Source organism: Pyxidicoccus caerfyrddinensis (assembly GCF_010894405.1).
In the GTDB taxonomy this organism is placed as follows: domain Bacteria; phylum Myxococcota; class Myxococcia; order Myxococcales; family Myxococcaceae; genus Myxococcus; species Myxococcus caerfyrddinensis.
Window position 1 is genome coordinate 1 of sequence record NZ_JAAIYA010000032.1, and the last position, 57,671, is coordinate 57,671.

41 protein-coding genes and 1 pseudogene (1 of these 42 running past the window's edge) are annotated in these 57,671 nt (G+C 70.7%); 19 read left to right on the forward strand and 23 right to left on the reverse strand.

Features of this window, described 5'->3' with window-relative positions; translation table 11 throughout:
• Positions 1 to 257: 257 nt before the first annotated feature.
• From G4D86_RS45430 to G4D86_RS45445, 4 genes are all read right to left on the reverse strand, one after another.
• Positions 258 to 629 (reverse strand): hypothetical protein, encoded by a 372-nt coding sequence (locus G4D86_RS45430; RefSeq protein ID WP_164001488.1) that lies wholly within the window; start codon positions 627 to 629, stop codon positions 258 to 260.
• Complete coding sequence (locus G4D86_RS45435; protein WP_164001490.1) at positions 626 to 862, reverse strand: hypothetical protein; 237 nt, start codon at positions 860 to 862, stop codon at positions 626 to 628. The genes G4D86_RS45430 and G4D86_RS45435 overlap by 4 nt, the downstream gene beginning before the upstream one ends.
• Before the next feature lie 5 nt (positions 863 to 867).
• Entirely contained in the window at positions 868 to 1,764 is an 897-nt protein-coding gene (locus tag G4D86_RS45440) for a hypothetical protein (RefSeq protein ID WP_164001492.1), read from the reverse strand.
• Positions 1,765 to 1,995: 231 nt separating this feature from the next.
• Positions 1,996 to 2,472 carry an FBP domain-containing protein gene (locus G4D86_RS45445; protein WP_164001494.1) on the reverse strand — a complete coding sequence of 159 codons (477 nt, stop codon included), beginning with the start codon at positions 2,470 to 2,472 and terminating at the stop codon, positions 1,996 to 1,998.
• A 210-nt stretch (positions 2,473 to 2,682) separates the two neighbouring features.
• Between G4D86_RS45445 and G4D86_RS45450 the strand changes: the two genes are divergently transcribed.
• From G4D86_RS45450 to G4D86_RS45460, 3 genes are read left to right on the forward strand one after another with little or no spacing between them, the layout of a single operon-like run.
• The gene (locus tag G4D86_RS45450) at positions 2,683 to 4,254 is read left to right on the forward strand and encodes a flavin-containing monooxygenase (RefSeq protein WP_240360843.1); all 1,572 of its coding nucleotides are present in this window, start codon (positions 2,683 to 2,685) and stop codon (positions 4,252 to 4,254) included.
• Entirely contained in the window at positions 4,251 to 5,096 is an 846-nt protein-coding gene (locus tag G4D86_RS45455; protein WP_164001497.1) for an SDR family NAD(P)-dependent oxidoreductase, read from the forward strand. Before G4D86_RS45450 ends, G4D86_RS45455 begins: the two co-directional genes overlap by 4 nt.
• Positions 5,093 to 5,797: a QsdR family transcriptional regulator gene (locus G4D86_RS45460; RefSeq protein ID WP_164001500.1), complete on the forward strand. Its 705-nt coding sequence runs from the start codon at positions 5,093 to 5,095 to the stop codon at positions 5,795 to 5,797. The genes G4D86_RS45455 and G4D86_RS45460 overlap by 4 nt, the downstream gene beginning before the upstream one ends.
• 12 nt (positions 5,798 to 5,809) lie before the next feature.
• On the opposite strand, the gene G4D86_RS45465 is transcribed toward G4D86_RS45460, so the two are convergent.
• Both G4D86_RS45465 and G4D86_RS45470 read right to left on the reverse strand, forming a co-directional pair.
• Positions 5,810 to 7,123, reverse strand: a complete 1,314-nt coding sequence (locus G4D86_RS45465; protein WP_164001501.1) for an APC family permease — start codon at positions 7,121 to 7,123, stop codon at positions 5,810 to 5,812.
• 49 nt (positions 7,124 to 7,172) lie between these two features.
• A complete protein-coding gene (locus tag G4D86_RS45470; protein ID WP_164001504.1) occupies positions 7,173 to 9,347 on the reverse strand; it encodes a hybrid sensor histidine kinase/response regulator in 2,175 nt (724 codons plus the stop codon).
• A gap of 416 nt (positions 9,348 to 9,763) precedes the next feature.
• Between G4D86_RS45470 and rsgA the strand changes: the two genes are divergently transcribed.
• The gene (gene rsgA, locus G4D86_RS45475; protein WP_164001506.1) at positions 9,764 to 10,852 is read left to right on the forward strand and encodes a ribosome small subunit-dependent GTPase A; all 1,089 of its coding nucleotides are present in this window, start codon (positions 9,764 to 9,766) and stop codon (positions 10,850 to 10,852) included.
• Between the two features lie 144 nt (positions 10,853 to 10,996).
• Positions 10,997 to 12,358, forward strand: a complete 1,362-nt coding sequence (locus tag G4D86_RS45480; RefSeq protein ID WP_164001508.1) for a TAXI family TRAP transporter solute-binding subunit — start codon at positions 10,997 to 10,999, stop codon at positions 12,356 to 12,358.
• Between the two features lie 536 nt (positions 12,359 to 12,894).
• On the opposite strand, the gene G4D86_RS45485 is transcribed toward G4D86_RS45480, so the two are convergent.
• Both G4D86_RS45485 and G4D86_RS45490 read right to left on the reverse strand, forming a co-directional pair.
• A complete protein-coding gene (locus G4D86_RS45485) occupies positions 12,895 to 13,389 on the reverse strand; it encodes a hypothetical protein (protein WP_164001510.1) in 495 nt (164 codons plus the stop codon).
• A 13-nt stretch (positions 13,390 to 13,402) separates the two neighbouring features.
• Positions 13,403 to 15,031 carry a hypothetical protein gene (locus G4D86_RS45490; RefSeq protein WP_164001513.1) on the reverse strand — a complete coding sequence of 543 codons (1,629 nt, stop codon included), beginning with the start codon at positions 15,029 to 15,031 and terminating at the stop codon, positions 13,403 to 13,405.
• A 357-nt stretch (positions 15,032 to 15,388) separates the two neighbouring features.
• Between G4D86_RS45490 and G4D86_RS45495 the strand changes: the two genes are divergently transcribed.
• Positions 15,389 to 16,822, forward strand: a complete 1,434-nt coding sequence (locus G4D86_RS45495; protein ID WP_164001514.1) for a hypothetical protein — start codon at positions 15,389 to 15,391, stop codon at positions 16,820 to 16,822.
• Positions 16,823 to 16,849: 27 nt separating this feature from the next.
• Here the strand turns inward: G4D86_RS45495 and thrA are convergent, their stop codons facing one another.
• The 6 genes from thrA to G4D86_RS45525 form a co-directional block, all read right to left on the reverse strand.
• A complete protein-coding gene (gene thrA, locus G4D86_RS45500; RefSeq protein ID WP_240360858.1) occupies positions 16,850 to 19,297 on the reverse strand; it encodes a bifunctional aspartate kinase/homoserine dehydrogenase I in 2,448 nt (815 codons plus the stop codon).
• Positions 19,298 to 19,699: 402 nt separating this feature from the next.
• Positions 19,700 to 20,725 (reverse strand): inorganic phosphate transporter, encoded by a 1,026-nt coding sequence (locus G4D86_RS45505; protein ID WP_164001518.1) that lies wholly within the window; start codon positions 20,723 to 20,725, stop codon positions 19,700 to 19,702.
• A 1-nt stretch (position 20,726) separates the two neighbouring features.
• Positions 20,727 to 21,353, reverse strand: a complete 627-nt coding sequence (locus tag G4D86_RS45510) for a DUF47 domain-containing protein (RefSeq protein ID WP_164001520.1) — start codon at positions 21,351 to 21,353, stop codon at positions 20,727 to 20,729.
• Between the two features lie 271 nt (positions 21,354 to 21,624).
• Positions 21,625 to 22,635, reverse strand: a complete 1,011-nt coding sequence (locus tag G4D86_RS45515) for a zinc-dependent alcohol dehydrogenase family protein (protein ID WP_164001522.1) — start codon at positions 22,633 to 22,635, stop codon at positions 21,625 to 21,627.
• A 58-nt stretch (positions 22,636 to 22,693) separates the two neighbouring features.
• Entirely contained in the window at positions 22,694 to 23,047 is a 354-nt protein-coding gene (gene trxA / locus G4D86_RS45520) for a thioredoxin (protein ID WP_164001524.1), read from the reverse strand.
• A gap of 128 nt (positions 23,048 to 23,175) precedes the next feature.
• On the reverse strand, positions 23,176 to 24,060 hold the full coding sequence (locus G4D86_RS45525; protein ID WP_205520361.1) for a LysR family transcriptional regulator: 885 nt from the start codon (positions 24,058 to 24,060) through the stop codon (positions 23,176 to 23,178).
• Between the two features lie 186 nt (positions 24,061 to 24,246).
• Between G4D86_RS45525 and dusA the strand changes: the two genes are divergently transcribed.
• Positions 24,247 to 25,245: a tRNA dihydrouridine(20/20a) synthase DusA gene (gene dusA / locus G4D86_RS45530; RefSeq protein ID WP_164001528.1), complete on the forward strand. Its 999-nt coding sequence runs from the start codon at positions 24,247 to 24,249 to the stop codon at positions 25,243 to 25,245.
• A gap of 616 nt (positions 25,246 to 25,861) precedes the next feature.
• Positions 25,862 to 25,987, forward strand: a pseudogene (locus tag G4D86_RS54405) (TetR family transcriptional regulator); the annotation flags it as partial.
• A gap of 948 nt (positions 25,988 to 26,935) precedes the next feature.
• Here the strand turns inward: G4D86_RS54405 and G4D86_RS45540 are convergent.
• Together G4D86_RS45540 and G4D86_RS45545 are read right to left on the reverse strand one after the other, a co-directional pair.
• On the reverse strand, positions 26,936 to 27,706 hold the full coding sequence (locus G4D86_RS45540; protein ID WP_240360844.1) for a tetratricopeptide repeat protein: 771 nt from the start codon (positions 27,704 to 27,706) through the stop codon (positions 26,936 to 26,938).
• On the reverse strand, positions 27,669 to 29,198 hold the full coding sequence (locus G4D86_RS45545) for an acetyl-CoA hydrolase/transferase C-terminal domain-containing protein (RefSeq protein WP_164001530.1): 1,530 nt from the start codon (positions 29,196 to 29,198) through the stop codon (positions 27,669 to 27,671). Before G4D86_RS45545 ends, G4D86_RS45540 begins: the two co-directional genes overlap by 38 nt.
• A 258-nt stretch (positions 29,199 to 29,456) precedes the next feature.
• Here G4D86_RS45545 and G4D86_RS45550 point away from each other — a divergent pair, with 258 nt between their 5' ends.
• Positions 29,457 to 31,712 carry a M3 family metallopeptidase gene (locus G4D86_RS45550; protein ID WP_164001532.1) on the forward strand — a complete coding sequence of 752 codons (2,256 nt, stop codon included), beginning with the start codon at positions 29,457 to 29,459 and terminating at the stop codon, positions 31,710 to 31,712.
• A gap of 62 nt (positions 31,713 to 31,774) precedes the next feature.
• Here G4D86_RS45550 and thiD read toward each other — a convergent pair whose 3' ends face one another.
• Positions 31,775 to 32,581 carry a bifunctional hydroxymethylpyrimidine kinase/phosphomethylpyrimidine kinase gene (gene thiD, locus G4D86_RS45555; protein WP_164001534.1) on the reverse strand — a complete coding sequence of 269 codons (807 nt, stop codon included), beginning with the start codon at positions 32,579 to 32,581 and terminating at the stop codon, positions 31,775 to 31,777.
• Positions 32,582 to 32,767: 186 nt separating this feature from the next.
• Here thiD and G4D86_RS45560 point away from each other — a divergent pair, with 186 nt between their 5' ends.
• The gene (locus G4D86_RS45560; RefSeq protein ID WP_164001536.1) at positions 32,768 to 33,256 is read left to right on the forward strand and encodes a hypothetical protein; all 489 of its coding nucleotides are present in this window, start codon (positions 32,768 to 32,770) and stop codon (positions 33,254 to 33,256) included.
• A gap of 12 nt (positions 33,257 to 33,268) precedes the next feature.
• Here the strand turns inward: G4D86_RS45560 and G4D86_RS45565 are convergent, their stop codons facing one another.
• Positions 33,269 to 35,053 carry a glycosyl hydrolase family 18 protein gene (locus G4D86_RS45565; RefSeq protein ID WP_164001538.1) on the reverse strand — a complete coding sequence of 595 codons (1,785 nt, stop codon included), beginning with the start codon at positions 35,051 to 35,053 and terminating at the stop codon, positions 33,269 to 33,271.
• A gap of 196 nt (positions 35,054 to 35,249) precedes the next feature.
• Here G4D86_RS45565 and G4D86_RS45570 point away from each other — a divergent pair, with 196 nt between their 5' ends.
• From G4D86_RS45570 to G4D86_RS45580, 3 genes are all read left to right on the forward strand, one after another.
• Positions 35,250 to 36,710, forward strand: coding sequence for a M20 family peptidase (locus G4D86_RS45570; protein WP_164001540.1), 1,461 nt, complete (start codon positions 35,250 to 35,252; stop codon positions 36,708 to 36,710).
• 236 nt (positions 36,711 to 36,946) lie between these two features.
• Positions 36,947 to 38,692 carry a DUF4215 domain-containing protein gene (locus G4D86_RS45575; RefSeq protein ID WP_164001541.1) on the forward strand — a complete coding sequence of 582 codons (1,746 nt, stop codon included), beginning with the start codon at positions 36,947 to 36,949 and terminating at the stop codon, positions 38,690 to 38,692.
• A 77-nt stretch (positions 38,693 to 38,769) separates the two neighbouring features.
• On the forward strand, positions 38,770 to 40,224 hold the full coding sequence (locus tag G4D86_RS45580) for a hypothetical protein (RefSeq protein WP_164001543.1): 1,455 nt from the start codon (positions 38,770 to 38,772) through the stop codon (positions 40,222 to 40,224).
• Positions 40,225 to 40,260: 36 nt separating this feature from the next.
• Here G4D86_RS45580 and G4D86_RS45585 read toward each other — a convergent pair whose 3' ends face one another.
• The 5 genes from G4D86_RS45585 to G4D86_RS45605 all read right to left on the reverse strand — a co-directional run bounded on the left by G4D86_RS45585 (position 40,261) and on the right by G4D86_RS45605 (position 51,070).
• Complete coding sequence (locus tag G4D86_RS45585) at positions 40,261 to 40,899, reverse strand: carbonic anhydrase (protein WP_240360845.1); 639 nt, start codon at positions 40,897 to 40,899, stop codon at positions 40,261 to 40,263.
• Positions 40,900 to 41,062: 163 nt separating this feature from the next.
• Positions 41,063 to 41,770 carry a hypothetical protein gene (locus G4D86_RS45590; protein ID WP_164001547.1) on the reverse strand — a complete coding sequence of 236 codons (708 nt, stop codon included), beginning with the start codon at positions 41,768 to 41,770 and terminating at the stop codon, positions 41,063 to 41,065.
• A gap of 130 nt (positions 41,771 to 41,900) precedes the next feature.
• Positions 41,901 to 42,710 (reverse strand): SAM-dependent methyltransferase, encoded by an 810-nt coding sequence (locus tag G4D86_RS45595; RefSeq protein WP_164001549.1) that lies wholly within the window; start codon positions 42,708 to 42,710, stop codon positions 41,901 to 41,903.
• A 54-nt stretch (positions 42,711 to 42,764) separates the two neighbouring features.
• The gene (pbpC, locus tag G4D86_RS45600) at positions 42,765 to 45,350 is read right to left on the reverse strand and encodes a penicillin-binding protein 1C (RefSeq protein WP_164001551.1); all 2,586 of its coding nucleotides are present in this window, start codon (positions 45,348 to 45,350) and stop codon (positions 42,765 to 42,767) included.
• Complete coding sequence (locus G4D86_RS45605; protein ID WP_164001553.1) at positions 45,347 to 51,070, reverse strand: alpha-2-macroglobulin family protein; 5,724 nt, start codon at positions 51,068 to 51,070, stop codon at positions 45,347 to 45,349. The genes pbpC and G4D86_RS45605 overlap by 4 nt, the downstream gene beginning before the upstream one ends.
• Before the next feature lie 321 nt (positions 51,071 to 51,391).
• On the opposite strand from G4D86_RS45605, the gene G4D86_RS45610 reads away from it, so the two are divergent.
• From G4D86_RS45610 to gabT, 6 genes are all read left to right on the forward strand, one after another.
• Entirely contained in the window at positions 51,392 to 52,534 is a 1,143-nt protein-coding gene (locus G4D86_RS45610) for an ABC transporter substrate-binding protein (RefSeq protein ID WP_164001555.1), read from the forward strand.
• Between the two features lie 21 nt (positions 52,535 to 52,555).
• Entirely contained in the window at positions 52,556 to 53,581 is a 1,026-nt protein-coding gene (locus G4D86_RS45615; protein ID WP_164001557.1) for an ABC transporter ATP-binding protein, read from the forward strand.
• Between the two features lie 2 nt (positions 53,582 to 53,583).
• Positions 53,584 to 54,543: an ABC transporter permease gene (locus G4D86_RS45620; RefSeq protein ID WP_240360846.1), complete on the forward strand. Its 960-nt coding sequence runs from the start codon at positions 53,584 to 53,586 to the stop codon at positions 54,541 to 54,543.
• Positions 54,533 to 55,360, forward strand: coding sequence for an ABC transporter permease (locus tag G4D86_RS45625; protein ID WP_164001558.1), 828 nt, complete (start codon positions 54,533 to 54,535; stop codon positions 55,358 to 55,360). Before G4D86_RS45620 ends, G4D86_RS45625 begins: the two co-directional genes overlap by 11 nt.
• Before the next feature lie 71 nt (positions 55,361 to 55,431).
• Positions 55,432 to 56,856 (forward strand): gamma-aminobutyraldehyde dehydrogenase, encoded by a 1,425-nt coding sequence (locus G4D86_RS45630; protein WP_164001560.1) that lies wholly within the window; start codon positions 55,432 to 55,434, stop codon positions 56,854 to 56,856.
• Between the two features lie 17 nt (positions 56,857 to 56,873).
• Positions 56,874 to 57,671 carry the 5' portion of a 4-aminobutyrate--2-oxoglutarate transaminase gene (gabT, locus tag G4D86_RS45635; protein ID WP_164001562.1) on the forward strand. The gene runs 471 nt beyond the window's last position, so only the first 798 of its 1,269 coding nucleotides appear in the window; its start codon is at positions 56,874 to 56,876; its stop codon lies beyond the right edge, outside the window.

The window sequence follows — 57,671 nt, forward strand, 5'->3', positions numbered from 1 at the left end:
CGGGGCGGTACGGGGCAGTACGGGCGGCGGGTAGGACGGGGCAGTAACGCGGTACGGGGCAGTACGGGCGGCGGGTAGGACGGGGCAGTACGGGCGGCGGGTAGGGCGGGGCAGTACGGCAGTGCGAGCGGAGCCATGAGCTCAGCTCCAGTTGGTCGGCTCGGGTGTGGGGGATGGGGTTGGGGGAGCCGGTCCTCAGCGGAGGTGTGCTTTCGCGAGGACCGGTTCGCCTCTCAAACGTCAGCGGACAGCGGTTGCTACCGCATGGGCGACTGCGGCATCTGATTCCGCATGACGAGCAGCACCTGGTTGATGGTGTTCACCCAGACCTGCGTCGCGACTTCATCCACGTAGATGGAGTCCTTCATCAGCTTGAACATGAAGTCATTGCCGTTGCGGAGGATGAGCTGGACGCTGTTGCCCTTCCAGAAGCTCTTGTTGATTTCCGCGCGGTCGATGTCCTTGATGTAGAAGTTGAAGATCAGCGTTCCAAGCTGGTCCTCGGCGAAGATGCGCTTGTTCGTCATCGTCGCCAGGTAATCCCAATACAGGGTCTCATTGGGCTTGCGCGTCTTGGCAATGGCTTGCTTCTTCACGGCCTCGCCGGGGCCCAGAATCACTTGTGTCATCGGGTCTTCTCCGCTGGGCGGTTGCTCTGGAAGAGGTAGCCGTCCCGGTACAGCTCCGTGTAGCCGCACTTCAGGCAGGACGCCGCGAACAGCGGGAGCGGCTGGTCCTCCGGGTAGCCCTCATCGGCTTCGATGGTGAACCGGCAGTTGGCCAGGTTGAGGACGACACCCGGGCAGTTGATGCAGAAGGCCGTCTTCTCGTTGTTCTTCGCCGGGTCTGGACGAATGGGCATGTCGCTCAGTCCTCGGTGACCTTGTTGTGGCCGCGCGGCGTCGTCTTGTTGATCTTCTCCCGCGCCTTCTCGTTCTTCATGTGCTGGATGTCCTGCTGCGTCTTCTTGTGCAGGAGGGCATCCTTGTAGTCGGCCTCCGCATCCAGGGCGTTGCCCAGGCCGCGACCGGCGCGATTGGCGAGCCAGAGCGCCCCGCCGGCGCCGCCAATGGCCCTTCCGGCCGGGTCGTTGACGGTGCTCACGAGGCTTCCGACGGCGGACATCCCTCCCGCGACATAGTCCAGCTCGTCGTAGATAGCGTCCCGGCGCTGCTGGTGGGCGTCCCGCTCGATGCCGGCCATGACGGGCACGTCGAACGGGTCGCTCTCGGCTGTGAAGAACCCGCCGTCCCCCGCGTCCCCGGCTGCGAAGTCCCCGTCCCCCTGCGGCGCCTCCTCGGTGAAGGACTCCGCGGTCGCCGCGTCGTTACCCGCGTCGTCACCCTGCTCGGGGAGCGGCGGCAGGCCCATCCGCTCCCGGAGGGCCGGCAGCGACGGGCCTTCCGGGCTCAGGAAGGAGCGCAGCTCGTCCGGCGACGGCTCCGGCGGATGCCGGGACGGATGCCCCTGCCCCGGACGGCGGCCGCGAGGCCCGGGCTCGGGCTCGGTCGGGTCCATGGGCTCAGCGGCGCTGAAGGGATCCGCCGTCACATCGTTGCCCGAGAAGAAGTCACCTCGGTCCTCCGGCGGTGGAGGCGTGGGCCGGGTGGGGGCCCGGCGGCGGCCCTGCGCCCCAGGCTCCGGGTCCTGCGTGAAGTAGCGCGGATCATCGGCTCGGACGGGATTGCGGGCTCCAGCCGGGACCGTCTCGGCTGTCGCCTCGCCCTCTGCCTGCGGCATTACGTCGTCAAACCAGCTCGACATGTTTCCCCCTCATGGGAAAATTCCCACGTTGCTGTTCAAATCCTGGGGCACATGTCGGGATGACGTCAAGGTAGGGGTGCGTCAAGGTGGCATGACGCACTGCATGGCTTCGCGTGTCGCTCGCTGTTCGGCGCGACGGCCCCATCAAGCGGGTAGGGCTGCGGCGTCCTCGCCGAGGAACGCGAGCGCCGTTCGCGAGACGGACGGTGCGTGCACGCGCGTGCGGCGCGACTACACCGTGGGCTGCGGCTGGGACTCGATGCCGAGTGCCTCGTGCGCGAAGCGGAACATGCGTGCGTTGAGCTGCTCGAGGAACTGGAGCGGGTGGCGTCCGGAGCGGTCCGCCGCGTCCTCCAGCTTCTCCTTGCAGCGCAAGTCATTGCAGAGCGTCACGCCGACGCGGCGCTTGTTGTCCACGTCGGTGGTGAGCATGCCCACCTCGCTGGACGAGCCGTAGCTGTGGCACCACTCGCACATGCGGTAGGTCGGCTCTCCGCCCGGCGGCTCGCGGCGGAAGATGATGCCAATGGGCTTGCGGCTGCCGGGCGCGGAGAAGATGAGGTACACGCGCGCGCCGGACGTCTCCGTCCAGGCGAGGTAGTCCCGGACGAAGAGCGGGAAGGTGATGCCCTCGGGCATCTCGATGACCCGGCGGTCTCGCGAGCGGAAGGACTCGATGAGCGCCCGGTCGTTCTCGAATCGAAACACGGCGACTCCTTGGCGAACGCCTGCACTAACAGGCAGTCCCCACCATATCCACCCGAACCGGCGGAGCAGCCGGGCCTCTCCCCGCCCGAGCCCCCGGCCTCAGGGCGCCCGGCCCTCAGTCGCCCATGCGTCACATTTCGAGTTCGACGCATCCCGCTTCAACACGCCCTCCTGTAGCATGGGCACTCTCTGTCCTACCGGGAGGTTCCAGTGCCCCCACGACATCCGCCCCACTTCCACATCGCCATCGCGGGGAGTGGCTTCGGCGGCCTCGGCATGGCCATCCGTCTCAAGCAGGCAGGGCTCCAGGACTTCGTCATCTTCGAGCGCTCCCACGACGTGGGCGGCGTCTGGCGTGACAACGCGTACCCGGGCTGCGCGTGCGATGTGCAGTCCCACCTCTACTCGTTCTCCTTCGCGCCCAACCCGGCCTGGTCCCGCGCCTTCTCGCCGCGGGGGGAAATCCACGCCTACCTGCGCGACTGCGCGGACCGCTTCGGCATCCGGCCGCACGTGCGCTTCCAACACGCCGTCCAGGAGGCCCGGTGGGACGACGTCCAGCAGCGCTGGCACCTCCAGACATCAGAGGGGCTCTACACCGCGGACGTTTTCATCTCCGCGGTGGGCGGCCTGAGCGAGCCCGCCATTCCCAACCTGCCCGGCCTGGAGCGCTTCCAGGGCAAGGTGATGCACTCGGCGCGGTGGGACCCTGGCTACGCGCTCACGGGCAAGCGGGTGGCCGTCATCGGCACCGGCGCCTCCGCCATCCAGTTCGTCCCGGCCATCCAGCCCCAGGTGGGCCGGCTGCTCCTCTTCCAGCGCACCCCGCCCTGGGTGATGCCCAGGATGGACCGCTCCATCAGCGAGCGGATGCGGCGGCTGTACCAGCGCCTGCCGGGCGCGCAGCGCCTGTCTCGCGGCGCCATCTACGCGCTGCGCGAGTTGATGGCGCTCGGCTTCATGCACCCGTGGATTCTCAGACTGGCCCAGCGGCGCGCGCTCAGGCACCTGGAGCAAGCCATTCCCGACCCGGTGCTGCGCGCGAAGGTGACGCCGAAGTACACCCTGGGCTGCAAGCGCGTCCTCGTCTCGGACGACTACCTGCCCACGCTCTCCCAGCCGAATGTCGACGTCATCACCGACGGCATCAAAGAGGTGCGCGAGCACGCCATCGTCACGGCGGACGGCACCGAGCACGCCGTGGATGCCATCATCCTCGGCACCGGCTTCCAGGTGACGGACATGCCCATCGCCCGCCACATCCACGGGCGTGGTGGGCGCTCGCTGGTGGACGCGTGGGGCGGCACCATGAAGGCGCACCTGGGCACCACCGTCAGCGGCTTTCCCAACCTCTTCATGCTGCTGGGGCCCAACACGGGGCTGGGCCACACCTCCGTCATCCTGATGATTGAGAGTCAAATCGACCACGTCCTCGGCGCGCTGCGCTACCTGGAGGGCCGGGGCCTGGCCGCGGTGGAGCCCACGCCCGAGGCCCAGGCCGACTTCAACCAGCAGCTCGACACGCGCATGTCCGGGACGGTGTGGATGCAGGGCGGCTGCGTGAGCTGGTACCTCGACGCCACGGGGCGCAACTCCACCCTCTGGCCGGGCTTCACCTTCACCTTCCGGCGCCGCGTGGAGCGCTTCGAGCCCTCCGAGTACGTCGCCATCTTCCCGCATCGCCGCCGGCCCGCCGCGCTCCCCGCGCCGCGGCTCCTGCCCGAGCGAGCGTCCCCGGTGTCCATGAGAATCCCCACGCGAGTCACGGAGGGCAGCCCATGAAGACGGTGAAGAACAGAGTCGCCGCGATTACCGGCGCGGGCTCGGGCATTGGCCGGGCGACAGCGGTGCTGCTGGCGCGCAGCGGCTGCAACGTCGCGCTGTCCGACGTGAATGAGCAGGGCCTGGGCGAGACGGCGGACCAGTGCCGCGCGCACGGCGTGCGGGTGAACACCGCGCGAGTGGATGTCGCGAAGCGCGAGGCCGTGCATGACTGGGCGGACGCGGTGGCGCGGGAGCTGGGCGCCGTCCACGTCGTCGTCAACAACGCGGGCGTCGCGCTGGGCGCCACCATCGAGGACACCCGGTACGAGGACTTCGAGTGGCTGATGAACATCAACTTCTGGGGCGTGGTGTACGGCACCAAGGCCTTCCTCCCGCACCTGCGCGCGGCGGGCGAGGGCCACATCGTCAACGTCTCCAGCGTGTTCGGTCTCATCGGCGTGCCCACGCAGGGCGCGTACAACGCCGCCAAGTTCGCGGTGAAGGGCTTCACCGAGGCGCTCCGCCAGGAGCTGGAGGTGGAGTCCGTCCCCATCGGCGTCACCTGCGTGCACCCCGGCGGCATCAAGACCAACATCGCCCGCAACGCACGGGTGACGCACCGCAAGGGCTGGACGGACGAGCGCTCCACCAGCGACTTCGAGAAGTCCTTCTCCACCACGCCGGAGAAGGCCGCCTCGGACATCCTCTCCGCCATCCTGAAGAACCGGCGGCGCCAGCTCATCGGCGGTGACGCCGTCTTCATCGACCTCATGCAGCGGATGCTGCCCACGCTGTACCAGCGCCTGGTGGTGGCGGGGGCCCGGCGCCGGCGGCGCAAGCTGCTGGAGAGCGCCACGTGAAGTCACCCCGCGCGCTCAAGCGCCGCGCCGCGCCCGAGGCCCCGGAGCACCCGTCTCCGCCGCCCCGTCGTGCGCGCGCGCCCGTCCGGCCCACCCCGCTGGCACAGCGACTGGAGGCGCCCTCGAAGGCCACGCCCCAGGACCTCTTCACCCTGGCGCTGGCTTGGTGGAAGCAGGGCGAGCGCTTCGACATCGGCCGCATGGCGCAGGCGCTGGGCGTCAGCCGCGCCACGGTGTTCCGGTGGGTGGGCACCCGCGAGCTGCTCTACGGCGAGGTCATCTCCTCGCTGTTCGAGGGGGCCCTCGCCATCGCCCGGAAGGGCGCGCGCGGCGAGGGGCCGGAATTGGTCGCGGACATCACCCGGCGGCTGTTCGAGTTGCTGGTGACGGACGCGCCGCTGCGCACGTTCGTCCAGCAGGACGCCGAGTACGCCATGCGCATCCTGATGTCGCGCAGCAGCACCGTGGAGCAGCGCTGCGCCGCGAGCATCCGCACGTCGCTGGAGGAGGGCGTTAAGCAGGGCCACCTGAGGCCGGTGATGGACCTGGACGCGCTGGCCTACGTCATCATCCGCATCGGCGAGTCCTTCCTCTACCGCGACGCGATTACGGGCGACCCGGTGGATGTGGAGTCCGCCATCACCGCCATCCGGCTCCTCCTCACCGTGGAGAAGCAGGACGTGCGGTGGAAGGGCCGCTGAAGGTGCCCGTGCCTACTCCGGCGCCGCCGTCCGCGCGGGGCTGCGCAGCGCGTACAGCATGCCGCCCACCGCGAGGGCGATGAGCCCGGCAATGAGGTTGCGCGGCTGTGCGCTGAGGGCGAAGACGACGCACAGCGAGGCGGCTGCAATGGGCACCACCGGCCCGCCGGGGATGCGGAACGCGCCCGGCTGTTGGGTCAGCTTGCGCCGCAGCACGGGGATGGCCATGGCGGTGCCGAAGTAGGTGGCCAGCCGCGCCACCACCGACAGGGTGGCGAGCACCTCGAACGAGCCCGAGAAGGCCAGCGGCAGGGCAATGGCCGTCTGGGTGAGGATGGCCACCGTCGGCGTGCGGAAGCGCGGGTGCAGGGACGCGAGCGGCGCGGGGCCGAAGCCGTCGCGGGCCAGTGCGTACAGGTAGCGCGGCCCCGCGAGCACCGTGTTGCTGTTGGTGCCCAGGATGGAGAGCACCGCCCCCACCGTCATCAGCAGCCCGCCCCAGCCCCCGAGGAAGCGTGCGGCCGCGTCCGCCAGCGGCGTCTTCGCGTCCACCACACCCGGCAGCGTGCCCAGCGCCACCCACTGCACCGCGGTGTAGATGAAGGTGACGACGCCAATCTGCACCACCAGCGCGAAGGGCACGTCGCGCTTCGGATTCTTGAACTCGCCCGCGGGCGCCGCAGTGTTCTCGAAGCCCGCGTAGGCGAACAGCAGCAGCAGCACCGCCGCGCCCAGGCTGCCGTCCGCCTTCGGCACCACGGACGTCGCCTGCTCCCAGGACATGGCGAACAAACCCGCGCCGATGAAGAGCAGCAGCGGCACCGTCTTGGTAATGGCCAGGAAGACGGCGGTGCGCGCGCCGGATTTCACGCCCACGACGTTGATGGCGGTGAGCAATAGCAGCGGCAGGGCGATGGCCAGCGAGCGTCCCACGCCGTCATTCACCTGCGGCCACAGGTAGGCCAGCGCCCGCGCGAAGCCCGCGGACAGCGACGCCACCGAGGACACGCGGGCCAGCCACGTCATCCACCCCACCTCGAACCCCACCAGGTCGCCGAAGGCCTCCCGCGTGTAGACGTAGGCGCTGCCGGGCCGGTCGAAGTAGCTCGCCGCCTCCGCGAAGCAGAGCACCAGCAGGAAGACGCCCAGCCCCGCGAGGACGATGGCGCCCACGCTCGCCGAGCCGAGGTTCGCCGCCGCCGCCGCGGGCAGCAGGTACACGCCGCTGCCGATGACGTCATTGATGGAGAAGCCCACGATTTCCCAGCGGGAGACCGCGCGCTTCATGCCGAGGTCCGCGGGGGCCGCGGAAGGGGGTGTCGTCATGGCGGAGACGATAGTCCCAAGCCGCCACCCGCTGTACCCGGAATTCCCGTTAGCTGAGAATCGGGTCGAGCGGCAGGGCCACCTCGAAGCAGGCCCCCAGGCCGGGCTGGCTCTCCACACGGATGGTGCCGCCGTGGGCCTCGACGATTTCCCGGGCGAGGTAGAGGCCCAGGCCCAGGCCGCCGTAGTGGCGCTCGGACACCGCGCGCTCGAACTTGCCGAACAGGCGCGGCAGCGCCTCGGGGGAGATGCCGATGCCCTCGTCCCTCACCGTGAGTCGCGCGCTCCCGCCGTCCGCCTCCAGGCGCAGGTGGATGGGCCGGCCCGCGCCGTACTTCACGGCGTTGGCCAGCAGGTGGGAGACGACCTGCTCCACCCGCCGCCTGTCGTAGGTGCCCACCACCGTCCCCGGGACATGCAGGTCCAGGCGGCAGCCCGCCTTCGCGCAGTCCGCCTCGAAGGATGCGGCCACCTCGTGCATCAGGGCGGCGAGGTCCACCGGCTCACGGTGTATTTCCAGCCGCCCGGCGCTGAATTGGGACACGTCCAGGAGCGCGTCCACGAGCCTTCCGAGCCGCCGCGTCTGCATGCTCACCGTGTCCAGCACGGAGGCGACCTTGTCCGAGGGAAGCACGCCTCCGGGCGCGGCCTGCGTATGGCGTTGCAGCGCCTGGACCTTGATGCGGATGGGCGTGAGCGGCGTGCGCAGCTCGTGGCTGGCCACCGACAGGAACTCGTCGCGCAGGCGCACGGCCTGCTGCGAGGCCTGGTACAAGCGGGCATTGTCCACCGCGAGCGCCGCGCGCCGGGCGAGGTCCTCGGCGACGCGCACATCCTCCTCCGTGTAGTGCCGGCCCGACTCGGCCTGCATCAGCGAGAGCGTGCCCAGCACCCGGCCGCCCGCGATGAGCGGGACGATGAGGTAGGAGCGGATGCCCAGCGTCCGCAGCATGTCCCGCCGCTCCGCGCCGCCCCACGTCGAGCCCCGGAGCGCGTCCTCCGGGATGTGGGCCATCCAGTCGGGCTCGCCCGTGCGCAGCACCCGCGCCACGCCCCGGTGCGCATCCGGGGGGTGGGGATGGTTGCGGAGGAAGTCATGGAGGGAGCGTGCCCGCTCCGGGTCGGCGTGCGCGACGGCGATGTGCTCGACGCGGCCGCGCTCGTCGAGCACGTCCACCGTGCACCAGTCCGCGAGCGTGGGCACGGCGAGCCGCGCCAGGAGCTGGAGCGTGGCGTGGCTGTCCAGCGAGTTGCCCAGCAGGGCGCTCGCCTCGGCGAGGAAGCGGTGCGCCTCTTCGCGCTTGCGCAGCGCGAGCTCGGCCTCCTTCAGGAGGGTGATGTCCTGGAATGTCACCACCGCGCAGGCGGGACGCTCGCCCAGGGCGGGCACCTGCGCGGTGTCCACCAGCACGGCCCGCTGCCCTCGGGGTGTGCGCGCGAGGAGCTGGAGCCCGCTGATGCTCTCCCCGCGCGAGGCGCGCACGGCGGGGTACTCCGAGGGGGCGAGCTCCCGGCCCGTCAGGTCCACCAGGGAGAAGGCACGCGCGTAGTCGCCCTCCGACATCGCCCGGGGGAAGGTGGTGCCCCAGTAGTCGTCGGCCTTCGTGTTGGCGAAGAGGATGCGGGCCGTGTCTCGCTCCACCAGGATGAGGGGCACGGGCAGCCACTGCAGGACGGACTGGAGCCACTCCTGGTGGGCCACCAGCGCGGCGTTGAGGACATCCACCCGCTGGCGCTCCGCCTCCGCGCGCTGCAGCGCGTGCGCCTCGCGGGCTCGCAGGTCGGTCCGCTCCCGCTCCCGTGACTGCCACAGCTCCAGGAAGACGGAGACCTTGGCGGTGAGCTGCTCCGCGAAGAGGGGTTTGTGGAGGAAGTCCACCGCGCCGGCGCGGTAGGCGCGCATGGTGAGCAGCGCGTCCTGCGCCGAGCCCGTCATGAAGAGCAGCGGCAGGGCCTGGTGGCCCGGCGTCTCGCGGATGCGCCGCGCCGTCTCGAAGCCGTCCCAGGCGCCCGCCAGGAAGACGTCCAGCAGCACCGCCACGAAGTCCTGCCGCTCCAGCGCCTGGACGGCGTCCTCGCCGGACGTCACGCACACGAGCGCGACGCCGAGCGGCTGCAGCGCCCGCTGGAGCGCCACGGCATCCGCCGCCGAGTCCTCCACGAGGAGGACCGCGGGGCTGGCTCCAGGGGATGTCACGCCGCGCACGTCGATTGCGGCACTCAAGGGGTTCCCTCCAGGAAGATGGGTGCGGGAAGAGCGGCCTGGTGTCGGGACACCGGAGGGGGGCGCTCGTTCCGGCGGCAACATGGGCGCATGTCCCCGGTCATGCCAGCCCCTCCTGACGTTCCTCATGCGGGTGTACATTGCCCGGCGGGGTGCAGTGCCCGGTTCTGGACGTTGGACGCGGGCGGAGGAGTTGTTATGAAGGGAAACGACGGTCGGCGATGGACGCCGGCCCCACGTACCTTCGGAGGCACCATGCACTCGGACCTTGTCCTGACGGTGAATGCCCTGTCCGCCCCGAGGGTGCGGGCCGCCTAGCGGCCACGAAGTTCCGGCGCAGCGCGGTCTACTCCCCTCCGGGTGCCCTGAAGAACCAGGTGCGCCTGTCGGCACCGCCGTGTCCGGAGTTCCCTCCCGTGTCTCTCGAGTCTCTCGGCTGGAATCCAGCCCTCGCAAACGCCTTCGCCGACGTCCTCTCGCAGTCCTCCCTTCCCCTCGTCCCCGGCCGCGTGGTGCGCCAGGCGCGCGGGCTGCTCTCCGTCCAGACTTCCGAGCGCGTCCTCCTCGCGCGCACCGCCGGGCGGCTCCTCCACGACGCGCCCGACGCCCAGGCGCTGCCCACCATTGGCGACTGGGTGGCGCTCCAGCTCCCTGCCGGGGACGGCGAGGCGCTGCTGCACGCCGTGCTCCCGCGCCGCGGCGTCCTCATGCGCCGCGAGGCGGGCCGCGAGCGGGAGGGCCAGCTCATCGCGGCCAACCTGGACGTGGTGTTCCTGGTGGCCGGGCAGGATGACGACTTCAACCCCCGCCGCCTCGAGCGGGCGCTCGCCCTGGCGTGGAACAGCGGCGCGGCGCCCGTGGTGGTGCTCAGCAAGGCGGACCTCCTGGGTGACGTGGAGGCGCGCGTCCATGAAGTGGAGGCCCTCGCTCCCGGCGTGCCCGTGCTGGCCCTGAGCGCGCACACCGGCGAGGGCGTGGAGGCGCTGCTCGCATGGCTGCCCGCCGCGACGACGGGCGTGCTGCTCGGCTCGTCGGGCGTGGGCAAGTCCACGCTCGTCAACCGGCTGCTGGGCGAGGAGCGCCTGGCCACGCAGCCCGTCCGCGAGGACGACAGCCGCGGCCGCCACACCACCACCCACCGCGAGCTGTTCGCGCTCTCCGGCGGCGGGCTCCTCATCGACGGCCCGGGCATGCGCGAGCTGGGCGTGTGGGGTGAGGAGGAGGGCGTCGGCCACGCCTTCGCGGACATCCTCGAGCTCGCCGCCGGGTGCCGCTTCACCGACTGCGAGCACCGGAGCGAGCCGGGCTGCGCGGTGCGGGAGGCCGTGGCGGGAGGCGTGCTCGAGGCCGCGCGGCTCGACAGCTTCGAGAAGCTCCGGCGCGAGCAGGCCCACCAGGCCCGCCAGGCGGACCCGCTGGCGCGGCGCGAGCACCGGCGGCAGATGAGCACCCTCATCATGTCCGTCCGGAAGTCGGGACGGGCCAAGCGGCGCGGCGACAGCTGACCGGAGCGCGCGAGTCCCTGGCGGCGGTGGTGCCCGGCCGCCGCCAGGGAGCGTCCTCGACGTCCCGGGGCGCATGCCTGCCCGGGCTCCGTCCTACCTGTCCCGGCGGGGAAGGGCGGGCGGCGTCTATACTCCGCCTCCATCATGAAGAAGACGGACCTCATCAAGGCCCAGCTCCGGCGCACGATTCGCCGCGACTTGTGGCTGACCCTCGGCCCCGCGATCGCCCTCATCGGCATCGCGTTCGCCGTGACGTTCTACTTCGTCAAGCCCGCCCCCCCGAAGACGCTCGTCATCGCGACGCCGCAGGACGAGGGCGGCTTCCGGTACTACGCGCGCAAGTACGAGGCCATCCTCGCGCGAGACGGCATCAAGCTGGAGGTGCGCCCGACGAAGGGTTCCGTCACCAGCATCGAGATGCTCGCCGACGAGAACTCGGGCGTGGACGTCGCCTTCGTGCAGAGCGGCACCGTCAGCGCGGAGAAGGCCGCGAGCGTCGTCTCGCTGGGCAGCCTCTCCTACGTGCCGCTCTGGGTCTTCTACCGGGGCGAGCCGATTGAGGACGTCCGCGCGCTGCGCGGCCGGCGCATCTCCGTGGGGCCGGAGGAGAGCGGCACGCGCTCGCTCGCCCTGACGATGCTCAAGGCCAACAAGGTGGACGAGGCGCCGACGCAGCTGGTCTCCCTCGGCCGCGAGGAGTCCATTGAACAGCTCAAGCAGGAGAAGCTCGACGCGGTCTTCCTCGTCTCGCCCGCGGAGTCCCCGGCCATCCAGAAGCTGGCGGCGGTGCCGGGCATCCACATGCTCAGCTTCGCCCGCGCGGACGCCTATACCCGCCGCTTCACCTACCTCACCCGGCACGTGTTGCCGCGCGGCGTGTTCGACCTCGCGGCGGACGTCCCCGCCGAGGACGTGACGGTGCTGACGCCCACCGCCAACCTCGTGGCGAAGGACACCCTGCACCCCGCGCTCGCGTACCTGCTCCTGCGTGCCGCCAGCGAGGTCCACGGCAGCGCCGGCATGCTGGACAAGACGGGCGAATTCCCCGCGCCGCTGGAGACGGGCTTCCCCTTGAGCAGCGAGGCCCGCCGCTACTACGAGTCCGGCGTGCCGCTGCTCCAGCGCTACCTGCCGTTCTGGGCCGCCAACCTGGTGGACCGGCTCTGGGTCATGCTCGTGCCCATCATCGCCGTGGTGGTGCCCCTGTTCCGCGCCGTGCCGGCGCTCTTCCTCTGGCGGGTGCGCTCGCGCATCGTCCGCTGGTACGCGCGCCTGAAGGAAATCGAGCTCCAGCTCGACGAGAATCCGGACCGGGAGACGCTGGGTGACATGCTGCGTCGGCTCGACGAGGCCGAGCGCGAGGTCAACCGCATCCCCATGCCGCTCTCCTATTCGGAGAACCTCTACTACTTCCGCGAGCACATCGACGTCGTTCGCCGGCGGCTGCTGCGCCGGCTCGCGGATGCCCCGCCCCCCCTGGCGCACGAGGCGCAAGCCGTGGGTTGAGGCCCTGGCGGGTGTGGTTCCCTGTGGGTCTGAAAAAATAAATCAGGACGCGCTCAAGAATCCGGGCCCCGTGCGTATTTATTTTCGAAAGGTGGGGGCAGCGGGGCAGAGCCGCGGTGCCCAAGGGCTTCGGACGCAGAGCGTCTGAAAGGTGGGCGGGGAGGGTGTCCGGGCCGTTGACGGCACTCAAGGTTTCGGACGCTTAGCGTCTGAGGGTGGGGGGAGGTCAGCCCGGGGGGGCTGGCTTCAAACGGTGTAGGGGGCGCTCCAGAGTGGGAGCGCGTGGTCATTGGGAGCACGTCGAGGGGGCGTGCTCCCAATGCTTTTTTTTCTGGAGTCTGGAGTCCTGGAGCCCCGTCAAGGTGGCTCATACGGCGGGAAGTGCGTCGGGGGGCGCGCTTCCCGCTGTGTTTTTTTCGGGCTCCGCGCAGTCCTGCCTCGCGGCGGACACCTTCCACGGGCCTGGAACGAGCAACGGGGCGAGCAGGAATCCCCGCTCGCCCCGCCGTGCGTCTCGTGGGCTGCCTGCCGTGTGGCTACTGGCCGCCCGAGGGCATGACCTTGATGCGCTCACCGTCGCTGCCCGTGACGGTGGTGCCGGACGTCTTCTGCTGCTCCGCGGTGGGCGTGCCCACCGAGAAGCTCACCACCTTGGACATGGGGCTGCCCTGGAAGGTGCCGGTGACGGCCACCACCAGCAGCGAGCGGCCGGTGCCGGGCGTGAAGTCCACGTCGAAGGACGTCTCGTCCGAGCGCGCGAAGCTGCCGCCCTTCACGGGCGAGCCCGCGCTCTTCACCGCCAGGCCATCCACGCCCGAGACATTCACCTGCACGTCGCTGGCCGGAGAGTCGAAGCGGAGGGTGACGTGCGCCTGCTTGTCGTCCACCTTCGCCTCCACCGCCACGGGCGCGGCCACCTTGGCGGTGTCCGTGCTGGCCGGGGGCGTCGTGGACTTCGCCTGGGAGCTGCATGCCACCGGCGCCGTCAGCGCGAGGAGGCCCGAGAGGACTGTGAGTGCCTTGCGATTCATGTGTGCTCCTCGGTTAGGGGCTCGTGATGGAGACGGAGACGTCGTAGTTCGCGTCCCTCGCGCTGTAGCCAGTCACCACCAGCACGTACTGCGTGCCGCTCGTGCTGGGGATGCTGACCGACTCCGTGCCCTGGAAGGACTCGTCCGCCGAACCCACCAGCTCACCCCGCTTGTAGATTTCGATACCCACGTCTTCCAACGTGTTCGCCGCGGAGATGTTCATCGTCCGGCCGGTGCCCGAGAACACGAAGTAGCGGTTCTGCTGCTGCTTGTTGTACTCGGCCTTGCCGCGCAGGGTGGTGGTGGTGCTGTACGGGTACGCGTTGGGGACGACCGTGTACATGGCCCGCAGCTTCGAGTCCCCGTCGCCGAAGGGCGACGTCACCGCGCCGACCCCGTAGTGGGCCATCAGCGTGTCCACCGCCGACGCGCTCACGCCCGGCTGTGCCTTGAGGCCGGCGATGAACGAGCCGATGGTGGTCAGCGCGTCCGTCGACTTCTGCGGCCCCACCAGCACGTCGTAGACGGGGCCCAGGCCCAGCGCCACGCCGTCATAGGACTCGTTGGAGCCGGAGTCGTAGAGGTCGTAGAGCGCGCGCATGACACTGGACTCGGAGAACACGCTCGGCGACGGGTCATCCGTGGGGCTGGGCGCCGTCTCGGCGTCGAAGCCGAAGGCCAGCGGCGGGCCGCTGGTCGAGTTGGTCCACAGGGTGTCGACGTAAATCGACTCCGGCAGGAGCATGGCCGCGAGCGCGTTGCCGTAGCCCTCGCCGAAGGCCAGGCGCGGGTCCAACACGTCACCCGTGCTGTGCGGTCCGCCCGGGCTGTCCGCGCGCGCCAGGTTGGCCTCGAAGTAGTGCCCCCACTCGTGGACGATGACGTGCGAGTCGTACTCGTCGGTGTCCACGCCCGACTTCCCGAGGATGTAGATTTCGTTCTCCGTGAAGGAGAAGTGCGACGTGCTGATGGCGCCGCTCTTCTTGTCCCCGTTCTGGGGGACGTTGTTCGGGCTCCAGTTCACCTTGAGCGCGGGGAAGGTGACGGTGCGCACCGCCATGAAGGCCTTGGACGCGGTGTACATGCTGTCCAGGATGGCGAAGGGCGCCGCGGTGCGCGCGTTGGCGCTGTAGGTCGTCCCCGTCCAACCGTGCGTCGCGTGCAGGTTCTTCGTCGTGGTGGTGGCGGTGATGCTGTCGCCCAACGCCCAGATGGCGTCGCCGTCCGTGTTGTCCTCGACCTGGATTTCCGGGTTCGTGGACTTCGCGAGCGCGACGAGCGTCAGCGCGCCACAGGCGCCCGGGGTGAAGCTGAGCTGGTAGTTGCCCTGCTCGTCCGTCGTCCCCGTGGTGAGGGTGTTCGTCCCCTGGCGCACCTGGACCACCGCGCTGCGCACCGGCCGCTCGGCCGACTGCGCGAAGCCCAGCGTGCCCGTCCGCGTGTTCGTCGAATAGGTGGCCGGGATGAAGTCGTAGGTCACCTTGCCGCTCAGCGTCACCGGGTTGCCCGCGCTGCCGCCCTTGCAGTCCTCGTCGTCGTCGTCGTCATCATCGTCGTCGCCACACCCCACCAGCGCGAGCGTGAGCGCGAGTGCCAGCACCTTTGCGGTGAAGCCCCAGTCTGACCTGCGAGACACGAACATTCCGTTCTCCCCCTGCCGCTCGCGAGTCGAGGGCAGCGGGGCATTCTGGGCAGTTCTCCAGGCAACTTCAAATGCGTAGGACCTGGGCGGGAAGGTTCTCATTGGCGGAGATTCTGGAACGCCGGCCCTCGTGGTTCTCCAACGCCACCCGGTTCGCCTCGGGTCGGCGCGTGGAGGGCTCCGCTTTCACGGTGTCCAAGCCGCGGCGATTCATGAGCACCCCCAGGTCTTGAAGCCTGCCCGCAGGGCATGCGGGCAGGCATGCCGAGGCTTTTCCGTCTTCCGGGGGACGCTCCGCCGCCCCACCCTGGTGTGAGGGACGGTTGGGAATTTCCTGACACGGGAGGGAGCCCAGGCATGGGGTTGGCTTTGTGGGCGGGCGTGTTCATGAGCCTGGCGGCAGCGACACCACCGACGGCGCTGCCGGTGGAGGGTGGCAATGCCCTGACACTCCCGGCGCACAGGCACCTGGTGCGCGTGGACCGCGGCAGTGGCCGGGGCTCGGTGCTGCTGCTGGCGGTGCAGCGCGGGGGGAGTCAGGGACGCGGGCTGGGCCTGTACCGGAGCCACGACAGCGGCGGCTCCTGGAAGTACGAGGGGCCCATCCATGACGACGCCCGTCAGGACCGCGCGGACCTCCTGGCCGTGGGCCGCGACGTGGCGCTCGTCTACTCGGTGGAGACGCCGGACAGCACGGGCATCGGCGGCTCGGCGTCGCGCGACGTCGTCTTCCAGTGGTGGCGCTATCAGTCCTCCACGGACCGCTGGGTGGCCGGGCGGACGCTCAAGGTCTTCGACTCGCGCAGCTCCAGCACGGCGTACTACCGGGCGGAGCTGGCGCGCGACTCGCGGGGCCGCATCTGGGTGCAGGCCTTCAAGCGCGAGTCGGACGGAGGCTCCACGCTCGTCATCGCGGTGAGCACGGACAACGGCTCCACGTTCCGCGAGATGCCGGCCCTGGACCGCAACCTCTCGAAGCGCGGAGGAGGGCGGCTGTTGCACCTCGGCGGGAAGCTCATCGTGGTGTACGGCTCGCACTCGGGGGGCATGGCCGCGCGCTACCGGGTGCGGGACGACGGCGCGCCGCTGTCCTCGTGGTCCCCCGTGCGCACCGCCTTCTCCGAGGGCATCTACCACGGCGCCGCGCTGAGCGCGGTGGCGGACGGCAAGGGCGGCATGCACCTGGTCTACAAGGACAACGCGGAGCGACTGCGGTACCGGCACTTCGATGGCCAGCGCTTCGGCGCGCCGCTCGTGGTGCAGGACAGCGGGGACTGGGCGCTCCAGCCCGCCGTCACCCGCGTGGGCAGCACAGTGCACATCTTCTACAACCGGCCCCACCGCGACGGCCGGGGCTACGATTTGGTGGTGCGCAAGCTGAATGGCCGGAGCTTGGGCTCGGCGCGCGAGCTGGCCTCCATCTCCGGCTTCGCGGGCTACCCCGCCTCCGTCGCCGTGCTCCCCTCCGGCGCGCGCATTCCCTGCCTCTTCGGCCTGGAGCCGAAGGGAAGCTCGGACCGGCTGGCCGTCGTCTTCGCGCCCTCCAGTGGCAACAGCAAGACATCTGCAGAAGACGCCGTCGCCACCGCCGAAGCCCCCGGCGACGGGGACACGGTGATGGTGGACCTGGACGGGCCCGGCGGTGGGGTGGAGCCCTTCACGTCCGTGCTGAAGCCCTCGGCCGAGGACGCCGCGACGGGCTGTGGCGGTGGGCAGGCCCTGGCGGTGCTCGTGGGCCTGCCGATGCTCGCGCTGGAGCGCCGCCGCCGGAAGGGGCTCTTCCGGCGGTAGCCTTCGTGCCGTGCTTTCCGGCTCGCGTCAGGGCAGTGGCCCCTCCACGAGGCGCAGCACGTCCGCGAGCACGCCGGCCGCCGTCACCGCCGCGCCCGCGCCGTAGCCGCGAATCACCAGCGGGGTGGGGCTGTAGCGCTCGGACAGGAAGCTGAGCGCATTCTCGCCGCCCTTCACCGCCGCCAGCGGGTGCTCCAGGGGGACGGGCACGAGTCCCACCGAGCACCCCTCCGGAGTGACGCGGCCCACGTAGCGCAGCACCTTGCCCTCCTTGCGGAGCGCCTCCGCGCGGCGCTGGAAGTGGGCATCCACCTTCGGCAGCCGGGCGAGGAACCCGTCGAGCGGGCCGGACGCATCGAAGTCCGCGGGCAGGAGGGACTCCAGCGCCACGCCCTCCAGCTCCACGTTGCGTCCCAACTCGCGGGCGAGGATGAGCACCTTGCGCGCCACGTCCGTGCCCTGCAAGTCGTCGCGCGGGTCCGGCTCCGTGAAGCGCCGCTCCATCGCGGTGCCCACGGCCTGGGACAGCGGCACGCCCTCCTCGACGAGCCCGAGGATGAAGGAGAGCGAGCCGGAGAGGATGCCTTCGATGCGCAGCACCTGGTCGCCCGTGCGCACCATGTTCTTCAGCGTGTCGATGACGGGCAGGGCCGCGCCGACATTCGTCTCGTAGAGGAAGCGGCGCTGGTGCCGCGACGCCGTCTCACGCAGCGCGCGCCAGTGGCTCCCCCGGCCGGCGTTGGCCTTCTTGTTGGCCGTCACCACGTGGAGCCCTGCCTCCATGAGCGACGGGTAGGCGAGCGCCACGTCCTCGCTGCTGGTGCAGTCCACGAAGATGGGGCGGCCGGGGCGCTTGGCGCGGGCCCAGTCGCGGAAGGTGTCCAGCGCGGGGCCGTCTCCGCCCGCGTCGAGCCGCGCCTCCCATCCCTCCAGGGGAATGCCCTCGCTGGAGGCCACGCAGTGCCGGCTGTTGGCAATGGCGCACACGCGCAAATCGACGCCGTGCGCGCGCAGCTTGGGGGCCTGCTGGCGCACCTGGCGGAGCAGCTCGCCGCCCACGCTGCCCACGCCCGCCACGAGCAGCTCCACCACCTCGGTGGTGCCGAAGCACCGGCCGTGGACGTGGGCCATGGCGCGCGGGCCGTCCGTCTCGGAGATGACGGCGGAGATGCTGCGCTCGCTGGAGCCCTGCGCAATCGCGGCGATGCTGCACCCCACGTCGGCCAGGGCGCTGAAGAACGTCCCCGCCACGCCCACCCGGTGCCGCATGCCGTCGCCGACGATGCTGAGTACCGCGAGCCCGCCCTGGCGCTCAATCGTGTCCACCTTGCCGGCCTCGCGCTCCACCTCGAAGGCGACCTCGAGCGCCTCCACGGCGCGCTGGGCCTCGGCCTGCTGGACGCAGAAGCTGATGGAGCACTCGCTGGAGCCCTGGGTGATGAGGACCACGGAGATGCTGGCGTGGGCCATGGCCTCGAAGACGCGGGCGGCGGTGCCCGGCACGCCCTTGAGGCCCGCGCCGGCGATGTTGACGAGGGCGATGTCCCGCAGGAAGGACAGGCCGCGTACCGGGTGCTGGGGCGGGGCGGCGGCGGCCGTCACGCGGGTGCCGGGGTGCTCGGGGCGGAAGCTGTTGCAGACGCGCACGGGAATGCCGCGCTCGCGGGCCGGGGCAATCGTCTTCGGGTGGAGCACCTTCGCGCCGAAGTACGCCAGCTCCATCGCCTCCTCGAAGCTCACCTCCGGCAGCGGGAAGGCCTCGGGCACCAGGCGCGGGTCCGCGCTGAAGATGCCGTCCACGTCCGTCCAGATTTCCAGCAGCTCCGCGTCCAGCGCCGCCGCCGCCAGCGCCGCCGAGTAGTCCGAGCCGCCGCGTCCGAGCGACAGCGTCTTGCCCTTGCCGTCGCCGCCGAAGAAGCCCGGCATCAGCATCAACCCCGGGCCGCCCTCGCGCAGCGGGGCGAAGCGCGCGCGAATCTCGTCCATCAGCGGCGTGGCCTGCAGCGGGTCTCCCGAGCAGATGAGCGCCTCGCGCGGGTCCACCGCCCGCGGCGCCAGGCCGCGCGCCTCCAGCAGTGCTTCCAGAATCAGGCACGCGGCGCGCTCGCCCAGGCCCGACAGGTGTGCGAGCACGGAGGGCGAGCACTCGCGCAAGAGCCCCACGCCCTGGAGCAGGCCGCGCAGCTCCGAGGCGAGGGTGGCGAGCCCTTCTTCCAGCGGGCGCTGGCGTGCTGCTCCCAGCTCGCCCGCCAGCTCCCGGGAGATGGCGGCGTGGGTGTCCTCGAAGCGGGCGCTCAGCCCGTCCACAGCGCCGCGCTCCTGGGCCACCCGCGCGGCCTCGACGAGGAGGTTGGTGATGCCGGACACGGCCGAGGCCACCAGCATGACGCGCGTCTCCTGGCGCGCCGCCGCCACCAGGTCCACCACGCGGCGCAGCTGCTGCGCACCACCCACGCTCGTGCCACCGAATTTCATCACGCGCACGGCGACACCTCGGGCTTCAGCGGCGAGGAGGGGAGGGCCAGCGGCGGGAGGGGCGTCTGCGGGGTGGGCTGCATGGAGGCTCCTGGGAGTGTGGAGGGTGCGAAAACGAAAAAGCCCCGCGCCGGGGAGCGCGGGGCCGAGTTGGGAGACCTGGAGGTTTCCCAGCTAGACCGCCCGCGCTCCGCGGGGAGTCGTGGTGGTAGTGGTAGTCGTGGTGGTGGTGGACGTCAGAGCCGTCTGCGGGCGCACGGAGGCGGAGGACAGGTGTCCCTCGCCCAGCGCGATGCTCCCGTTGAGGCCGCTCATGGAGTGGAAGGCTGGCTGAACTCGCGGATGCAAGTCAAGCCAGCCACCCATGAGGTGGTATCCGGTTGCAACTCGTACGGGGGGCTCTCAGCCCACCAGGCGCACGACCAGCTGGGTCAGTCCGTAGACCAGCACCGCCATGAGCGCGGCGGCGGGGATGGTGAACACCCACGCCCAGATGATGCGACCCGCCACGCCCCACTTCACGGCGCGCCAGCCCTTGGTGGAGCCCACGCCGACGATGGCGCCCGTAATCGTGTGCGTGGTGGACACGGGGATGCCCCAGTGCGCCAGCGCGATGATGGTGACGCCGCCGCCCGTCTCCGCGCTGAAGCCGCCGATGGGCGCCAGCTTCGTGAGGCTGTGCCCCATGGTGCGGACGATGCGCCAGCCGCCGAAGAAGGTGCCCATGGCGATGGCCGCGTGGCAGGAGATGATCATCCACCAGTCGATGTGGAACGGCCGGTCCTTCCAGATGGTGCCGAAGAGCACCACCGCGATGATGCCCATCACCTTCTGCGCGTCGTTGGTGCCGTGGCTGAACGAGAAGATGCCCGACGACACCAGCTGCAGCCGGCGGAACCAGGCATCCACCCGCAGCGGCGTCTGCTTGTGCACCGACCACGTGCTCGCCAGCATCATCGAGATGCCCAGCAACATGCCGATGAGCGGCGACAGCACGATGAACGCCGCAATCTTCGCGATGCCCGCGCCCACCAGCCCCTTGAAGCCGAGCACCGGCAGCGTGGCGCCAATCATGCCTCCCGCCAGCGCGTGAGAGGAGGAGGACGGAAGTCCCCACCACCACGTCAGGAGATTCCAGGCGATGGCGCCCATCAGCGCGGAGAAGATGACCGCGAGCACCGCGGTCGGGCCCTCGGCGCGGAGCATGTCGAAGTTGATGATGCCCTTGCCCATGGTGTTCGCCACGTGGACGCCACCGGCGAACGCCGCGATGAAGTTGAAGAACGCGGCCCAGGCCACGGCCAGGTTGGGCGACAGCACGCGCGTGGACACCACGGTGGCGATGGAGTTCGCCGCGTCGTGGAAGCCGTTGATGAAGTCGAAAATCAGCGCGACAGCGACGATGAGGACGACGGCGGTGAGTAGCATCTCAGGAGTGCTCCAGCACCACGCCTTCGATGATGTTGGCCACGCCCTGGCACTTGTCGGTCGCGGTCTCGATGAGGTCGTAGATTTCCTTCCACTTGATGACCGTCAACGTGTCCACGCCGCTCTTGAAGAGCCGGCCGACGCCCGCGCGCAGGGCCTCGTCCGCCTGGGACTCCAGCCGCTTGATTTCCTGGCAGCCGGCGAGAATCTGCTCCGGCTTCTTGATGAGCCGCAGCGCCGCCACGACCTCCTGGACCTTCTGGGCGCTCAGCACCAGCAGCCGCGCCAGCTCCGTGGCGTCCGGGAGACTGGTCTGGATTTCGTAGTAGTGCAGCCGCGCCGCCGCCGCGTTCGTCAAATCCAGCACGTCGTCGATGCGCGACAGCAGCGTGTGAATCTGCCCGCGGTCGAACGGGGTGATGAACTGCTTGTGGAGGCGGTTGAAGGCGGTGTGCGTGACTTCGTCACCGCGGTGCTCCACTTCCTTGAGCGCTCGGACGCGCTCGGGCACGTCCCGGTAGTCCACCAGCAGCTCGTGCAGCAGCTTCGCGCCCTGCACGGTGACGGCACACTGCGCGTCGAAGTCGTCGAAGAACTCGTCCGACTTGGGCATCAGCTTCTCGAGCATCCGTCCCTCCAGGTCGCCCGGATGTCCGGGCGAGGCTTGCCCGGGAGTCGTCATCTGTTCGTGACGCTCCCGTGGCGCGCCCGTGACTACCCTACCTGGAGAGAATCTCCACACTTCCTTTTATTTCACTGCGGGTGCCGGACGGCGGGCATGCAGGGCAGGCGAGACGGTCTCCGTCAGCGGTGGTGCCGCTCCCCCCGACATCGAACTCCCAGTGCGTTGCCAGGGGGTGGAAGTACGGGCCGGCGGCGCCGTGCCCCTCGGCGCCGGCTCAGAGCTTGATGACAATCTTCCCGAAGTGGGCGCCCGCCTCCATGTGGCGCAGCGCCTCGCGCGCCTGCTCGAAGGGGAAGACCCGGTCGATGACGGGCTTCAGCCGGTGCTGGGCGAGCACGCGGTTCATGTCCTCGAACATGGCGCGGCTGCCCACGTAGGTGTTCTGGACGTTCAGCTTCTTCGCCTCGACGGTGGCGGGGTCTGGCTTCGCGACGCCACCGCTGAGCATGCCGATGAGGGAGATGTGTCCGCCGGGGCGCGTGGCGCGCAGGGAGTGGGGCAGCGTCTCGGCGCCGCCCACCTCCAGGACGTGGTCCACGCCCTGCCCACCCGTCAGGGCCAGCACCGGCTCCTCCCAGTTCGGGTGCTGCTTGTAGTTGACGGTGCCGTCCGCCCCGAGCCCCTTCGCACGCTCCAGCTTCGCGTCCTGGCTGGAGGTGATGATGACGCGCGCGCCGAGCGCCCGGGCGAGTTGGAGGGCGAAGATGGACACGCCGCCGGTGCCCTGTGCCAGCACCGTCTGCCCCGGCGCGAGCCCGCCCTCGGGCACCAGCGCGTTCCACGCCGTCACGGCCGCACACGGCAGCGTGGCGCCGTCCTCGAAGGAGAGGTGCTCCGGCAGGTGCACCAGGCCCTCGGCGTCCACGGCGACGTACTCCGCGAGCACGCCGTCCACGCTGCCGCCGAGCGCGTGGGCCACCTTCTCCGGCGTCCTCGGGCCGTCCGTCCACGTCTGGAAGAACGTCGGAGCCACGCGGTCACCGGGCTTCACCCGTGTGACACCGGCCCCCACGGCCACCACCTCACCGGCGCCGTCCGAGGCGGGGATGAGGTTGGACGGCCGGCTGCCCGGATACCTGCCCAGCGCGATGAACAAGTCGCGGTAGTTGAGGGACACCGCGCGGATTCGCACCAGGGCCTGCCCTGGGCCCGGCTTCGGCTCCGGCCGCTCCACCTGCACCCAGCCCTCGATGCTGCCTGTCTTCTGGAGTTCGATTGCGCGCATGCGCGCATGACTAGCCATGATGGCGTGGAAATGCCACGCAACCCCGGCCCCCGGCGCTTCAGAACGCCGCGGTGAGGGTGACTTCTCCGAGGAACGGGCGCAGTTCCTCCTCCAGGCGCTTGCGCGGCATGGCCCCGACGAGCTGCTTCACCACCTTGCCGTCCTTGAAGACGAGCAGGGTGGGCATGGCGCGGATGCCATATTGCTGCGCCGTCTCCATGTGCGAGTCGGTGGAGATTTTCGTGAACTTCATCCGTCCCCGCCACTCCGTGGACAGCGCGTCCAGCATGGGCGCGATGATGCGGCACGGAGGGCACCACGCGGCCGTGAAGTCCACCACCACCGGCTCCTCCGCTTCGAGCACCTCGCGCCGGAAGTCCGCATCCGCCAGCTCGATGACATTCCCCGCCATGACGTTTCCTCCTCGGGAGGCGCGGCCCGCACGGGCCGGCGCCTCGGTGTGGAGGATGTGTAATGGCGGAGGCGCGCGGGGACGAGAGCCCCCGGCGCAACGCATTGTTCCGCGAAGCGCCCCTGACGCTAACCTTCCGGCTCCCAGGGCAGCGTGGCGCTGCGCTCGGACAGCAGCGTGAGGAAGGCGCGCACCTTGGGTGGGAGCTGGCGGCTGCTGGGGTAGACGGCGAACACGGGGATGCCCGGGGGCGTCACGTCTTCCAGCACGGGGACGAGCATGCCGCCGCGCACGTCGTCCACGACGAGTGATGCCGGAAGCCTCACCACGCCGAGCCCCGCGCGCGCGGCGGCCTGTCCGGCGCGCACGCTCGGCACGCGCAGCCGGCCCGCCACGGGCACCGTCTTCGCCCGCCGGCCCTCGACGAAGTACCAGACCTCGTCCGTGCCCGGTTCGGCGAGCAGGACGCACTCGTGGCCCTGCAGCTCGTCGGCCGTGTGAGGGGTGCCGTGGCGGCCCAGGTACGAGGGGCTGGCGTAGTAGCCCGTGCGCAGGCGCCCCAGCCGGCGGGCCACCAGCGTGGAGTCCGCGAGCGGCCCGGTGCGCAGCGCCAGGTCATACTCCTCGGCGATGAGGTCCACATGGGCCTCGGCGAGCGACACCTCCACCCGCATCCGCGGCTGGCGCAGCAGGAACTCGGAGATGAGGGGCGTGAGCAACTCGCCGAGCAGGGACAGGGTGGCGATGCGCAGCGTGCCCTGGGGCGTGCCGCGCAACTCGCTCACGGCGCGATTCACCTCACGGGCCTCGGCGACGAGCCGCGCACAGTGCGCGTGGTAGTCGCGGCCCACTTCGGTGAGTCGCAGCCGGCGCGTGTTGCGCTCGAGCAGGCGGATGCCCAGCCGCTCCTCCAGCGCGGCGAGGCGGCGGCTCACCGTGGACTTGCGCAGGCCGAGCCGCTCGGCGGCGGCGGTGATGCCGCCCGTCGCCACGACTTCGACGAAGAGCAGCATGTCATCCAGGAGGGGAGGGCTCGGGGACACGGGCGCAGCCTACAGGGGACGGGTGTCCGCCTCCTCCCTCTCCGTGCGTCCAGGCGGCAAAGAGGGGTGGGCAGGGGCGGGAAAGCCGGGTAGATGCACCCGTCAGGGGAGCGGCCTGCTTCGAGGGACGCTCCAGGTGCTCCCCCGGGTTCTTCCATGATGCCGCCTCGCCCCATGCCGCTGTGTGTCGCGCCGATGATGGACTGGACGGACCGGAACTGCCGGTACTTCCACCGGCTGCTCAGCCGGCACACGCTCCTCTACACGGAGATGGTGACCACCGGCGCCGTCATCCACGGCGACAGGGAGCGACTGCTGGGCTACGAGCCCGCGGAGCACCCCGTGGCGCTCCAGCTGGGCGGCTCCGAGCCCGCCGCGCTCGCCGAGTCGGCGCGCATCGGCCAGGAGTGGGGCTACGACGAAATCAACCTCAACTGCGGCTGCCCGAGCGACCGAGTCCAGTCCGGCCGCTTCGGCGCGTGCCTGATGGCGGAGCCGGACCTCGTCGCCCGCCTCGTGGGCGCCATGCGCGAGGCCGTCAGCATCCCGGTGACGGTGAAGTCGCGCATCGCCATCGACGACCTGGACGAGTGGCCGACGCTGGAGGACTTCGTGCGCAAGGTCTCCGCCGCGGGCTGCACGCGCTTCATCGTGCATGCGCGCAAGGCGTGGCTGCAGGGGCTGAGCCCGAAGGAGAACCGGGACGTGCCCCCGCTGCGCTACGAGCTCGTCTACCGGCTCAAGTCCGAGTTCCCGCACCTGGACATCAGCATCAACGGCGGCATCAAGACGATGGACGCCGCCGCCGACCACCTGAAGCAGGTGGACGGGGTGATGATGGGCCGCGCCGTCTACGAGAACCCCTATCTGCTGGCCGAAGCGGACCGCCGCTTCTTCGGCGCGCAGGAGGCTCCGCCCGAGCGGCACGCCGTCGTGGAGGCCATGCTCCCGTACGTCGAGCGGCGCATGCGGCAGGGGGCGCCGCTGGGAGCCATCACCCGGCACATGCTCGGGCTCTTCCAGGGGTTGCCCGGGGCGCGCGCATGGCGAAGGCACCTGAGTGAGAACGCGCACAAGTCGGGCGCGGGGCCGGACGTGCTCGTCGCCGCGCTCGCGAAGGTGCGCCGCTCTCCCGAGGCGGACGTCGCGGCGTAGGGCTCCCGGTTCGCTTCAGGCCCAGCGGGCACCCCAAGAGGATGCTGCGGTCTCCGCCCAGAACCACCGGCACACGCGACGCACGGCGAGCCACCTCCACCGCATCCGCGAGTCGGTGCGGAAGGTCCACGAGGCCGGGCGCCTTGTGGACACAGATGACGGAGTCTCGCTTCGGCACATAGGGCCCGGACGTCACGGTGATCACCAGTGTCGCACCGAGCCGCCGCCCCAGCCCCGCCCCCAGCAGTGACTCCGTGAGCAGGTCCACCCGCGGAATCCTGCCATCCGGACGGACCGGACCCAGGTCGGAAGGGGCGGAACTCAGGACAATGGGGGACGGACTGGGCGCCTCCGACTGCCCAGGCCTCGTGAGGGCCGGAGCTCGCAGGGCTACAGGTCCACTCCACTTGCACGGCGGGAGCGGAACGCACCGGGCCTGGGCCAGCGTCGCGAGCTGCTTCCTCTCGAGCCTCCGCCACCGGTTGCTCCCAACATGTCAGACCCACCCGGTAGACCGGTGCGGGTGGAAGGAACGTTCCTTCCAGCCGTGAGTCGCCCGGAGGGCGGGGCAGGGGGATGGGGCATGGGGATTCTGGAGCAGATGCGCGTCGACGCCATGTGCGAGGCGGCGGGGGTGTTGGCGGTTCGGGGGTACGAGCACGTGCGCGCCTCGGAGCTGGCACGGGCGCTGCGCATGTCGGTGGGCACCCTGTACCGGCGCTACGGCAGCAAGCACGGCTTCGCGCTGGCGGTGCGGGATTTCGCCGAGAACTCCCTGTGCATCCGGGCGCGCAGCGGTTTCGAGTGTGAGCACGGCAGGCAGGGCGTGGACTTCCGCCAGGCCTTCATCTCCTTCTGGTGGGAGCTGGTCAGTGCGGCCCTGGAGGAGCCCGGCCTCTTCGCCTTCACCTTCTTGCACTGGCACCCCTATGCCCCCGGGCCCCATGCGCCCTACACGTTGAGGCCGTACATGCCACGCGGACTCGGGCCGCTCCCGGCACATGCTCACGAGGCATATGCGTCAGTCGGCACCAGGGGCGGTGCACCGGGGCCGCACGACCCGGACGTTCGCTGGTCAGGTGCATCCGGGCCACACGAGCCAGACGCCTGCCGGTCAGCTGCTTTGGGGCAGCACGAATCAGGCGCTGTCGAGCCAGATGTCATGGCGCCGTACGAATCAGGCGCTGCCGGGGCAGATGACCTGGGGCCGCATGAGCTCCAGGACTCCGGGCCGCGTGCTCCGCGCGCCCTTGGGCAGCAGTCGCACGGCAGGGCTGCGCGGACGATGGTGCGCGAGGTGCTGGAGCAAGGCGAGCGTGAAGGGGCGCTGGCACCGGGGAGCGCCCGGGTGGGCGAGGGCCTGGTATGGGGAGCGTTGGTGGAGCTGGTACGCGCCCCGGCAGAGGAGGGCGCGCTGGTGACCGAAGCCGAGGTCCTCGAAGCGGCAGCGTTTCTCTGGCGGGCCCTGGCGCTCGTCAAAGACTCCGGGCCCCAGGGGACGGACACGCCTCCTCCAGACACCACCCAGCCTCCTTCGACGATGACCGGAAGCCTCGTCGCGGCTTCTTCGCCCGAGCAGTTGGAGGCGCTGGTGGCTGTCTCATGCCCCGTGAGCGAAGCACCGCGCGAGGGCATTGCTGGCCCGAACCCAGGTCACTGCAGCTGTCCTCTCGAATGGGGCCAGCGCGTGTCAGCGCCGCGTGGAGTCCGCGAGCCCTGCTCGCAGCGCGTCCAGCAATCCCGGCGGGTCGCCCTCTCGAAACGCCGCGAGCCCGGCCTCGAAGTCCGCGCGCGCACCCGCTGCGTCCCCCAGCCGCGCCCGCAGTGCCCCGCGCTCCCGCAGCAGCTCCGGGTCCACGTCCTCACCCGCCTGCGTGGCAAGCGCATCCGTGAGGTCCTTCACCGCTTCTTCCAGTCGCCCCAGTCGCGCCCTCACGTTGGCGCGCTGCTGGAGCAGCCACGGATTGCCCGGGTCCTCTTCAATCGCCAGCGTCCAATCGCGCTCCGCCTCCACCTCCCGGCCCAGCGCCTCCAGCGACTCCGCGCGCCTCATGTGGATGACGAGAGCCTTGCGGTAACCCCCGGCCACCAGCGCGTCGAAGTCCGCCACCGCCTCCGCATGCCGCCCCAGCCGTGCCAGCGAGAGCGCGCGGTGCAGCCGCGTGGTGTTGTGTCCGGGCGCAAGCTCCAGCACGCGCTCGTACCAGATGAGCGCCTCCGCCGGTTCTCCCCCCCAGATGCCGAGCGTCTGCCCCAGCTCGCTCAGGATGCGCACCTGTCTCGGGTGCGCCTCGGCGAGCTGGCGGATGAGCGCGAGCGCCGACGCGTACCGGCCGCTTCGCCGCAGCCGGTCCACTTCGCGCATCTGCTCGGACACCTCGGGAGGCCAGGCCTCGCGTCCGTTGCGCTCCACCATCCCCGGCTCACCCGCCCGCTGGGAAGGCGCGCGTCGCTGCGTCATAGGCCTGCCACCAGCCGTTCAGCGCCTGCATGTCCGTGGCGCGGGGCTCGTCGCCGGCTCCGGCCATGTCCAGGTACGCCTTCAGCAGCGGCCGGAAGTACGGGTGCGCGCACCGCTCGATGATGTCCTGCGCCCGCCGCTTCGGGGAGCGGATGTCCATGTTGAGCGCGTAGCCCTGCTCGGTGACGACGCACTTGATGTCGTGCTCGGTGTGGTCGATGTGCCGCACGTACGGCATCACACAGCTCACCGTCCTCCCGTCCTTCAGCCGCCGCGTGGACGGCGTGTGGACGATGCTGAGGTACGCGTTGCGGAAGAAGTCTCCCGAGCCGCCCAGCCCGTTGACGATGCGCGAGCCGTCGATGTGCGTGGAGTTGACGTGCCCGTAGATGTCCACCTCGATGGGCGTGTTCATCGCGATGACGAACAACCGGGAGATGATTTCCGGGCTGTTGGACAGCCACATGGGCCGCAGCACCAGCCTGTCGCGGCACCGCTCGAACAGTTGCATGAAGCGCTGGCGCCCCTCGGCGGAGAAGGACACCGCGGTGGAGGACGCGTACTCGAACTTCGCGTCGTCCTCCACGTAGCGCAGCATTCCGTCCTGGAACACCTCGGTCCAGAATCGAATCTTCTGGAAGGGTGAGTCGTAGAGCTCTCCGATGATGGCGTTGGCCACGTTGCCCACGCCGGACTGGATGGGTGGCAGGCGCTTGCCCCAGTGGAACTGCTCGCGGCACTGGAGCAGGAAGTCGACCACGTTGCGCGCGATGCGCTTGTCCGTGTCGTCCGCCGCCTTGAAGGGCACCGGGTGGTCGGGCGTGCGGGACTCCACCACCGCCACCACCTTGCTCAAGTCGAGCTCCACGTAGGGCGTGCCGATGCGGTCCCTCACGTTCACCACCGGCAGCGGCCAGCCCACGTGCGGGTGCACGGCGGGCGGGACGATGTCGTGGAAGCCCGTGTAGTCCGGCACTGCCGTGTTCACCTCGAGGACAATCTTCTTCGCGCGGGCGAGCGCCTCCACGCTGATGCCCACCGAGGAGGTGAGGATGACGCTCCCGTTGGGCCGGATGCGCGACACCTCCACCACGGCCACGTCGATGTCGCCGTAGAAGCCGTACATCAGGTTGCGCGCGAAGGCGGACAGGTGGACGTCCGTGAAGTCCATCTCCCCGGCGTGGATGCGCCGGCGCGACGCGGCCGACGACATGTACGGACCGCGCTTGCGGATGAAGGGCGCCAGGGGGCCCTCCACGTTCTCGGACAGCGAGGCGCCGGACAGCAGGGTGATGCCTGCTTGCGGCAGTTGCTGCGAGAAGTACCAGGCCAGTGCCGGAAGGAAGGTCTTCGGCTCGCCCGACTTGGTGAAGCCGCTGATGGCCACCGTGCTGCCGTCGGCCACGTGCTTCACGGCCTCCTCGACGGGGACGACCCTGGCCAGCAACTCCGGGTTCTCGATGCGGTCCTTCAGGGAGCTCGTCACGGTCATGGCTATGGGGAGAACGGCCGGAGTGGGAGGGTCGTTCGCGCCCGCGGGAAGATGACACACCGCGTGCTCCACCGGGGGGCGAGGTGGAGGGCGGGCCCCCGCCATGGCCGCGCGGCGAGGCGTGGGTGGGGATTCGGGAAGAGGCGGGCAGGCGGGCGTGTTGGGGGCGCCGCGATTCCGTCCTACGGTTCGCGGCGGGCCGCCGCCAGGCTCCGCCCCTACCAGACAGCCACCCTTTCGTTGGGAGACCCCCTTCTCATGCGTAAGCTCCTCTTCGCCGGTGCGGGCATGGCCGTGCTCGCATCCGCCGGTTGCGCCACGACGACCCCGCCCGCCCAGGAGTCCCAGAACATGGCTTCCGCCCCGTCTGCCTCCACCGCTCCAGCTGCCGCCGCTGACCCGTCTGGCTCCAATGCCCCTGCGGCGCCCGCTGCCACCCCGTCGAACCCGCTGCTCGCGAAGTGGGCCGGGCCGTACGGTGGGTTGCCGCCGTTCGCCCAGGCCCAGGTGGCGCAGTTCAAGCCCGCGCTCGAGGCGGCCATGGAGGAGAACCGCCGGGAGATCGCCGCCATCGTCGACACGGCCGCCCCGCCGACGTTCGAGAACACCATCGTCGCGCTGGAGGCGGCCGGGAAGACGTTTTCCGACGTGGAGACGCTCTACGGTGTGTGGAGCTCGACGATGGCCACCCCGGAGTTCCAGGCGCTCCAGCGGGAGATGGCGCCGAAGCTCGCGGCCTTCGACGATGAAATCTACCAGAACGCGGGGCTCTTCAAGCGCATCGAGGCCGTCTACAACTCGCCCGACAAGGCGAAGCTGACGCCCGAGCAGCAGCGGCTCACGTGGCTGCACTACACGCGCTTCGCCCGCTCGGGCGCGAAGCTGGACGTGGCGGCGAAGCAGAAGCTGGCCGCCATCAACCAGCGGCTCGCGTCCCTCTACACGTCCTTCAGCCAGAATGTGCTGGCCGAGGAGGAGGGCTACACCGTCGTCCTGGAGTCCGACGCGGACCTCGCGGGGCTGCCCGACTCCGTACGCGCCGGCGCGGCGGCGGCCGCCGAGTCGCGCGGGCTCAAGGGCAAGTGGGTCATCACCAACACGCGCTCGTCCATGGAGCCGTTCCTCACGTACTCGGCCCGGCGGGATTTGCGCGAGAAGGTGTGGCGCAACTACGTCAACCGCGGCGACAACGGCGACGCGCGCGACAACAACGCCACCATCGCCGAGGTGCTGAAGCTGCGCGCCGAGCGCGCGAAGCTCCTGGGCTACGCGACGCACGCGCACTGGCGGCTGGAGAACACCATGGCGAAGACGCCCGAGCGCGCCATGGAGCTGATGGAGGCCGTCTGGAAGCCCGCGGTGGCCCGCGTCCATGAGGAAGTCCGGGACATGCAGGCCGTGGCGGACAAGGAGGGCGCGAAGCTGAAAATCGAGCCCTGGGACTACCGCTACTACGCGGAGAAGGTCCGCAAGGCGAAGTACGACCTGGACCAGAACGAGGTGAAGCCGTACCTGCAGCTGGAGAAGCTGCGCGAGGGCATGTTCTGGGTGGCGGGCGAGCTGTTCGGCTTCGCCTTCACCCCGGTGACGGACGTGCCCGTCTACCACCCCGACGTGCGCGTCTGGGAGGTGAAGGACAAGGCCAGCGGCCGCCACGTGGGGCTCTGGTACTTCGACCCGTACGCGCGGCCCGGCAAGCGCTCCGGCGCGTGGATGAATGCGTACCGCAACCAGGAGCGGTTCCGCGGTGAAGTCACCACCATCGTCTCCAACAACTCCAACTTCGTGAAGGGCGCGCCCGGAGAGGCGGTGCTCATCAGCTGGGAGGACGCGTCCACGCTGTTCCACGAGTTCGGCCACGCGCTGCACGGGCTCAGCTCCAACGTGACGTACCCGTCGCTTTCGGGCACGTCCGTGGCGCGCGACTACGTGGAGTTCCCCTCGCAGCTCTTGGAGCACTGGCTGTCCACGCCCGAGGTGCTCAACACCTACGCGCTGCACTACCAGACGGGGAAGCCCATCCCGAAGGCGCTGGTGTCCCGCATCGAGAAGGCCGCGACGTTCAACCAGGGCTTCGGCACGGTGGAGTACCTGTCCAGCGCGCTCATCGACATGAAGCTGCACCTGGCGGGGGACAAGCCCATCGACCCGGATGCCTTCGAGCGCGACACGCTGAAGGCGCTGGGCATGCCGAAGGAAATCGTGATGCGGCACCGCACGCCGCAGTTCGGCCACGTCTTCGCGAGCGACGGGTACTCGGCGGGCTACTACAGCTACCTGTGGTCCGACACGCTGACGGCGGACGCCTTCGAGGCCTTCACCGCGGGCAAGGGCGCCTACGACAAGGGCGTGGCCGAGCGGCTGCGCAAGAATGTCTTCTCCGTGGGCAACACGCTGGACCCGGCCGAGGCCTACCGCGGCTTCCGCGGCCGTGACGCGGGCATCGCCGCGCTGATGCGCAAGCGCGGCTTCCCCGTCCCGGGCGCGGCGGCGCAGGCGAAGGACGCGAAGTAGCGCACTCGTATATCGGGCTCCGGGGAGGGCATCCCCGGAGCCTGGGAGCCCGGCGGGCGGGCCTACCCGTCCAGCGGGAAGAAGTGGCTGAAGGGCCCGGGGCCGCTGCCCAGCGCCAGCGGGTGCTCGAGCGCGGTGGTGACATACGCCTTGGCGCGCCGGGTGGCGTCCAGCGCGTCGCGCCCCAGCGCCAGGTGCGCGGCGATGGCCGCCGACAGCGTGCACCCGGTGCCGTGGGTGTTGCGCGTCTCCACCGAGCGCAGGTGCAGCGTCTCCAGGTGCTCCCCGTCGAACCAGACGTCCGTCCCACGCAGGGCGCCCGTCATGCCGCCGCCCTTGACGAGCACCGCCCGGGGGCCGAGCCGGTGGATGCGGCGCGCGGCCTCGCGCATGTCCTCCAGCGTGTGCAGCTCCAGGCCCGCCAGCAGCTCCGCCTCGTGGCGGTTGGGCGTGGCCACCGTGGCCAGCGGCAGCAGCAGGGCCTTCAGCGCCCCCACGGCCGCGTCGTCGATGAGCCGCGCGCCGGCCCGGGACACCATGACCGGGTCCACCACCAGCGGCCCCAGCTTCAGCTCGCGCAGCCTTGCGGCCACCGCGGTGATGATGTCCGGGTTGACGAGCATGCCCGTCTTCACCGCGCCCGCGCCGATGTCTGTCGCCACCGCGTCGATTTGCGCGACGACGGAGGCGGCGGGCAGCACGTCCACGCGGGTGACGCCCCGCGTGTTCTGCGCGGTGACGGCCGTCAGGGCGCTGGTGCCGTGGACGCGGTGGAACGCGAAGGTGCTCAGGTCGGCCTGGATGCCTGCGCCACCCCCGCTGTCCGAGCCGGCGATGGTGAGCGCTGTGACGGGCCTGTGGGTTTCCATGGGCGCATGGTGGGGCAGCGTTCACGTTGGAACCAGCACTTCGGGCCGGCGTGGGTGTCCGGGACGCCGCACCCCGGGAGGTGGGTTTCAGGAATCCCAGGAAGGGGCCGCACTGACATCAGCCTTCAAGGCACTCCCAGAAAGCCAGACATGCTGTAGCTTTCCGGCCTCACGCAAGGAGGCAAGATGCTGAAGCATGTTCGTGGGTTCGCGATGACGGTGCTGGTGGGGGCCGTGGTGGTGGGGCTGTCCGCGTCCGCCCGGGAGCGTCCCAGGCCGAAGTGCGTGAAGGTCTCCGGTACGCTGACGAGCACCCTCAGCACCGGCGCCTGTGCGAGCCCGGTGGGCATCTGCACCACGGGGGAGTTCAAGGGGGACGGGCTGCTCAACGGGCGCACCCGCTTCGTGGCCGATTCGCTCCAGCCGGCGGCGGCCACCGAGGCGCCCTCGACGCTGGTCTACTCCGGGCTGCTGACCCTCCACACGAAGGCCGGCACGCTGACGACGCGCGACACCGGCATCCTGGACACGGCGAACGGGCTCATCGGGGCGAGGGACGTCATCGTCAGCGGCACCGGCATCTTCGCCGGGGCCACCGGCTACATCCTCTTCCAGGGCACCGGCACGTCCACCTTCGTCAACGAGGCGAGCGGGGAAATCTGCCTCCAGCGCTGAAGCCCTTCTGGCTCACGGGTCCAGGAACGCGCGCTTCACGGCCTGCAGGAGCGGGTCTCTCGCCCCTTCCGCGGCCCGGGGCAGGTGGCCCTGGTTGATGGTCCACAAGATGGTGCCCCCCAGTCCCTGCTCGCGCGCGAAGCGCCCCTTGGCGGCGATGGACTGCGCGTCCTCGTAGGAGATGTAGTTGCAGTGCCCGGGGCCGTACATGGACGGGAAGGACAGGTACGGAGACTTCGCCTGGCCGTCCCAGCGGTATGCCTCGGGCTCGTAGTACTCCGTCATGATGTTGGTGTAGCTCATGGCGTTGTCGCTCTGCCCCTCGACGACGTCCCGCCGGCCGTCGAGCGGCGTGCGCGGCTCCGTCACGCCCTGCCAGCACGTGCCGAAGAAGCCGATGCCCACGCCCAGCCGCCCCGCGGGGACGCCCGCCGCCAGGTAGCCCTGGACGGAGCTGGCCACCGAGGTGGGCCGGTGGGGCGCGTCGTCCGTGAGCGGGCTGGAGTGCCAGCTCTCCCAGCTGCCCCAGTTGCCGCTCATCTTGTAGGACATGATGTTCATCTGGTCGACGCGCGCGGCCAGCCGCCCCATGAACTCCGCCCGGACCGGGCTCATCCCGAAGTTGGCGTTCAGCCAGTCCACCGGCATGGTGAGGATGATGTCCGGCCGCGCGGCGCGCAGGTCATCCAGCAGCGCCAGCAGCTGCTCGCCGTCATCCGGCGGGGGCTCGGCGCCCTCGGGCGTCTCCGCGGCCAGGTTGATGGGCTCCCAGTCCACGTCGATGCCGTCGTAGCCCAGCTCGTCCATCAGCTTGATGAGGTTCTTCACGAGGATGGGACGCGACTCGTCGGTCGTGGCCGTCACGAAGCGGTCATGCTCGCCGAAGCCCCCCAGCATCATCAGCGCCTTGCGCCCGTGCGCGTGGGCGCGCTCGGCGAGCGCCTTCGCCACGACGGGGCCCTCATAGTCGGTGATGTCCAGGTCCGCGCTCACCGTGCCCCAGTGGCCCGGCTTGAAGCGGCCGACGACGAGGTGGGTGATGCCCGACAGGTCCACCGACTCCACCGGGAGCAGTGCGCGCTGGTACCCGACGTAGTAGCCCGACACCCAGCTCGTCGGCGCGCCGCCCGAGCGCGGCTGCACCAGGGAGGTGGAGACTTCCGGGCCGTCCCCCACCGCGTTGGTGGCCACCACCTTGAAGCGGTAGGGCACGCCATTGAGGAGGCCGGGGAGGGTGGCGCTCGCGGCCGGCGCGTCCACCGTCACCGTGGCACCCCCCGGCTCCGCGGTGACGCGGTAGGAGCTCAGGGGCCGCCCGCCGAAGCTGGCCGGCGCCAGCCAGCTCACGTACGCCTCGCCGTTGCCCGCCGTCGCGCGCACCGAGCGGGGCTGGCCCGGGATGGTGGGGTTGGCCAACTCGGCGCCGGCCAGGGGCGTCACGGACTCCGTGGGGATGGAGGCCGGGCCCTCGCCCTTCGCATTCACCGCCGACACCTTGAAGAGGTACGGGAAGCCGTTGTTGAGGCCTCGCACCGTGGCCTGCAACTCGTCCGCGCTGACGATGGCGCCGCCGCACGCCGGCTCGCAGCGGACCACGTAGTACATGAGCGGGTTGCCGCCGTCCGTCGTGGGCGGCGTCCACTTCACCAGGGCCTGGGTGTCCGCCGCGTCGGCCTTCACCGAGGACGGTGCCCCCGGGAGCCCCGTGTCGTCGGCCTTCCCACCACAGCCCCCCAGCAGCGCCCCCGCCATGAGCGCAAGGACGACCCAGCGGTTCGTCGTGGACTGAATCTGCATGGACCCACCCCCTCGGAGAGGGCCCGTATATACGAGCACTGCCTGACACTCACAGTGGAAAATTGAATATCAGGCTCTCTCCTGTCTTCCCGGGCTGAGCTCGCCGCATTTCTCTCGGAGTGTGAGAAGGCGGAGGGGCTGAAGGGGAGATTTTCCGGTCTGCTAGCGTGCGGCGCCCCCTTCGCGAGCCCTTCCGATGAAACGCTTCCTCCTGCTGCTGTTGCTCGGCCTCTGCCTGCTGGCCGGCGTCCTCGTGACGCGGACGCTGTCCGTCCCCTCCCGCCAGGTGCCGTCGGAGGCCGCGGCGCCGTTCTCCGTGGACGCGGACGCGGCGGCGGCCCGGCTCGCGGGGGCGCTGCGGCTGAAGACGGTGGCCGCGACGGACGGGGCGCCCGCCAATGACGAGGCCTTCACCGCGCTCCACGACTACCTGCGGGAGCACTTCCCCCGCGCCCACGCGTCGCTGAAGCGCGAGGCCGTGGGGCGCCACTCCGCCCTCTACACGTGGACGGGCACGGACGCCTCGCTGCGCCCGGTGCTGCTGGTGGGGCACCTGGACGTGGTGCCGGTGGAGCCCGGCACGGAAGGCGCGTGGACGCGCCCTCCGTTCAGCGGCGACGTGGCGGACGGGTACGTGTGGGGCCGGGGCGCGCTGGACGACAAGGGCAGCGTGCTGGCCATCTTCGAGGCGGTGGAGGCGCTGCTCGCGGCGGGGCATGCCCCGAAGCGCACGGTGCTGCTCGCCTTCGGCGGGGACGAAGAAGTGGGTGGCCATGGCGGCGCGGAAGTCGTGGCGAAGCTGCTGCGCGAGCGCGGCGTGACGCTGGAGTCCGTGCTGGACGAGGGAGGGATGATGCTCACGGGCACCGTCCCGGGCGTGACGGCGCCGGTGGCGCTGGTGGGCGTGGCGGAGAAGGGCTTCGTCAGCGTGGAGCTGGTGGTGGAGGGGGAGGGGGGCCACTCGTCCATGCCTCCGAAGCAGACGGCGGTGGGCGTGCTCAGCCGCGCCGTCACGCGCCTGGAGGAGCAGCCGATGCCGGCCCGGCTGCGGGGCGGGAGCCGGGCCCTCTTCGACTTCATGGGGCCGGAGATGCCCTTCGGAATGCGGCTCGTGTTCGCCAACCTGTGGCTCTTCGAGCCGCTGGTGGTGCGCCAGCTGAGCGCCCAGCCCTCTACCAACGCGGCGGTGCGCACCACCACCGCGGCCACCATGTTCGAGGGCAGCGTGAAGGACAACGTGCTGCCGGCGCGCGCCCGCGCGGTGGTGAACTTCCGCATCCTCCCCGGGGACTCCGTGGAGGGCGTGCTCGAGCACGTGCGCCGCGTGGTGGACGACTCGCGCGTGAAGGCGGGCACGCTGTCCTTCCAGAGCGAGCCCTCGCCGGTGTCGCGGACGGACTCGGAAGGCTGGGGCGTGTTGCAGCGGAGCATCCGCCAGGTGTTCCCCGAGTCCCTGGTGGCGCCGTACCTCATGGTGGGCGCCGCCGACGCGCGCTACTTCACGGCCTTGAGCGACAGCGTCTACCGCTTCATGCCCCTGCGCCTGGAGCGCGCCGACCTGGCGCGCCTGCACGGCCGCGACGAGCGCGTGTCCGTGCAGGGCTACGCGGGCGCGGTGCGCTTCTATGCCCAGTACCTGCGCAACGCCGCGGACTGAAAACACGCGAATACAGATGTTCCGGCGTTACCGCCACGTCTGGACGCCCGGCGGGGAAGCCGTGACTGGCTGCTCTCCCGGCATGGGTGTGCATGTGGGCGCGAGTCCCGTGTTGCGAGCGAAAGTCCGCTCGTCCTGCACATGTGTGTGAATCCTGCACGGCTTGGGGGGCGTCGAGAGGCCAGGGCTCATGGATGGATTGACACATGCTTCAAGCACTTTCAGCATCTGTGTTCATGCTGACCCCCCTCAGGCCTACTCCCCGACTCGCGAGACTCGTGCTCGCCTCTCTCTTCTTCGCGCTCGCCGCCTGTGGTGGTGACGGTGGCACCGGCAAGCCGGACGGCGGCTCCAATCCGGACATCGACTCCGGGGTGGACGGGGGCGACATTCCCCTGACGTGTGGTGACTTCGAGCGCCAGCCCACCGAGGCCTGTGACGACGGCAACACGGTGAGTGGCGACGGCTGCAGCGCGGCGTGCAGCGAGGTAGAGCCCGGCTGGTCCTGCGACACGGCCGGCCAGCCCTGTGTCCGCACCCAGGGCTGTGGCAACGGCAAGGTCGAGGCGCCCGAGGCGTGCGACGACCGCAACATCACCTCGGGCGACGGCTGCAGCGCCACCTGCACCGTGGAGCCCGGCTACAACTGCCCGCAGTCCGGTGGCCGCTGCCGCGCGGCGGCGTGTGGTGACCGCATCATCGCCGGTGACGAGGAGTGCGAGGACGGCAACACCGCCGCGGGCGACGGCTGCAGCGCGCTGTGCCGCCTGGAGGAGGGCTACAAGTGCCCCACCATCGGTCAGGTCTGCCAGACCACGGTCTGCGGCGACGGCAAGGTCGAGGGCACCGAGCAGTGCGACGACGGCCCGGTCAAGGTCCACGACATGGGCGACGGCTGCTCGCCCCAGTGCAAGAAGGAGCCGGACTGCGACACCAACGGCAACTGCACGTCCGTGTGCGGCGACGGCGTGATGCTGCCCAACAGCACGGTCGAGCAGTGCGATGACGGCAACACCCGCGCCAACGACGGCTGCTCGCCGACGTGCCGCCTGGAGGAGGGCTTCGCCTGCACCGTCGTCACGCAGGACCCGCCGGCGAAGGTCTCCATCCCCACCGTCTACCGCGACTTCCGTGGCTACGACCTGCCGGCAGCGGGCGCGCTGCCCAGGGGCCACATCGACTTCGAGAACAAGAACGGCGGGGAGACGGGCATCGTCGCGACGACGCTGGGCGCCGACGGCAAGCCCCAGTACGCGCGGGCGACGGGCGGCTCCAACACCACCGCGGGCAAGGACACGTTCGCCCAGTGGTACACGGACGTGGCGAACGTCAACAAGCCCCTCGTCGGGACGCTGGAGCTGACGCGCCAGGCCAACGGCTCGTACCTGTTCGACAACCCGAACTTCTTCCCGCTCGACGGCAAGGGCTGGGTGGCGTCCGGCAACGAACCCACCCGCACCAACGGCCACAACTTCAGCTTCACCAGCGAGGCCCGCTACTGGTTCGAATACAAGGGCACCGAGGTGCTCAACTTCAACGGCGACGACGACGTCTGGGTGTTCATCAACGGGAAGCTGGCGCTGGACCTGGGCGGCGTGCACGGCGCGCTGGAGGGCACCATCACCGTGTCCCAGAAGGCCGCCGACCTGGGGCTGCGCGTGGGCGGCATCTACGAAGTCGTGGTGTTCCAGGCCGAGCGCCACACCACCGCCTCCTCGTACAAGCTCACCCTCAACAACTTCGTCACCCGCCGCACCGAGTGCACCGCCACCTGCGGCGACAGCATCGTCGACAAGACCAAGGGCGAGGAGTGCGATGACGGGGTGAACGACGGCGGCTACGGCCAGTGCGCCCGCGGCTGCGTGTGGGGCCCGCGCTGCGGCGACAACGCCATCCAGGCCGAGGGTGGCGAGGAGTGCGATGATGGCAACACCAACAACCGCGACGGCTGCAGCTCGGTCTGCAAGTTCGAGATTGGCTGACGTCCGCGTCATGTAGGACCGCCGAGCAAGGGAGCAGTCGTGGCGCGGGGGCCGTCTGGTATGGTCCCCGCGCTTCCATGGCCTCCCGTCCGTACCTGCGTCTATTGGCCCTCGTGTGGCTCGTGCTGGCCGCCCCCGCCTGGGGTGCGGCCTCGCGGCGGCCGCTGCCTCCGGAGGCGGAGGTGATGGGGATGCTCCGCCAGCTCGAGACGGCCCGCGTGCAGGGCAGGGCCCGCGCGCTGGAGGACGACTTCGACGAGCAGGCCCGGGAGCGGCCGCACGACTCCATGCCCCGCGTGTACCGGGCGTGGCTGCAGTTCCCCACGGACGCGTGCTGGAACGAGCTGAAGGCGCTCTCCACCCTCTACCCGGAGAACCCGTGGCCCCTGGTGGGCATGGGGCTCATCTACGTGCGCTGGGGGATGCTGGCGGAGGCCCGGGGAGTATTCGCCACCGCGCTGCGGGAGAAGCCCGGCTTTCCGCCCGCGCTCTGGGGCGAGGCGGTGCTGCTGCAGGCGGAGCGCCGGCCGGTGGAGGCCGAGGCCCGCTTCCGCGAGGCGCTCGCGAAGCTGGACGCGCCGCAGATTCGCACCGCGCTGGGGTTGTTCCTCGCCCAGCAGCCGGGGCGCGAGGCCGACGCGCGCGCGGAGCTGACGCGTGCGGTGGAGGCCTGGCCCGAGCAGCCCGAGGCCCTCAAGACGCTGGCGCGGCTGGCCCAGACGGGCAACGACGTGCGCGCCGCCGCCGTGGCCGGGGACAAGCTCGTCTCGCTCAAGCCGCGCGACAGGGAGGCCCACCGGGTCCAGGCCGGGCTGTGGCTGGCGGCGGGGGAGAAGGACAAGGCCGCGGCGTCGCTGGAGCGCTACGTGGCGCTGGGCGGCGCGGAGCCCGCGTCGCTCTGGCAGCTGGCGCGGCTGTATACGGAGCTGGGCCGGGGCGCCGACGAGGAGAAGGCCCTGGGGCGCCTCATGGAGGCGGACGGCAAGGACGCGGAAGCCGCGCTCCGGCTGGCGGAGCTGGCCGAGGCCCGGGGTGACATGGCGTCGTCAGAGGGCTTCCTCGTGAAGGCATCCGAGCGGGCCCCGGCGCGCTCCGACGTCCACGTGCGCCGGGCCCGGCTGGTGCTGAAGCAGGAGCGGTTCCAGGACGCGCTGGGGGCGTACCGCGCGGCGCTCGCGGCCCCGGAGCGGCGGGTGCCGGAGGCGGAAGGGGAGGCCGCCGCGCTCGTGAAGCGCTTCCGCCTGCCCGCCACTCCGGCGAAGGGGACGGCGGACCAGATATACAACCGCGTGTCGCTGGGGCTGGTGGCGCTCTACACGGAGCGGCTCAAGGAGGTGCCGGAGCTCAAGGGCAACCTCAAGGTGCGCGTCCAGGTGGATGAGTCCGGCCGCGCCACGCAGGTGGCCGTCCTCTACGACAGCCTCAAGGACGCGCTCCTCGCCGGCCACGCGTACTTCGCCTTCATGGACGCGCAGTACCCGCCCGGGCAGGACGCGCCCGTCTTCCAGTACGTCTTCCGCCCGCCGAAGTGAGGGCCGGCCGGAGCCGGCTCCACCGCGCCGGCCCGCTCAGACGCCCGTCAGGTCGTAGATCTCCTGGATTTCGCGCAGCGTCTTCTGGAAGTCGAGCCGCAAATCCTTGATGAGGCCGTTGCGCATGTCGAACACCCAGGCGTGGACGGTGGGGAAGCCGCGCTTGAGATAGGCCTGCTGCACGGCGGCCGTCTTGATGATGTTGATGCTCTGCTCGATGACGTTGAGCTCCACCAGCCTGTCGTAGCGGAGCGCCTCGTCCTTGATGCCGTCCAGCTCCGCCTTGTGCATGCGGTACACGTCGCGGATGTTGCGCAGCCAGGGGTTGAGGATGCCCAAATCCCTGGGAATCATGGCGGCCTTCACGCCGCCGCACCCGTAGTGGCCGCACAGGATGATGTGCTTCACCTCGAGGTGCCGGACGCCGTAGTTGATGACGGACATCACGTTGAGGTCGACGTTGTTGACCAGGTTGGCGACGTTGCGGTGGACGAAGACGTCCCCGGGCGCCAGGCCCATGATTTGATTCGCCGGCACGCGGCTGTCCGAGCAGCCGATGTAGAGGAAGTCCGGGCGCTGCTCGACGGAGAGCCGGGCGAAGTACTCCGGGTCCGTCTTGAGCTGCTCTTCAGCCCAGCGACGGTTGTTCTCGAAAATCTGCTCGTAGGGCGTCACGGTCGGGGGCCCGCCTGTCTCGGGTGCGGCCCATTCCGCACCGGCCGGGTGCGCCGGGGGCGCGTGGCGGCGGCACCCTCGCATGGGCGGGCGCGGCGGGGAAGACCGTCCTGGTTCTCCAGGACGGCCCCAGCCCTGACGCCGCGTGCGTGCTACCGCCGCGTCACTCCTCCACGGGGGCGCCGCTGCCGCCGTAGCCCTGGGCCTGGTTGCGCAGCCGCTCCCACTGGACGCGGGCCTGCTGCTCCTCCTTCGACTGCGAGTCCACGCGCTGGCGGGCGTCCTCCACCCGGCGCTGGGCGTCCGCGAGGGCGGAGGCGAAGTCCGCCTCGGAGAGCTTCTCGGCGCGCACGTCGCCATTGGCCTTCAGGGCCAGGTACTCAGCCTGGTGGAGCCGCGCGTCGGCCACCTCCAGCTCCCGCTCCCGCAGTTGCTTGCGCGCGTCCAGCGCTTCGATGGACTGCTGGCGCCAGTTCACATTGGCCTGGGACGCGGTGACACCCGTCTCCGAGTTCATCAGCTCGGCCTTGGCCCGCTCGATTTCCGCGCGCTGGCCGGTGGCCTCGGCCGCCTCCAGCGCGGCCTTGTTGGCGTCCCGGCGCAGCTTGGACGCGTCCGCGTTGCGCTTGGCCACCTGCATCGCGCGCTCCGCGTCCTTGAGCGCCACGTCCGCCCGGGTGACTTCATCCTGGGCCTTGCGCCGCTCGGACTGGGCACCGCGCACGTCGCCGAGCTGGTCCTCGGGGACGCGGGCCAGCCATGACTCATCCACCTTCGCCGCCTTGGTGGACCCGCAGCCGCCGCCCAACACGCTCAGGGCCGCTCCCATCACCACGCCTACGAGGACCCGACGCCTTCTCGCCTGGAACATGCTTGTGTCTCCTTGCCGTTGCGCGCGTTACCTGATGGACAGGGTAGTCACGCGACGGAGACCGTGCGGCGGGATGCCCGCACGGCTGCTCCACGGCCAGGGACGGGGGGCCGCCAGGAGGGCAGGCGGCCTACCGCTTCTCCAGGATGACGGCGTAGAACTCGATGCCGATGTCCTCGCGGTCCTCCTCGGTGATGTGCCCGGGGGGCAGGCCGATGAACTCGCTGACCGGCACCACGCCCATGCGGTCCTGGGCCCAGGGGCCGCACAGGTCCAGGTACTCGGGCAGGGAGTAGAGGTGGAAGGACTCGCCCATCTTCTGGAACATGCCGACGAACTGCTCCCACTTCGGCGTGGTGAGGCCCGCCTCCTTCGTCTCGAAGGTGGTGAAGAGCTTGGAGCCCGGCGCGGCCCAGTCGTAGAGGTCCCGGAAGAACTTCCGGTTCTCCTCGGCGGAGAGGAACACGGTGATGGCGTTGGCGCCCAGGGCGACCTTTCGCTGCCCCTCCAGGAATGTCTCCACGTCGGGCCGGCGGAGGAACTCTCCCGCGCCGCGGACGTCGCACTCCATGTACTTCACGCGCGGGCTGTCGCCGAGCAGGTACCGGGCCGAGTCGATGGTCAGCGCGTTGATGTCGCTGTAGAGCACGCGGGCATCCGGCATCACCGTGTGGACGTGGTCGGCGGTGGGCAGACCGGAGGCGAAGTCCACCCAGTGCTTGAAGCCGTCCGCGGCCATGCGCCGGGCGGCCGTCTGGAGGCAGGCGCGCAGCATCCGCAGCCACTTCCGCGTGGAGGGCACCAGCGAGAGCATGAACTCCGCCGCCTGGCGGTCCGCCTCGAAGTTGTGCGAGCCGCCCAGGATGTAGTCGTAGACGCGGGACGCGTCCGGGACGTTGGGGTTGATGCCCGGCACGCGGGCCAGTTCGTTGGAATCCATGGCGGGTGTCTGTCTCCGGGGGCAGAGGGGAATCCATCGTACGTCCCCCGCCGCTCACCGCACCTCGATTTCCACTGGCTCACTGCGCAACCCCTGCGCCAGCACCTCCAGCCGGTGCCGGCCTGGCTGGAGGGCCCACGAGGCGTCATAGGGCCACGCCGCCCGGCCCACCGGCCGGCCGTCCACGAGCCACGTCACTCCCGCCAGCCGGGGTTCCACCTCCGCGCTCAGCCGCAGCGTCTGGGTCCGCCGCGCATAGCCGGGCTCGATGAGGAACACCTCGCCCTGGCGCGGCCAGGTGATGACCACCGCGCCCGGGACGGGGCCCTTCTCCGGGCACAGCGGGGAGTAGCGCGTGGGCGCGGCGGGCGCTGCCTCCGCGTGCGTGGCCTGCCAGGCGGCATACGCGGGCGGGAGGAAGGTGAAGACGCGTTTGACGACGTGCTCGGACGGGCACGTGTCCCCGGCGAGCAGGCCGTTGCGCATGTCCAGGCGCACCTCGCGGTGCCAGGGGCAGGGCTGGTCCGGCACGCGCGCCGCAGGCAGGCGCACGCGCCGCCGCACGGGGCACAGGGGCGTGGGCACCTGGCCCGAGTGCGCGCACACCGTGCCCTCCACCAGGCCGTCCGGAAGCGAGGCGCGCGCGGGCAGGGCGGAGGGCCCCGCGCGCTCCACCACGCGCTTCATCACCTTGTGGAAGAGGGGGCCGGCGCCGGTGGCCCCGGTCATCCCGTGCAGCGGGCGGTTGGAGAAGTCTCCCGTCCACACCGCGACGGTGAAGCGCGGCGTGTAGCCCACGGCCCAGTTGTCCCGCCAGTTGGTGCTGGTGCCCGTCTTCACCGCGACGGGGAAGCCCAGCATCAGCGCGTTGCCGGCGCCGAAGGCGCGCATGCGGAGGGACTCGTCGCCGAGCACGTCCGTTATCTGCCACGCCACCTCCTCGGAGAAGGCGCGGCGCGGCCCGTCGTTTTCTTGGGGCGGGCCGACGAAGGGCGTGGCGCGGCAGGTGAGGCCGCCTCGGGCGAACATCGCGTAGGCCTGGGCCAGCTCCAGCAGCGTCACCTCGCCGTTGCCCAGGGTGAGGCCCAGGCCGTAGTGCGAGGCGGGCGCGTCCAGCGAGGTGAAGCCCACCTCGCGCAGCCGGGTGAGCAGGGGCTCCAGGCCCACGCGCCGGGCCACGCGGATGGCGGGCACGTTGAGGCTGCGGCCCAGCGCCTCGCCCATCAGCACCGGGCCGGAGTAGTCGCCCGAGTAGTTCTTCGGGACGAAGAGGTCGCCGTCCGACTCGCCGTAGCGCGTCTCCACGTCCGCCACCACGGAGGCGGGCGTGTCTCCGTGCTCGAAGGCGAGCGCGTAGGTGAAGGGCTTGAGCGCGGAGCCCGGTTGACGCCGCGCCAGCGCGCCGTTCACCGCGCCCGAGGCCGCCGCGTCCCCGTAGCGGGCCGAGCCCACCATGGCCAGGACGTGGCAGGCCTCGTTGTCCAGCACCACCACCGCCGCGTTCGTCACGCCCCCTGCGGCGAGCGAGGCCACATGGCCGCGCACCAGGGACTCCAGCTCCTGCTGGAGGTCTCCGTCCAGGGTGGTGCGCACCTCGCCCGAGGCGGGGTGCCGGGACACGACGTAGTCGGTGAAGTGGAGCGCCGTGTCCGGGAGCGCGGCGGGCGGCGCGTCCCGGCCGACGAGGCGCAGGGGCTCGGCGAGGGCGCGCGCGTGCTCCTCGTCGGAGATGGCGCCGGTGGCCCTCATGCGTGCGAGCACCGTGCGCTGGCGGGCGCGGGCCCGCTCGGAGTCCTTCAGCGGGTTGAGGGTGGTGGGGGCCTGGGGAAGCCCGGCGAGCAGCGCCGCCTCCGCGAGGCTGAGGTGCAGGCCGGGCTTGCCGAAGTAGCGCTGGCTGGCGGCCTCCACGCCCACGGCGCCGGCGCCGTACGGCGCGCGGTTGAGGTACTGCTCCAGCACGGTGTGCTTGTCCACCGCGCGCTCCAGGCGCAGCGCGTCCACCATCTCCCCGAGCTTGCCTCGCAGCGTGCGCGGGTGCGGGTGGATGCGTCGAGACAGCTGCATCGTCAGGGTGGAGGCCCCGGACACCACGCGCCGGTAGCGCACCGCCTGCGCCACCGCGCGCGCCACCGAGCGCAGGTCCACGCCCGCGTGCTCATGGAAGCGCGCGTCCTCCACGGCGAGGGTCGCCTGCACCACCAGCGGGGAGATGTCCTCCAGGGCGCGCCACCGCACGCGCTCGCCGTCCGCGTTCACCACCTCGCGCAGCAGCCGGCCCCGCGAGTCGTGAATGCGCAGTGAGTCCCCGCTGCGCACCTGGAGGTCCTCCACCGGGAAGGGGCGGAGGACCACGGCGGCCCACAGGGCGACCGCGCAGGCGGCGGTGGCGAGGGCCGCGACGCCGGTGGCCACCGCGTAGAAGCGGAGGACGCGGCGCCGCTTCGGGGGAGGGCGCGCGGTGCAGGACCCGGGCGCCGCATCGGAACGCCCCGGCGCTTCGGTCGGTGGCCTGGCTCCGTGCTTCGTGGCGGACGGGGAGGCTGCCTCGCGCCCGGCCGTCACCGGGGCCCTGTTCGTGGCGGCCGGGGAGGCTGCCTCGCCCCCGTCCGTCACGGGAGCCCTGGAGGAGGGGCGGCTCATTGCACGGTGACCTCGTCGATGGCGGTGGTGCCCGTCACCTCGGGCGCGTACATCGCCTCGGCGCCGGCGGCGGGACGCAGGAAGGTGCCCGGCGTGGTGGCGCGAGCGACGTAGCTGAACTCGTAGTCGCCCGCGCCCATGTCATCGACGTAGAAGGCCACGCGGTGGTCCCTCATCTCGCTGTAGGACAGCGAGGCCAGTCCCCGCTGGAGCGCCGCGGTGAGCGGGCCCTGGGACACCTTCTCCGTGGTGGCGAGGTGGGTGTTCATCGGCTCCAGGCCGGCGGGCAGCTTGTCGTCGATGGCCACGTAGTTCTGGTGGCTGTCCGCGCGCACCTTCAGCCGCACGCGCACCAGCGAGCCCAGGGGAATGGCGCCGCTCAGCGGCTCGCCGGACACCGTCTCGTACGCGCGCTCCACGCGGAAGCCCTCCTCGCGCGGGGCGCGGTTCTGCGCGTTCAGCTCCGCCTCGTACTGCGCGCGGACGCGGAGGATGGCGGGGCCCGGGCCCCGGTTGGTGAGCCGCACCTGGTGCGTGTGGGCCTGCCCCGCCTTCAGCCCCAGGTCCGCCTCCGACAGCCGCAGCCGGCGCACGCGCTGGCTGACCACCTCCAGCTCCCCATCCTTCACCGGCCTGCCATCGACGGTGAGCGACATGCGCGGCGCGCTTCCCCCCTGCGCCGACTGCGCCAGGCGGGCCACGCCCATGATGCCGAAGACGTTCTCCTGCGTGTTGCCCCACAGCCCGTACCGCTGCCGCTTGAGCAGGCCCGTCAGCAGCTTGCCCCCGAGCTGCGCGGAGGCCCCACCCGTGGAAGCGGAGGCGAGCAGCGCGGTGGCGTGCGTGCGCAGCGGAGAGTCCATGGACCAGCCTCCCTGCGGCTTCCCATCGAACCAGGCCTCCTGCGTGGACTGGCTCGCGGCCTTCTCCACCTCCGCGAGGATGGGCTGGAGCAGCGAAGCGTCCTGGCCCTTCATCTCGCTCACCGCCACGGCGAGGAAGGACAGGCCGAAGGGCGTCAGCTTCGCCTTCTCGCGCCACAGCGTGGACACGTACGCGGGCTGCGGCCGGCCCAGGCGCCCCAGCGTCATCACGAAGAAGGCCCGCGTGTCCGCGTCCGCCATGCCGCCGTGGGGAATGGACTCGGTGATGTTGCCGTCGCGCAGCCGCAGCTCCAGGTAGTCCCCCATCCGCTTGAGGGACTCGTCCGGCACGTCGTAGCCGCGCTTCTTCCCCTCGATGAGCGCGGTGAGGCCGAAGGCCGTGGCGAAGGCGTGTGGCTCCGTGCCGCCGGGCCAGTAGGACAGTCCGCCCGCCGTCGTCTGGAAGGAGAGGATGCGCTTGATGCCGGCCTCGGAGAACTTCTTCAGGTCCGCCTCGTTCACCGTCACGCCCATCTCCGGCAAGAGCTCCTTCAGCACCACCAGCGGGTAGGCCGTGCTGGTGGTCTGCTCGATGCAGCCATTGGGGTAGTCCATGAGGTAGCCCACCGCGTCCTTCAGCTCGCTGAGCGCGGTGCCGGACACCGTCACCTCCAGCTCCACGCTGCCGGGCTGCCGGTCCGCGGGCAGCGCCAGCTCCAGTCCCTGTTCGCCCGAGATTTGCGCGCTCGCCACCCGGACGCGGCGCGAGCCGGGATTCAGCACGGGCAGCGACACCTCCACCGAGTCCGTCTCCTCGCCCAGGCGCGCGGCGAAGCGCACCTTCGCGGCGCCACGGCCGGCCACCTTCACCGGGAAGCCGAAGGACGCGGACTCGCCCGGCTTCACCGTCCGGGCGGGCGGCGTCAGGTCCGTTCCCTGCTTCGGCTCCAGCCCGTCGAACGACGCGGTGACTTGCACCGGGCCCGCCTCCGCCTGGCCGTTGAAGGCGAGCACCTCCACGCGCAGCGCGTCGCCGGGGTAGGCGAAGCGCGGGAGCACGGGCTGCAGCATCAGCGGCTTCTTCACCACCAGCGCCTGCTCCCCGGAGCCGGCGCGGCCCGCCTCGTCCACCACCACCGCCATGATGCGGTAGCGGGTGAGGTTGTCCGGCAGCTTCACGCTGACGCTGGCCCGGCCGTCCGGCCCCACCGCGACGCGAGGGTTCCAGTACGCGGTGCTCTGGAAGAGGGTGCGCAGGTCGGCCGGGAAGTCTCCCAGCGCGAAGCCCTCGCCGCCGTCACCGCCGGGGAAGAGCACCTCGTGCCGCACCCGCCGGGAGTGAGGCAGCTCCAGCCGGCTCTCCGCGGTGCGCACGCCCAGCGCCTGCGATGCGTAGAGCGCCGGCACCGGGTCCGGCGTCCGGTAGCCGGTGAGCCCCAGCACGGCCTCGTCCACCACCATCACCGTGGCCTGCCCCGCGGCGGGGTGGCCCGTGCCGTCGCGCACCGTCACGTCCACGCGCACCGTGCCGCCCGGACGGCCTATCGGCTTCTCCGGCGTGACGTCCACCGCGAGGCGCTGGTTCCTCGGCTCCACCTGGAGCTGCACGTAGCCCAGCTTGAAGGCGGGCGCGCCCGTCTCGAAGCCCGTGGCGTCCTTCTCCGCGTGGACGCGCCCGCGCAGCAGCACCACCGAGGCATACACGTTGGGCACGTGCGCGTCGGTGAGCGGAATCTCCAGCGTCGGCGTGTCGCCGTGGATTTCGAAGAGGCGGTGCTCCAGCACCCCGCCGCGCTCCACGGTGAGCAGCCCGCGCGCCTCCGCGAAGGGCGTCTGCACCACCAGTCGCGCCGTGTCGCCCGGCAGGTAGCGCGGCTTGTCCGCCACCACCTGGATGCGGTCCTGGTCGAACCGGGGCCACGCCACCGTGGTGTCTCCTGCCGCCGACATGCGGAAGCCCGTCTGCACCACCCGCTGCGCCGTGTCCTGCGCCCAGGCCCGCAGCTGGTACGCGCCCGCCTCGGGGACGGTGAGCCGGCACGTGACGGCCGTCTTCTCCGTGGTGACGAGGCACTGGTCCGCCTCCACCTTCTCCTCGCGGTTGACGAGCTGCGCGTGGGTGCCGCTCAGCCGGGCGTAGGTGTGCGTGTCCACGCGCTCCAGCTGCGCGCGCACGCGCACGCCCTCCTGCACCGTGCCGTCCGGCCGCACGGCGATGACGGGCACCTCCAGCACCTCGCCGGCGCGCACCACGGCGCGCGCGGGGGGCAGCACGCCCACGTAGAAGGCGGCGGGGTGCACCACGCGCGACAGCCGCCCAGCATAGGCCTGGCGGTCCACGTCGGTGACGCTCGCCTCCACGGTGTAGCGCTGGGGGCCGGCGTAGGACGGGTGGTCCGCCTTGAAGCGGACGTGGGCGCGGCCCTGGCCGTCCAGGCGCTCGTCCACGCTGGAGATGAGCCCCGCGCTCCCCGAGCCGTCCTCCGGCAGCCCGAAGGCGTACTGCGCGAAGCCGGCGGGCGCGAAGGGCTCGCGGGCCCGCCACACCTGGTAGCGCACCTCGCGGCCGGACAGCTCGCCGCCGTGCAGGTAGCGCGCCTCCACCACCGCCTCCACGTCCGCGCCCAGGGGCCACTCCTTCTCCGCGCTGGACACCTTCACCTCGAAGGTGGGCACGCGGTATTCTTCCACGCGGAAGGTGTGCGCCACCGCGCGCTCTCCATGCGTGAGGCGCAGCGAGTACTCGCCCACCGCCGCCCCCGCCTTCAGCTTCAGGTCGACGTCCGCCGTGCCGAAGGCGTCCAACGTCAGCTGCGTGTCCAGCACGCCCTGGCCGCGAGGGTCCTGCACCTGCACCTGCACCGCGCGCTTGCCGCGAGGCAGCCGCCCCGCGTCCTTCACCAGCGCCTTGATGTGCACCGTCTCCTCCGGCCGGTACACGCCCCGGTCGGTGAAGACGAGCGAGGGGAGCCGCTCGGCACCCTTCACCTCACCGGGCAGACCGAACTGCCACGCCGAGGACAGCCGCTCCTCGCTCACTTCCGCCACCAGCCGGTCATCGTCCTTGCGCGCGGAGAGGAAGAAGCGCTGCTCCAGGCTGCTGGCGGAGGTGAGGCCCGGCGCGCGTAGCAGCGCCACCCCGTCCGGGCCCGTCTCCGCGGAGGCGAGGCGCGCGCCCGCCGCGTCCAGCAGCGCCACCTGGCCCTGCGCCACGGGCGTCGCGTCGCTCAGGCGGGTGAGCCACACGAGGACGCCGCCGCCGTACAGCTTCGCGGTGAGGCCCAGGTCGGAGAGCTGCACCAGCACCGCGTCCTGGATTCCTTCCTGGCCCGCCTCGCTGCCTCGGCCCTTCGCGGTGAGCTCCACGCAGTACAGGCTGGCCTTGCTGCCCTCGAGCGACACCTCCAGTGGCTCCAGCGTGTTGAGGGCCTTTGGCCGGGGCGCACCGAGCGTCCTCGCGGGGCCCAGGGGTTCGCCGTAGCTGGCGCAGTCGGTCTGCCGCTCATGGGTGGAGGCGCGCACGAACGCGTCCGGCGCGTTGATGCGGTACACGTTCGCCTGGAGGGCGCCCACGTTGCGCGCCTGGAAGGGCAGGCGCGCGCCGGTGCGCTCCAGCGTCAACTGCTGCGCGGGGAGCTGGAGCTGGGGCGGCAAATCCATCGCGCGGAAGGTCCACTTCGCGCTGCCCTCCAGGGGGTTGCCCAGCACGTCCACCAGCCCCCGGGTGAGCGAGGCGCGATACTGCTGGCCGGGGGACAGCTGCATCGTCACCGCCGCGCCACGGCCCCAGCTGGCTACATCCAGGGACTCGGGCGCGGGCTGCACGGACAGGTGCGCCCGGAGCGCCTCCGCGTCGACGGGGTTGTTGAAGCTCAGCTCCCACCGGGAGCTGAGCGGCGCGCGCTGCGGGTCGGCCTCCTCGGAGGCGAGGTAGGGCCCTTCCACCGTCAGGCTGCGGTTGACGGTGAGCGCCAGGGAGACGACGGCGGGCTCGCGGGAGTCCTGCTCGCTGTCGCCAGGCATCAAGACGCGCAGCGTGCTCCCATGCGCGGGCAGGCGCGGGAAGCGCAGGACGAGCACGTGCTTCGGGTCCACCGTCATGCCAGTGGGGACCTCGTCGGCGGCCAGCGCGGACACCTTCACGGGCACGGCCTTGCCGTCGCCATCCTCGGCCTGGATGTGCTTGCCCTGCGCCTTGGCCGAGACGGGCTGGTCGTAGAGCGCGAGCAGCGGCCCGTTGCCCACCTGGTCCGTGAAGTCATTGAGGAAGGCGATGAAGCGCGGCCGGCCTGGGATGACGGGCCATGAGGCCACCTTTCCCGCCGCCTGGAAGAAGGGCACCTGGAAGGTGTCCTCCCACGCCGAGGCGAGCGCCGGCCCCGCGTCCGCGACGGGCCTGGCCCCGTCCACGCGCACCGTCACCGGGTGGCCCCAGCCCAGCGCCCCGGGCGCGGGCGTGAAGACGTGCTCCGTGGGCGAGCGCCAGGCCCAGGTGCCCTGCTGTGGCGGCGTCAGGTGGACGGACACCGACTTCGCTTCCACGGGCGCGCCGAAGGTGAGCACCAGCTCACAGCCGGCGTTCTCGCAGGCGCTCCGTTGGATGGAGAGCCCCTCCGCGCTCTCTCCGGTGGCGACCTCGGCTGTGTCCTGGGGTGGCTCGGGAGGCGGGAGCGGCGGAGGCTCCACGGGGGGAGGCAGGCTGACAGTTGGCGCCACGCTGGCGCTCACCTCCGAAGCTTCGCCAGGGCCTTTCGCAGGCGAGGCGGGGGCGGGGTCGGCGCCGCGCTGACACGCGGCGATGAGCAGGGCGGCGACGAGCACCCACCCGATGAGCGGGAAGCGGCAGGGAGAAGGCATGACGGGCTCCGTGGGGGAGACAGCGGGCGGCGAGGACCTTGCCGGCTGCCGCAGAGCAACCGCCGTACCAGTGGGAAAACGCGGTCGTGGGGTGTCCCTGGCACTCGAAACGGGCGCTCGTGCGTCCTCCGGGCCACGCTGTCCGTGTCACCCGGACCGCGTGCAGGCCTCCGACAGGGCGTCCCGGCGGGAACGCCGGAAGTCACACCGTGGACGAACGACCCGCTGCGTCGCTGGAACGGCAGGGCGCCTCTTTGCCGGTCCGGTACGCTCCTCTAGAGTCGACCCGCATCACCATCACCAACGGGGAGGGAAATCCGCATGCTGAAGCACTTCGCAGTGGGTGCAGTGATGGTCTTCGCGACCCAGACGCTGGCAGCGCCTCCGCAGAAGCTCGGCAAGCCCGAGGGGCAGGTCAACATCATCGCGTGGCCCGGCTACATCGAGCGCGGTGCGACGGACAAGAAGTACGACTGGGTGACGAAGTTCGAGAAGGACACCGGCTGCAAGGTCAACGTCAAGACGGCCGCCACCTCGGACGAGATGGTCTCCCTGATGAACCAGGGGGGCTATGACCTGGTCACCGCCTCCGGTGACGCGAGCCTCCGCCTCGTCCATGGCAAGAAGGTGCAGGAAATCAACACCGCGCTGATTCCCTCGTGGAACACCGTGGACTCGCGGCTGAAGGACGCGCCCTGGCACACGGTGGAGGGCAAGCACTACGGCGTTCCCTACCAGTGGGGCCCCAACGTGCTCATGTACAACACCAACGTCTTCAAGGCGGCGCCCACGTCATGGGCGGTGGTGTTCGAGGAGCAGAAGCTGCCGGACGGCAAGTCCAACAAGGGGCGCGTGCAGGCGTATGACGGCCCCATCTACGTCGCGGACGCCGCGCTCTACCTGATGAAGAAGCAGCCGGAGCTGGGCATCAAGGACCCGTTCGAGCTCAATGACAAGCAGTACGCCGCCGCCATGGCACTGCTGCGCAACCAGAAGGCGCTGGCGCACCGCTACTGGCACGACACCACCGTGCAGATGAGCGACTTCAAGAATGAGGGAGTCGTCGCCTCCAGCGCCTGGGGCTACCAGGTCAACGCGCTCAAGGGCGAGAAGCAGCCCATCGACTCGGTGATTCCGCAGGAGGGCTCCACCGGCTGGGCGGACACCACCATGCTGCACGCCAGCGCGAAGAACCCGGTGTGCGCGTACAAGTGGATGGAGCACTCGCTCAACAAGGACCTGCAGGCCTCGCTCGCCGAGTGGTTCGGCTCCAACCCGGTGGTGCCGGAGGCGTGCAAGACGAAGGCGCCGGGCGGCACGGACTTCTGCAAGACGAACGGCTTCGAGCGCTTCTCGCAGGTGCACTTCTGGAAGACGCCGGTGGCGAAGTGCGCCAGCCAGGGCACGTGCGTGCCCTACAGCCGCTGGACGCAGGACTACATCGCCATCATGGGCGGCCGGTAGTCGAAGGGCCAGGGACACGCCATGAGCAGCACCGCCGTCGAGCTTCGCAACGTCAGCCGCTACTACGGTGGAGTCCGCGCCGTGGATGGCGTGTCCCTGTCCATCCAGGACGGTGAGTTCTTCTCCATGCTCGGGCCCTCCGGCTCGGGGAAGACCACCTGCCTGCGCCTCATCGCCGGCTTCGAGCAGCCCACGGCGGGCAGCATCCTCCTGCACGGCCAGGAGGCCGCCGGCCTTCCGCCCTACGAGCGCGACGTCAACACCGTCTTCCAGGACTACGCACTGTTCCCGCACATGAGCGTGCTGGACAACGTGGCCTATGGGCGGATGGTGAAGGGCGTGGCGAAGGCGGCGCGCCACCGCGAGGCGGAAGAAGCGCTGGAGTTGGTGGCGCTCGGCGGCTTCGGCGCGCGCCGGCCGGGGCAGCTCTCCGGAGGCCAGCGTCAGCGCGTGGCCCTGGCGCGCGCGCTCATCAACAAGCCGCGCGTGCTGCTGCTGGACGAGCCGCTGGGCGCGCTGGACCTCAAGCTGCGCGAGCAGATGCAGGCGGAGCTGAAGTCGCTCCAGCGCCGGCTGGGCATCACCTTCGTCTACGTCACCCACGACCAGGGCGAGGCCCTGTCCATGTCGGACCGGGTGGCTGTCTTCAACCTGGGCCGCATCGAGCAGGTGGAGACACCGCGCAACCTGTACGCGCGGCCGCGCACCGTCTTCGTCGCGGGCTTCGTGGGCACCGCCAACGTGGTGAAGGGCGACCTGGCGCGCAGGCTCACCGGCAGCGAGCAGCCCTTCTCCGTGCGCCCCGAGCATGTCCGCTTCGCGCAGGGCGCGGAAGGCAACCGGGTGAGTGTGGAGGGCCGACTGGTGGAGGTGCAGTACCACGGCGCCACCAGCCGCTACGAAGTGCAGGTGGAGGGCCACCACGTGCTCACCCTCAGCCTGCTCAACGGCGAGGCGGACGAGGCGGCCCTGCCGCGCCGGGGCGACACGGTGCGCGTGGCCTGGGCCCGCGAGGCGATGGTGCGGCTGGAGCCGGAAGGAGGGTAGGGATGGGCACCTCGTCACCCATGGCGTTGCCTGCGTCGGGCCAGCCCCGCAACCGGCTGTCACGGCTGGTGGCCAACGTGCTCTATCGGCACGGCACGCTGTACCTGTTGCTGCTCCTGACGCCGCCGCTGCTGTGGTTCGGCGTGGTGTACCTGGGCTCGCTGCTGTCGCTGCTGGTGCAGAGCTTCTACACCTTCGACGACTTCACCATGGGCGTGACGCCCGACTTCACGTGGGCCAACTACGCCGCGCTGCTGGACGCGGCCAACCACGACATCGTCCTGCGCACGCTGGGCATGGCGGGCGCGGTGACGGTGGCCTCCGCGCTGCTCGGCTTTCCCGTGGCCTACTACATGGCCCGCTACGCCACCGGCTGGCGCAAGGGCTTCTTCTACATCGCCGTCATGCTCCCCATGTGGGCCAGCTACATCGTCAAGGCCTACTCGTGGACGGTGCTCCTCTCCAAGGGCGGCATCGTCTACTGGCTGGTGGAGCGGGTGTATCTGATGCCCGCGCTGGAGTGGGTGCTGTCGCTGCCGGGCGTGGGTGGCTCGTCGCTGTCCACGTCGAACCTGGGCCGCTTCCTCGTCTTCACGTACGTGTGGCTGCCGTTCATGATTCTGCCCATCCAGGCGGCGATTGAACGCGTGCCGGGCAACCTCCTGCAGGCCGCGGCGGACCTGGGGGCGCGGCCCGCGCAGTCGTTCCGCACGGTGCTGTTGCCACTGGCCTTCCCGGGCGTGGTGGCGGGCTCCATCTTCACCTTCTCGCTCACGCTGGGGGACTACATCATTCCCCAACTGGTGGGCCCGCCCGGGCTCTTCATCGGCAACATGGTCTACACGATGCAGGGCTCCATCGGGAACATGCCCATGGCGGCGTCCTTCACGGTGGTGCCCATCGTCATCGTCGGGCTCTACCTCACCGTGGCCCGCCGGCTGGGAGCCTTCGATGCGCTCTGAGGCGCGCAGGGACGACGGCCCCCGCGCCCCGGTGTGGCTGCGCGTGCTGGCCTATGGCGGCCTGCTGTTCCTGCACTTCCCCATCCTCATGGTGGGGCTCTACGCCTTCAACACCGAGGAGAGCGCGTTCAGCTTCCCGCTCAAGGGACTCACCCTGCGCTGGTTCCGCGCCGCCGCCGAGCGCGAGGACGTGCTGGCCGCCATCGCACTCTCCTTGCGTGTAGCCCTGGCGTCCACGGCGGTGGCGCTGGTGCTGGGCACGCTCCTGGCCGGGGCGCTCTACCGCCGCCGCTTCTTCGGCAAGGAGGCCATCAACCTGATGGTCATCCTCCCGATTGCGCTCCCCGGCATCATCACCGGCATCGCCCTGCTGTCCGCGTTCCGCCTGGCGGACGTGTCCCCCAGCTTCTGGACCATCGCCGTGGGCCACGCCACGTTCTGCGTGGTCATGGTCTACAACAACGTGGTGGCCCGGCTGCGGCGCATGCCGCACAGCCTGCTGGAGGCCTCCGCGGACCTGGGCGCCGACGGCTTCCAGACGTTCCGCCACGTGGCGCTGCCGCAGATGGCCACCGCGCTGCTGGCTGGCGGCATCCTCGCCTTCGCCCTCAGCTTCGACGAGCTCATCGTCACCACCTTCACCGCCGGGCAGGAGAAGACGTTGCCCATCTGGCTGCTGGACCAGCTGGGCCGGCCGCGCGACGTGCCGGTGACGAACGTGGTGGCGCTGTGGGTGATGCTCATCACCGCCGTCCCCATCCTCGTGGCCTGGCGCCTGACGCGCGGCACGGAGGACGTGGCCGGCAGCAGCAAGTGAATCGCGCGGCCGCTGTGGCCGCTTCGCGCAGGGCGGTCACGGTGACCGCATGACAACCCAGGGAGGACCGCATGGACGGCAAGCTGTTGATTGGTGGCGAGCTGGTGGCAGGCGAGGGCCCGGCGGAGGACGTCCTCAACCCGGCGACAGGCGAGGTGCTGGCCCGTGTCCCCGAGGCGTCCCTCCCGCAAATCCAGGCGGCGGTGCGCGCCGCGGAGAAGGCCTTCCCCGCCTGGTCCCGCACGCCGCCGAAGGACCGCGCCGCGGTGCTGCTGAAGCTGGCGGATGCGATTGAGGCACAGGGCGCGGAGCTGGCCCGGCTGGAGTCGCTCAACTGCGGCAAGCCCTACGCGCTGGCGCTGGCGGACGAGATTCCCGCGGTGGCGGACGTGTTCCGCTTCTTCGCGGGTGCGGTGCGCACCATGCAGGGCGCGGTGGCCGGCGAGTACGCCGCCGGCTACACGAGCATGATTCGCCGCGACGCACTGGGCGTGGTGGCCTCCATCGCCCCATGGAACTACCCGCTGATGATGGCGGCGTGGAAGCTGGGCCCCGCGCTGGCCGCGGGCAACACCGTGGTGCTCAAGCCGTCCGAGCAGACGCCGCTGACGACGCTGAAGCTGGCGACGCTGATGGCCGGCCTCTTCCCGCCCGGCGTCGTGAATGTGGTGACGGGGCGCGGCGAGTCCGTGGGCGCGCCGCTCATCCGTCAGCCGCAGGTGCGCATGGTGTCGCTGACGGGTGACGTGGCCACCGGCCAGAAGGTGCTGGAGGCAGCGTCCCAGGGCGTCAAGCGCACGCACCTGGAGCTGGGTGGCAAGGCGCCCGTCATCGTCTTCGACGACGTGGACCTGGAGTCGGTGGTGTCCGGCATCCGCACCTTCGGCTTCTACAACGCGGGGCAGGACTGCACCGCCGCGTGCCGCATCTACGCGGGCCGGAAGGTCTACGACAAGCTGGTGGCGGACCTGTCCAGCGCCGTGGCGTCCCTCAAGGTGGGCGAGCAGGAAGCGCCGGGCGTGGAGATGGGCCCCCTCATCACCGAGAAGCAGCGCCAGCGCGTGGCGGGCTTCGTGGAGCGCGCCGCGGACCTGAAGCACGTGGAAGTCACCGTGGGCGGCAAGGCGCGCGGGACGAAGGGCTTCTTCTTCGAGCCCACGGTGGTGGCCGGCGCCCGCCAGGAGGACGAAATCGTCCGGCGCGAGGTGTTCGGCCCGGTGGTGTCGGTGACGCGCTTCGAGGACGAGGAGCAGGCCATCAACTGGGCCAATGACTCGGAATACGGCCTCGCGTCGTCGGTGTGGACGAAGGACATCTCCAAGGCGATGCGCGTGGCGGCGCAGCTCCAGTACGGCTGCACGTGGGTGAACTCGCACTTCATGCTGGTGAGCGAGATGCCCCACGGCGGCGTGAAGCGCTCCGGCTACGGCAAGGATTTGTCCATGTATGCCCTCGAGGACTACACGGCCGTGCGCCACGTCATGGTGAAGTTCTGAGCGGGGAGGGAATGGACATGAAGGACAACGCCAACCTGTTGCGCCGCAAGGATGCCGCCACTCCGCGAGGGGTGGGCGTCATGGCCCCCTTCTTCGTGGCCCGCGCGGAGAACAGCGAGTTGTGGGACGTGGAGGGCCGCCGGTACATCGACTTCGCCGGTGGCATCGCCGTGCTCAACACCGGCCACCGCCACCCGCGCGTGGTGGAGGCGGTGCGCGCGCAGCTCGACGCCTTCACCCACACCGCCTATCAAATCGTTCCCTACGAGAGCTACGTCGCGCTCGCCGAGCGGCTGAATCAGCTCGTCCCCGGCTCGCACCCGAAGAAGACGACGTTCTTCTCCACGGGCGCGGAGGCGGTGGAGAACGCGGTGAAGATTGCCCGCGCCGCCACGGGCCGCAGCGGCGTCATCGCCTTCACCGGCGCCTTCCATGGGCGGACGATGATGGGCATGGCGCTCACCGGCAAGGTGGTGCCCTACAAGACGGGCTTCGGTCCCTTCCCGGGCGAAGTCTTCCACGTGCCCTTCCCCATGTCGCTGCATGGCGTCAGCGTGGAGGACTCGCTCAAGGCGCTGCAGTATCTCTTCAAGGCCGACATCGAGCCGAAGCGCGTGGCCGCCATCATCATCGAGCCCGTGCAGGGCGAGGGCGGCTTCTACGTGGCGCCGCCGGAGTTGATGCGCGCGCTGCGCAAGGTGTGTGACGAGCACGGCATCCTCCTCATCGCCGACGAAATCCAGACGGGCTTCGGCCGCACCGGGCGCTGGTTCGCGATGAACCACCACGACGTGGCGCCGGACTTGATGACGCTG

What these genes read in the sequence shown, in the direction of transcription:
- G4D86_RS45430 (WP_164001488.1), bottom strand. Translation starts at nt 629, where the DNA reads ATGACACAAGTGATTCTGGGCCCCGGCGAGGCCGTGAAGAAGCAAGCC.
- G4D86_RS45435 (WP_164001490.1), bottom strand. Translation starts at nt 862, where the DNA reads ATGCCCATTCGTCCAGACCCGGCGAAGAACAACGAGAAGACGGCCTTC.
- G4D86_RS45440 (WP_164001492.1), bottom strand. Translation starts at nt 1,764, where the DNA reads ATGTCGAGCTGGTTTGACGACGTAATGCCGCAGGCAGAGGGCGAGGCG.
- G4D86_RS45455 (WP_164001497.1), top strand. Translation starts at nt 4,251, where the DNA reads ATGAAGACGGTGAAGAACAGAGTCGCCGCGATTACCGGCGCGGGCTCG.
- G4D86_RS45465 (WP_164001501.1), bottom strand. Translation starts at nt 7,123, where the DNA reads ATGACGACACCCCCTTCCGCGGCCCCCGCGGACCTCGGCATGAAGCGC.
- G4D86_RS45480 (WP_164001508.1), top strand. Translation starts at nt 10,997, where the DNA reads ATGAAGAAGACGGACCTCATCAAGGCCCAGCTCCGGCGCACGATTCGC.
- G4D86_RS45485 (WP_164001510.1), bottom strand. Translation starts at nt 13,389, where the DNA reads ATGAATCGCAAGGCACTCACAGTCCTCTCGGGCCTCCTCGCGCTGACG.
- G4D86_RS45490 (WP_164001513.1), bottom strand. Translation starts at nt 15,031, where the DNA reads ATGTTCGTGTCTCGCAGGTCAGACTGGGGCTTCACCGCAAAGGTGCTG.
- G4D86_RS45495 (WP_164001514.1), top strand. Translation starts at nt 15,389, where the DNA reads ATGGGGTTGGCTTTGTGGGCGGGCGTGTTCATGAGCCTGGCGGCAGCG.
- thrA (WP_240360858.1), bottom strand. Translation starts at nt 19,297, where the DNA reads ATGAAATTCGGTGGCACGAGCGTGGGTGGTGCGCAGCAGCTGCGCCGC.
- G4D86_RS45505 (WP_164001518.1), bottom strand. Translation starts at nt 20,725, where the DNA reads ATGCTACTCACCGCCGTCGTCCTCATCGTCGCTGTCGCGCTGATTTTC.
- G4D86_RS45510 (WP_164001520.1), bottom strand. Translation starts at nt 21,353, where the DNA reads ATGCTCGAGAAGCTGATGCCCAAGTCGGACGAGTTCTTCGACGACTTC.
- G4D86_RS45515 (WP_164001522.1), bottom strand. Translation starts at nt 22,635, where the DNA reads ATGCGCGCAATCGAACTCCAGAAGACAGGCAGCATCGAGGGCTGGGTG.
- trxA (WP_164001524.1), bottom strand. Translation starts at nt 23,047, where the DNA reads ATGGCGGGGAATGTCATCGAGCTGGCGGATGCGGACTTCCGGCGCGAG.
- G4D86_RS45525 (WP_205520361.1), bottom strand. Translation starts at nt 24,060, where the DNA reads ATGCTGCTCTTCGTCGAAGTCGTGGCGACGGGCGGCATCACCGCCGCC.
- dusA (WP_164001528.1), top strand. Translation starts at nt 24,247, where the DNA reads ATGATGCCGCCTCGCCCCATGCCGCTGTGTGTCGCGCCGATGATGGAC.
- G4D86_RS45540 (WP_240360844.1), bottom strand. Translation starts at nt 27,706, where the DNA reads ATGACGCAGCGACGCGCGCCTTCCCAGCGGGCGGGTGAGCCGGGGATG.
- G4D86_RS45545 (WP_164001530.1), bottom strand. Translation starts at nt 29,198, where the DNA reads ATGACCGTGACGAGCTCCCTGAAGGACCGCATCGAGAACCCGGAGTTG.
- G4D86_RS45550 (WP_164001532.1), top strand. Translation starts at nt 29,457, where the DNA reads ATGCGTAAGCTCCTCTTCGCCGGTGCGGGCATGGCCGTGCTCGCATCC.
- thiD (WP_164001534.1), bottom strand. Translation starts at nt 32,581, where the DNA reads ATGGAAACCCACAGGCCCGTCACAGCGCTCACCATCGCCGGCTCGGAC.
- G4D86_RS45560 (WP_164001536.1), top strand. Translation starts at nt 32,768, where the DNA reads ATGCTGAAGCATGTTCGTGGGTTCGCGATGACGGTGCTGGTGGGGGCC.
- G4D86_RS45565 (WP_164001538.1), bottom strand. Translation starts at nt 35,053, where the DNA reads ATGCAGATTCAGTCCACGACGAACCGCTGGGTCGTCCTTGCGCTCATG.
- G4D86_RS45570 (WP_164001540.1), top strand. Translation starts at nt 35,250, where the DNA reads ATGAAACGCTTCCTCCTGCTGCTGTTGCTCGGCCTCTGCCTGCTGGCC.
- G4D86_RS45575 (WP_164001541.1), top strand. Translation starts at nt 36,947, where the DNA reads ATGCTGACCCCCCTCAGGCCTACTCCCCGACTCGCGAGACTCGTGCTC.
- G4D86_RS45580 (WP_164001543.1), top strand. Translation starts at nt 38,770, where the DNA reads ATGGCCTCCCGTCCGTACCTGCGTCTATTGGCCCTCGTGTGGCTCGTG.
- G4D86_RS45590 (WP_164001547.1), bottom strand. Translation starts at nt 41,770, where the DNA reads ATGTTCCAGGCGAGAAGGCGTCGGGTCCTCGTAGGCGTGGTGATGGGA.
- G4D86_RS45595 (WP_164001549.1), bottom strand. Translation starts at nt 42,710, where the DNA reads ATGGATTCCAACGAACTGGCCCGCGTGCCGGGCATCAACCCCAACGTC.
- pbpC (WP_164001551.1), bottom strand. Translation starts at nt 45,350, where the DNA reads ATGAGCCGCCCCTCCTCCAGGGCTCCCGTGACGGACGGGGGCGAGGCA.
- G4D86_RS45605 (WP_164001553.1), bottom strand. Translation starts at nt 51,070, where the DNA reads ATGCCTTCTCCCTGCCGCTTCCCGCTCATCGGGTGGGTGCTCGTCGCC.
- G4D86_RS45610 (WP_164001555.1), top strand. Translation starts at nt 51,392, where the DNA reads ATGCTGAAGCACTTCGCAGTGGGTGCAGTGATGGTCTTCGCGACCCAG.
- G4D86_RS45615 (WP_164001557.1), top strand. Translation starts at nt 52,556, where the DNA reads ATGAGCAGCACCGCCGTCGAGCTTCGCAACGTCAGCCGCTACTACGGT.
- G4D86_RS45620 (WP_240360846.1), top strand. Translation starts at nt 53,584, where the DNA reads ATGGGCACCTCGTCACCCATGGCGTTGCCTGCGTCGGGCCAGCCCCGC.
- G4D86_RS45625 (WP_164001558.1), top strand. Translation starts at nt 54,533, where the DNA reads ATGCGCTCTGAGGCGCGCAGGGACGACGGCCCCCGCGCCCCGGTGTGG.
- G4D86_RS45630 (WP_164001560.1), top strand. Translation starts at nt 55,432, where the DNA reads ATGGACGGCAAGCTGTTGATTGGTGGCGAGCTGGTGGCAGGCGAGGGC.